Here is a 57,075-nt window from a genome sequence, read left to right as displayed (position 1 = left end):
TGTCAAAAAGCGTTGTCAGTATGAATTACAGGAAAGCGAATATGCACCGCTTTTTCAACTTGGCTTTCGTGTTGAAGAAGTCGAGCAGTTGATCAAAGAGCATAGCCAATAGAAGATCATAAAAGAAGATTTTAATCCAGCCTCACAGATGTGGGGCTTTTTTTATGGAGGGTCAGATGAGAAAGATATCAAAGGAAGGATTAGAGCTTATCAAACAGTGGGAAGGGTTACGTTTAGAGGCTTATAGAGATGTAGCATGTATCTGGACGATAGGGTATGGTCACACCAGCAATGCCGGTCAACCGCTTGTTAAAAAAGGCATGCGTATCACACAAGAGCAAGCAGAAGAAATTCTTTGTGAAGACTTAAAGCAATTTGAGAAGACGGTTGAGGAATCGGTGACGGTTTCATTAACGGATTGCCAATTCGCGGCATTGGTATCGTTTTGTTATAACGTAGGAACGAAAGCCTTTAGCAAGTCAACGTTGTTGAAGAAGCTTAATCAAGGGGATTATGAAGCTGTTCCTAGTGAATTACAGAAATGGAATAAGATAGGGGGTAAGCCTTTTGTGGGATTATCCAACCGTCGAGCAGCCGAAGCCGGTTTGTGGGCGAAAGGGTCTTACATTGCTTCGAACTATCACAGGGTAGAAACGAAGGAGAGAACAGGTCTTTTCAAGATAGAGGCGCTAGCCCCGATTATAGGGTCTTGTTCAGGATTTGGAGGCTTTTTTGTTGGTAATGGACCAATTCAGTGGGCGTTAGCAGGGATTATGGTTTTAGCGGCGTGTACAGGACTGGTGATTGTTGCCAAGCGGTTTAAGGAACAGCGTTTGTGATTTGGGGGCGCAAAATAGGGAGCACGCTTATGTGGTTGGTCAAATGAGTAGAAAGCGTAAACCGGAACAAGATCTCACGGAGACAGAACAACAGCTGCTTCATGAGATGATAGAGACGTATCAAGGCTTAAAGATGATGTCACGCATTATGAAGTGGTTAGCCTTCATTGTCTTTATGTTTGTCATCGATTTATCCCGTTTCATAGATGCGCTAGATAATCACTTCTCACACTTTAAAAAATGGATAACTAAGAGTTAGAGATTTACAAAATCTTTTCTTTAAAATCGCAAAAAAAATCACCTCGAAAAGAAGTTTTGATTCGCAATAATTAAAGCAATCTTCGAAAAGATTTGTTAAAATCAGAGGAAATATTTCTTCTCTAACAGGACTTTTTATATGGTTACATCTTTTGGTAAAATTTTATGTAAACTTCGCGTTGATCACTCAGAACGCCTCTTAGATATGGCTAAGAAATTGGACGTATCTGTATCATTTTTATCTTCAGTCGAGATTGGCAAGAAATCTGTACCGGTTGGCATGGCAGTCAAAATCATAAACTTATATGATTTAGATCAAAAGGAAGCATTACTTTTAAGAAAAGAAGCCTATACATGTCAAAGGAGTTTTACAATAAAACCTTCTGATACGTGCAGATGTGAAATTGTTGATATGTTTGTTAGAAACTTAGAGAATTTTTCACAACAAGACTTAACAAAATTTAAAAAATTGTTAGAGAAATTCGATAAAAAAAGAAGCGCCCTATAGAAGCACGTCACAAAATCCTATTCCCTTAACTTTATTCGGGTATCCCTCACCTCTTAAAACATACGTGAAATCAGTAAATTACATAAGAAGTAAAAGCATATGGTGGGCGTGACAGGGATCGAACCTGTGACCCCTACGATGTCAACGTAGTGCTCTCCCGCTGAGCTACACGCCCATTCATCGATGTTGCATACACCATATAGAATGATAAACGTCAATGCTTAATTTCATTTTCTCTTACAATAGATGCAAATAACTGAGAAAAACGTCCCTTCAAGCAGCAATAAGGATCTTTTCAACTTCATTGACAAGTTCACGTAAGTGAAATGGCTTAGAGAGAACTTTTGCATCAGGAGGAGCATCACTATTTGAATTGAGTGCAACCGCTGCAAAACCTGTAATGAACATAACTCGTAAATCAGGGTCAATTTCAGTAGCACGTCGTGCCAGTTCAATTCCGTCCATCTCTGGCATCACAATGTCAGTCAGGAGAAGAGAAAATGGTTCTTCTTGTAAACGTTCATATGCGCTAATACCATTATCGAAATCGGCGACTTCATAGCCTGCACGTTCTAGGGCCTTTACGAGAAAGCGGCGCATATCGTTATCATCTTCTGCGAGCAGGATTCGTTTCATAATTGTGTTCCAATGGCTCCATTTGTCAGAGTTTTTGCCGTATCAATTATACAATATAGAGTATTTATAAAAAAGATCGAAAAATACTCATAATCAAAATGAATGGCAAAATGGTTAATTCTTATATTCTTATTCAAAATACAGCATATTCGTTGTGAGTTAGTTAAATTCGAAATATACGTGATTAAAAAAAGTAGGGATGATCTAAGACTTTTAAAATGATTCATTACTATTTTTTCTTTTAAATTATCTGTTTCTTATCAGAACTCCATTAAAAAAATTATGAAAACCGTTACTGTACGAATTGCTTCTATCTAGAAATGAGAAGAATATTATGTTAATTTATTGTTTTTGAAAGGTTATCCTAAAAAATGGGATTTTTATAGTTATTTGTTTTTTATTATGCCTTGTGATGAATATTGGTTTCATAGTTTGCTTATAGAGTCTATAGAACGAATCATATGAGTGGTTAGAAGATGGAATCCATTATATAGAAGATATTTATAGAACGATGTCGCTGATAGAAATCTTCGTTTTTGCAGAGCGAAATGGAAGTTGAGATTTTGTATTATTTTATAGAGGCATTATCGAGAATAAATGCATCAAATGCCGCCCAAAATTGTTTTTTATAACCTTCATTATACATAATTGTATCAAGTTCAGCGCCTGTAATGGTAATACTTTCTGTCAGACGTGTGTGTTGGCATAATTTCCGTACTTCAATGCTGTTGACAAGATTGTTTTGATTGGCGAGAATAAAGAGTGTTGGGATTTGTAAATGTCCGTGGACTATATTTTTCTTCACAGAATCAATCGCATTAAATACCGATGCCATCCATCGAGATGTTGGGGGCTTAATGGAAGGGAATAGCCCTTGATGCATGTGCTCTAACTGTATATTTTTTAGGTTTGTTTTTTTTAATTGTTTCCCGTCTTTTGCTGGGATAAAGCCAAGGCCTATATCAGAAAGAAATTGTGTTAATTTATGTTGAAAACTGTTCGTTTTATTGCCGAGTGGAGCAAAAAGGGGAGAAACACAGAGCAATCTGTTAAACTGATGATTAATGAGATCTAAGCCGCTAAGGGCGATCAATCCCCCCATACCATAGGCGAGCATAGAGTAAGGGGGGGGACAATTAGGATAAACAACATTTTTAAGAAATTCATATAAGTCATTAATATCATTATTTATATCAAAGTAATAATGTCGGCTTTTTTTTCTTGTCTTGAAGGACATTTTTTTTTGATCAAACCAGTCAAATATTGCTGTGTGAAAACCGCGTTTAGAAATTTCATTTATGGGTAAAAAATATGTTTCTAAAGCATTTGTATTGTTTTCAAGAATAACAATTGTTCCCTTAGATTTTTCTGCTTTAGGATATGTTATTGCAAAACGAATTTTGCAATCTATTGCTATTTTAAGGGTACCATGATGGATATGAGGAGGAGCGGAACCCCAGTCTATGGGATAAAGAGGTGCTTTCAATTGAAATCCTTTAAGTGTATTTGCTACTGAGTTCAACGTCAGATAATGAGAGGACTTTGATATTTATGTAATGATGAAGAAGGATTAAGAAAGGGGTAAGTTGTTTTTTAGATAGTTTTTGTCAATTCAGATATAAAAGAGTTGAAATAAGAGAAAACGATTACCAGATATTACAGTGTGGTTGCCATGATGGGACCACGGCTTCACAAGTAAGTTTGCCATTTGGGAACTTTGTGAATCAATTATAAATTGTAGTCGCTCTAAAGGAGGGCAGTATTATGCGTCAAGTAGACTTTTCACCATTTTATCGTTCCACAGTAGGTTTTGATCATCTTTTTAACTGGTTTGATTCAAGAACACAACCAGAAGAAGTTTCTTCTTATCCCCCTTATAATATTGAACGTTTAACCGAAGATTCTTATAGAATTTCTATGGCTGTTGCTGGTTTTTCTCAAGATGAAATTGATATTGAAACGCATTGTAATCAGCTGATCGTTAAGGGAGACAGAAAGCCTGAAAAGGATGATGAAGAACGAGAATTTCTTTATCGAGGTATTGCTTCGCGTGCTTTTGAACGACGTTTTCATTTAGCTGATCATGTGAAGGTTATTGGGGCAGAGCTTGGAGATGGGCTTCTTCATATTCAGCTAAAAAGAGAAATGCCAGCTGAATTAAAACCAAAAAAAATAACTGTGCAAATGTCACCATCCATTACAAAAAATGATAACAGCAGCATTGTCGCATAAAGAAAATTTAGAAAATATGAGAAGTAAATAATTATAAATTTTTTAAAGAATGGCCTAACGCGAGGCAGAGGTCTCGCGTTTCCTGTGTGTTCTCGTGAGAATGAAGATGATTCTCATAAAAACGTTCTCTCTAAAATTGATGATAAAAATATTATCGCACATTGTTCTATGTTGAAGAAAAAAATCATGGATGTGCAAGTGAAATAAAAAATTCTAAAATAAGCTTATTTTACAGCATTTAGAAAATGGTCGGAGCGGCGGGATTTGAACCCACGACCCCTTGACCCCCAGTCAAGTGCGCTACCAAGCTGCGCTACGCTCCGAGTCCGTGTGAAACGATTAAATGACTGTTTCTTTAAAGGCAAGAGAAAAAATAAACAGAACAAAATCTAAAATGCTCTTACACTGACAACTTTTGAAAGTGAAAAATTCTTCCCACCAATAGATTTATGCATTTAATTCTTTTGCAGATTGTGAAGAGAGAAGATTTGTGATTTTAGGAGTATCGGGGAAGGAGGGGAACGCCCATAAGTATGGAAGGTCTATTTTCTTTATCTCATAGGTCATAAAAATGAATGTTTTTAAAACTTTGAAATTGAGTGTATGGCATTGAAATGTTTTCTTTCGTTTAGAATTTTTATAGCAGAGGTATTTTGCGTTTTATGAGGATAAAAAATTGTAAATTCTAGATTGTACAATCAAAAATCTCATTTTATGAGGATGTATTTTTATCCCAATAAATTTTTATCTCAATAAAAAGATTGGGATGTTTTAATTTATGTCTTGTTGTTTTTCTTCTAAAATACCAGATAGAATATGGTAGAGAAAAAACGTTTAAAATGTCTGTTGAGCCAAGAAAAGAGTAAACGATGAGTCGTTTTTCGGTAATAAGTTTAACACAAGCTGCTGTAAATCGTGTTAAAGCGATTATGGATGCAAAAGATGCACGAGGTATTCTTGTTGGGATCAAAAAAGGCGGCTGTGCAGGGATGGAATATACAATTACTCTCGTCAAAGAAGAGGGGATAGATGCGGATGTTGTTGAAGTGAATGGTGCTCGTGTTTTTATTGCGCATGATGCGGTATTATTTTTATTAGGAACACAGATGGATTATGAAGTAACAACGCTTCGTTCTGGTTTTGTTTTTAAAAATCCCAATCAAGTTTCCGCATGTGGATGTGGCGAATCGGTAGAGCTTCGTCCTGTCCCCCAAGATCAATATAAAACGAATCAAACCTCGTGACATTATCCAAGCTTAGAGAAATTATTATTGAGAAGTTTTAGGAGGCTTATTCTTTTGAGTAGAAGAAATATGATATTTTTTATTGTTCATTTTTAGCTTTCTTCCAAAGTGCTTCCATTTCACTTAAGGATGCGTTAGTGAGTGTTTTAGATTGAGTGGATAGCTTTTTTTCAATATAGGCAAAACGATTTCGGAATTTTGTATTTGTCTTTTTTAACGCTTTTTGTGAATCAATTGCTAAGTGGCGTGCGAGATTAAGAAGAATAAAGTAGAGATCTCCAAATTCTGTTTCTATTTCTGAATTTTCTTTATTTTTGATGGCTTCTTTGAGTTCTTCCAGTTCTTCTTCTATTTTTGCAAAAACTTTATCACTTTCTTGCCAATCAAAACCCACTTTAGCTGCTTCTTCTTGTAAAGCAAGAGCTTCTTGGTTTGCTGGCTGGATTTGTTTTATTTTTGCAAGAATGCTTGAATTGTTGTTTTCTTTGTGCAATTTCTCTTGTTTAGCCTGTTCTTCTTTTTTTATATATTCCCACTCTTCTTTTATAAAACCTCGTTTTTTTTGCTCGGCATTTCCAAAAACGTGAGGATGGCGACGAATCATTTTTTCCGTAATTGCATAAACGACATCTTCAAAAGTAAAGCTACCTTCTTCTTGTGCAATGGTAGCATAATAAACAACCTGTAAAAGAAGGTCACCAAGTTCCTCACAGAGATCTTTTTGGTTTCTTCGTTCAATGGCGTCGATGACCTCGTAAACTTCTTCAAGCAGATAGGGTATGAGGGATTCAAAAGTTTGTTTTTTATGCCAGAGACAACCATTATCAGGATTGCGTAAAGCAGTGATAATTGCGGTGAGATCTTTGATATTTTTTGAGGCTAACATTTGTACTTCCTCTGTAAGCAATAGAGCTTATGTTAGATGTCCCAACGTCTATGTAACCACATCCATTGTCCGGGGTATTCACGAACCCAAGTCTCAACAATATCATTTAGTTTTTGCGTAGAAGCAGCGATATCGATATCATTTTTTTCATCTCGTGGAAGTTCTACACGCTCATATAATTCTAAACGATGACGTCCTCCAGGCAGACGAATACAACGTGCTGGATAAATATCACAGTTATATTGTCGTGCAAGCTTTATAATTAAGGGATTTGTTTTAAGGGGTCTGTTAAAAAATGTTCCCATGATACCGTGGCGAAATTTTTGATCAACGAGCATACCAACATTTTCACCTTCTGCTAATTTACCTGCTAATGCCCATGCTGCACCGGCTTTTGAGGGAACAAGATGCCCCATAGAAGTTTGTCGTGCTTTAAGGACTCGTTTGGCAACATAAGGATTATTGGGTGGTCTAAACAAGACCGTAACATTCAGATCAAAACTTTGTGCGCAAATAGGGAGAAGTTCAAAATTTCCAGTATGCGCTGTGAAAAAAATATGGGGTTTTTTTTCTCCTTTTAATCGTTCAAAGATTTCAATTCCCTTAACCTCAATAAAACCTGGCTCTTCCGCATGAGGATTAAAATCAAAAATTTTATCAAGAAAAATATATTCGGCTAGGAAGCGTCCTATGTTTTCCCACATTTCAATTGCAATCGCGTAGCGTTCTTGCTCTGTTTTTTCTGGATATGCCTTTCTAAGGTTTGCAAGGGTTATTTGATGCCGATGTACGAGGGGGCCGATTTTTTTTGCCAACCAAGAAAAAAAAGAAATTCCCATTTTGGCTGGAAAGAATTTTAGAATAAATAAAGAACCAAAAAGTAGATATGCCCATAACAAGTAGGATATTTTTTTAGCTATAACTTTAATACGATAGATGAGATTTTTAAGAGAAAGCTTCATCATGATTCAATTAATTTTAAGAATAATTTTACCAAAAACATCACGGCTTTCCATTCGTTTTAAAGCTGTATCCATTTCATCAAGTCTAACAATTGTATCAATGACAGGGTGTACGGCTTTTTGTGCCATTTTTTGCATGGCATTTTTCATATTTTCTATACGGCAGCCAAATGAACCGAATATTTTAAGTTGTTGCTGAAATAATTGCATGAGATTTATTGATGCTGAAACACCAGAGGTAGAACCACAAGTTACTAAGCGTGCTCCTTTTTTCATACACAACAAAGAACCGTTCCATGTATCGACCCCAACATGCTCAAAAACAACGTCAACACCTTTTTTTTGGGTTAATTTACGCACCACACCTTCAAAACGATCTTTACGATAATTAATCACATGATCTGCTCCAAGAGAGTGTGCTTTTGCAACTTTTTCATCTGAACCTACCGTCGTGATAACGGTACATCCCATATGTTTTGCCAGTTGAATAGCTGCAGAGCCAATACCGGAACCACCAGCTTGTATCAGGATTGTTTCTCCTGCTTGTAGTTTTGCATTATCAAAAAGCATATGTTCTACGGTACCAAAAGTAATTGGAGCAACAGCGGCTTGGAGTTCATCACATTGGGGAGGAGATGGAATCAATAAACGTGCTGGTAAATTGACAAATTCACAAGCAAAACCATCAAGATGAAAACCATAGACTCCTTTTACATCAGTACAAAGATTATCCTGTCCTTCATGACAAGCTTGGCATACCCCACAGGTTTGTGCACCATAAATTGAGACAATCTGTCCAAGTTGCAGATTTTCAACGCTATCTCCTACTTGTATAACCTCACCGGAAGCTTCTGCACCAATGATGAGGGGCATTTTTCTTTTGGCAAAGGCCATGCCACGCCATCCCCATACATCAATATGATTAAGAGCAACGGCTTTGATCCGCACTGTTACTTCATCTGGCCTAGGTGAAGGTGGGGGGGAAATATTGGTGATTTCAAGTCGGCGTTCATTTAGTAATTGTAGCGCACGCATTATTATTCCCCTTCAATTGATAATTGCTATTGCTTCAGTATGGTTAACTTTGGTCAGTATGGAAAAGATTATCCTTTATAGGCTGTGAGAACAAGACTCGTATTTTGGCCACCAAATCCAAATGAGTTTGACAAAACCGCATTGACATTCGCTTTACGGTTATGATGAGGGACAACGTCTAAAGGGATAGCAGGGTCAGGATTATCGTAATTTATGGTAGGTGGAAGTATTCCCGATTGAATGGTCAAAAGCGAAAAAACAGCTTCTATGGCGCCAGCAGCCGTTAAGGTATGCCCAATCATTGATTTATTAGAAGAAACTGGAATATGTTCTAGAATGTCACCGAAGACTGTCGATAACGCAAGATATTCCATTTTTTCATTTTCAGGTGTTGAAGTTCCATGGGCATTAATATAGTCAATTTCATGAATGGTTATTTGTGCATCATTTAAAGCTTTGCGAACGGATCCAATGGCTGGTGATGCATCGGGTTTTGAACGTGTACGGTGAAAATCATCGGCTGTTTCTCCACAGCCTGCTAAAATTCCTAAAATTTTAGCGTTACGGTTTAATGCGCTTTGAAGGGATTCAAGAACAAGAGCACCTGAACCTTCTGCCATAACAAATCCATCTCGATCTCGGCTGAAGGGTTTTGCTGCTTTTTCTGCGGGGTCATTTTGAGTGGAAAGAGCAGAGAGTAATGAAAAGCGAATGAGAGATTCTGCTGAAACGGATCCATCTGTCGCAATGGTAAGAGCGCGATTTGTTTCTCCTCGTCGAATAGCTTCAACACCTAATTGAATTGCTGTTGCACCAGATGCACAAGCTGTGGAAAGTGTAACAGGAAGTCCTTTTGTGCCAAACGTTTTTTGCAGCTTTTCTGCAATGGCACCAAATTGTGTGGTTTCAAAAAGTGCATCATGGCGTTTATGTTTACAGATTTTAAGAAGATGTGCATAAGAAGGCTCATGATTGAATTCTTCCTCTTGATCGAGACTAAAACGTGCTTTCCATTCAAGTTCAACAGGAGGTGCAGCTAGAAAGAGTGGTCCATTAAAGCTTGTTTTATCAAGAGCAGCTTGTTCTAAAGCTTCCTCAGCAGAAAGAAGCGCAAGTTTTTCAGAAAGAGCTGAAGCACCAAGCGTACTTTCTTTAAGAAAATCAATTGTTCCAGCAATATATGTATTTAATCCCTCAATGGGAAAACGCGTTATTTTGTGGATGCCACTTACACCGCTTGTTAATTTTTGCCAATTCTCATGTTTTCCCTGTCCTAGTGATGTAATAACGCCTGCTCCAGTAATAGCTACGAGTGGACGTCCAAAATGATCATGATATTTCACGATAGAAATTCCCCTTCAAACAGCCGTAAGTCGCACAACACCTTCAGCTCTTTTTATACCAATAGTGGTAACAAATATTTCATGGACTTCTTTAGAAAAAGGTTTTTCATGAGGACATAACGCTGGAAAACAACGTTTTTTTTCAATTGAAAGTGCTGCAAGAGCAAGTGCTAAAGGAAATTGTGCTTCTCGCATATAACCGAATAATGTTGTAATACCCCGGTAAGATAGATTAGCATCATCAAGAGCATTTTTTTCTTCTTTTGTTGCTTCATGAGCACCTGAAGCTGCTGAAATAGCTAAGGAATCTTTAGAGCCTATTGTTTTCAACATTGTTGCAATTGATTCCTTAAGCGGCGTTTTGGTTCTATCTGTTTGGTCTGTAAGAACTTGGCTAATTTTAGCATAAGCGCGTGCATTCCGTTTTTTGGCATGTTCTCCACTTTCAAGAACAAGAAAGACACCACCAGAACCGGTGATAATACCGCCACCAGGGTGAGTTTCACGATCCCACACAGAGCTCCATCCATTATGGGTTAAAAGACCACCAAGTTCATGAGCCAACAACATATCATAACTTTGTGCATTATAGGAACTTCCCACAAGAGCATGGGTACTTTGTCCTGATTTAATACGGGCGACAGCAATTTGAAGTGAAGAAAGTCCACTGCCTTCTTCTCCCATAAATGTGCGAGATGATCCAGTGACTTTATGAACAATTGAAATATTTCCTGCCAAAAGATTTGAAAGTTGTGCCAAAAATAATGTTGGACGAAGCTCAGACGAAAGTGCAACATTTAACATAGAGGCAGGATCGGTGACTGTACGTGCTTTAGAAAGAATTTGTGAATCAACAGTAATATCACGTTCTCCTCCACTTGCAGCTACGATCATGTCCATTGTTGACGTGAATTGTTCATTATTTTTCATGCCAGCATCATCAAGAGCAAGACCAGCAGCATAGGTACCAAGACGCTGCCATGTTCCCATTTGTCGTTGATCACTTTTTTTGGGAATTTGTAAGTTCCAATCAATTTCAGGCAATTTATGAACTGTGTAGGGCGAAAAAGTTGTACAATCTAGGTTTGGTGTACAGATTGGATCATTTAAGAGATTCCAATGTTGATCAGTTCCTTCCCCCAGAGAGCTTATGAGACCTATACCGGTGATGAATACAGATTGATCATGCATAGTGAAAAAATTACTCCGCCTGTTTTAAGGCAACGAGATCATCAATTTTTGCACAAAGGTTTTTAAGAACAAAGTACTCTTCTGTCGCAATTGTACCTTCATTGACTTCTTGCGTCCACTGTTCTAGGGGGACTTTTATTCCGAAAGCTTTATCAATAGCGAAAACAATATCAAGAAAATCAAGACTGTCGATTCCCAAATCATCAATTGTATGACTTTCAGGTGTGATTGTATTGCGATCAATTTCACTAATTTCTGCAATAATATCAGCAACTTTATCAAATGTGGAAGGCAATGTATGGATTCCTTATTATAGAGTTAGCAAATTCAAAATACATTTAATATCACCCTTCTAGCCTTTTTTCTCTTTTAAAAAAAGCCTTAATCCAGAATATAACTGTCTTTTCTAGAGAGAAAAGAGCTTTACAATATGTGAAATACTATATCTCAATATTTAAAAAACTTTGAAGTTTTATTGTACATTTATTTTACGGATTTATTTTTTCTATTTGCTGCAAGGACGGCAAGGGCTGTGATATTAACAACGCCTCGTGAAGTTACTGAAGGCGTTAGTATGTGGGCAGGACGTGCTGCCCCTATTAAGATAGGACCAACATGAAGTGCATTTGTGAGGCTTTTAACAGTATTGAGCGTGATGTTGGCTGAATCAAGTGTTGGAAAGACAAGCAAATTTGCTTCACTTTTGAGACGAGAATCAGGAAAAACACGATCACGAAAAACTTTGGAAAGAGCTGCATCACCATGCATTTCACCATCTGCTTCTAAATGAGGGTGTAATTTTGCAAGAATTTCTGTTGCTCGGCGCATTTTACGCGCACTTTCTGTGTTCTTAGAACCAAAGTTTGAGTGTGATAATAAGGCTGCTTTGGGTGTTATTCCAAATGCTTCAACTTCTTGAGCTGCCAATACAGTCATTTCAGCGATTTCTTCTGCAGAAGGATTTTCATTAACGTAAGTATCTGTGAGAAAAAGAGTACGCTGTTGAGAGATAAGCAAACTCATAGCAGAAAAACGATGAACATGAGGATCAAGTCCGATAATTTGTTCGATCAATTCAAGTTGACGTTCAAAACGCCCCTCTAAACCGCAAATCATCGCATCTGCTTCTTCACGCATGACGGCAAGGGCAGCAATCGCCGTTGTTGATGTTCTCACGATTGTTTTTGCCATTTCAGGCGTAACGCCACGTCTTCCTGTATAATGAAAAAATAAATTAACATAATCACGAAAACGTGGATCATCTTCAGGATTTGTTAATTCAAAATCTATATTAGGGCGAATTTTCAAACCAAAGCGTTTTAATCTTGCTTCTACAACATGTGGACGGCCAATAAGGAGAGGTATTGCTGTTTGTTCTTCAATGACAACTTGCGCTGCACGAAGGACACGTTCATCTTCACCATTGGCGTAGATGACGCGTTTACGTTTTGCTGTTTTTGCGGCAGCAAATACAGGTTTCATTGTTAAACCAGAAAGAAAAACAAATCGATTGAGGATATCATGGTAGGCTTCCATATCTTCAATGGGACGAAGGGCGACACCCGTTGCCATTGCTGCTTTAGCAACAGCAGGAGCAATACGTAGGATTAAACGCGGATCAAAAGGAGAGGGGATCAGGTAGTTGGGTCCAAAATTAGGCGGTGCTTTTGCATATGCACGGGCTACAACATCTGAAGTTTCTTCACGAGCAAGGGCAGCAATCGCATGAACAGCAGCCATTTTCATTTCTTCGTTAATTGCAGTTGCACCTACGTCTAATGCTCCACGAAAGATATAGGGAAAACAAAGGACATTATTAACTTGATTGGGATAATCAGAGCGTCCTGTGCAGATCATTGCATCGGGTCGTATAGAATGTGCTTCTTCCGGCATAATTTCTGGTACTGGATTAGCCAGTGCTAAAATGAGTGGATCTTGAGCCATTTTTTTAAGATATTCAGGCTTTAAAACACCACCCGCCGATACTCCTAGAAAAATATCTGCATCATTAATAACATCAGATAAAGTTCGTGCGTCAGTTTTTTGTGCATAATTGACTTTCCAACGATCCATAAGGGTTTGGCGGCCTTCATAAACAACACCCTCTAAGTCACTAAGCCAAATATTTTCAGCGTTTGCCCCAAGACGGACCAAAAGATTAAGGCAAGCAAGGGCGGCAGCACCGGCACCTGAAGTAACTATTTTTGCATTTTCAATTTTTTTTCCTGAAAGATTTAAGGCATTTAATACAGCCGCAGAAACAATAATGGCCGTTCCATGTTGGTCATCATGAAAAACTGGAATATTCATCTTAGCGCGCAGCTTTTCTTCGATTTCAAAACATTCAGGAGCTTTAATATCTTCAAGATTAATACCACCAAATGTAGGTTCTAAGGTAGATACCGTTTGTACCATTTGTTCTATATCCGATGCATCAATTTCAATATCAAAAACATCAATATTGGCAAATTTTTTGAATAAAACGGCTTTGCCTTCCATAACTGGCTTTGAAGCGAGGGGGCCAATGTTTCCTAAACCAAGAACAGCCGTTCCATTTGATATAACAGCGACTAAATTAGAACGAGATGTATATTGAGCAGCAAGATTAGGATCTTTATGAATTGCAAGACATGGTGCTGCAACACCTGGGGAATAAGCAAGAGCTAAATCACGTTGATTATCAAGAGGTTTTGTTGCTTGTATTTCCAATTTTCCAGGTTTGGGATGTTGGTGATAAAAAAGTGCAGCACTGTCAAGTTCAGCTATTGGTGAACTGAAATTACTCTTTCGTTCTCTAGACATTTTTATGATATCCAAGTTAGTGTATGTTTATATGGTGTTCCATCTACGATAAGGTTTTGTCCACTAATAGATCCTCATTTCTCTGAATATCAAAATGCATGAGCATGAGAAAATTCTTCTGGATCGTAAAACCAGTTTGATATTTCTTTTCATTTGTGCGTAGGAATAATTTTATTGACAGCGGCACCACGTTTGTTTTTCTTTCCTTAATAAAACGCGTAAAAGTGATTAGTCTACAGGCAAATAAAACATTTAATAATGATTACATTACCAAGCCATTATTCTTTTTGCAATGCTTACAAAATAAGGAAAGAACATAAGAGCTTACTTATTCATTTCATTCGCTTTTTATAAAATATATATTTTATTTAAATTTCTATACGGAAGTAGAAGAAATTTTAAAACAGAAATTTGAAAGTTATAAACTGTTTGTTCAGCTCTTTTTATAAGAAGATAGGAACGTTGAAAATGGAAGGTGTGTTGTTTATTGTTCAATTAATTGTTAATCGTTTAAAGTTGTATTTTTTATATACTGGTAAGTCATGTGTCGTAATAAACAAAAATTTCACTGAAAAAGCTGACATTGCGCATTTTATACAGGAATTCATATATTCCGTATAATGCGTTACTTTATAATTTAGAATGAAATATCTCGTATATTGGATGGGAAATTTGAATACACTAAGATTCATCCATTCATTTTAAATTTGTCTATATAATAAAAAATATTTACTTACATATTTTAAGCGAGAGCAGTATGTGGGTAAAAAAAACTTTAAGAAAGGAATAGGGATGTTTTTTATGAGCTGTTTTAATAAAAAGCATGAAAAATTTTGAGAATTAGCAAATAAAATAATATTACTGGTTTTGTTCTTATAAAAAATAAAATGCTTAAGGGGAGGATAAAGAAGTAAAAATATGCTTTAATCATTTTTAAAATGTTAGGCTGTTTGATGAGTCATTATACTTTCTTTAGGGTTATCACTTAGGTGACCAAAGGAAAATGCGTGCCAATTATCAGCTTTTGAAGTAAAAACTCCAGTTAATTATACAGCACCCTATGATGAGCAATTAAGATAATTAGAAAGAGAAAAGTGGAAAATATCTTTTCCACTTTTCTTATTGCTTATTGAATTCGGCCACTTGCATGAGCAAGCATGGTATAAACTTTTCCTGTATCTGATATCAGGTATTTGCGAACTGAGTTGGAAGAACCAGAACTGCACGATATATCACGTAAGAGCTTCTCGAAATCCGCAACATATTGATTTACTGAACGTTTAAACTCAAAATCACTCATATATTTTCTCTTAATCATTTCAAATATTGTTTTCCCATTCAAGGTATAAAGGCGTTCTGTTACGATGTTTTTTTGGCCACGTTGATAATGATCCCATAGCTCAACAATGGCATTATGATTAATCGCTTGCACTATACCTGATGCTAACGCGTTAAGAGAATTGTTTGTAGGACGTGATTTTGTTTGCACAGATGTTAAAACAGCATCATTTTGGGTTTCATCATAGAATGTTTCTTCACGTGAAGCTCTTTCTAAGAGATTTGACACCCATTTATTTGGTCTTTTTTTGCTTTGATCTTGTTGCAAAACAGGTTTAGGGGGGATGATCTTTTTAATTGACTCAGGGGAATTTTCAGTTCTCTTATTAAACATTGATGATGCAGGAAATGATGATATTAACTGTTCTTTTTCGCCCTTTTGATCATTTTGTATAACACTGACGAGATTTTTTAACGCTATAATTTGTTCATTCAAAGCCGTACGAATTGTTTGTGTTGTTTCTTTTGTTTTTTCTGGAAGCTTTTTAGCATTTTCATGAATATCATTATTAATCTTTGAAAGTTCTAAACGAACTTCATCCGCGGAGCGACGTATATCTTCTGCTGCTCCTGAAAAACGCGTTGATGCTTCACTGATAAGCCTATTAAGGGATTGTTGGAATGAATCTGTGGCGTTACGCGCATTTTTATCAGAGCGTTCAAGAGCTAAGCTAAAGATTTTTTCATAATGCTCAATCATTTGATTAATTTCATGAGACTTTGAAACAAGAGCATCGCTTAATACAGAAAGCGTATTATGTTTTTCTTCAAGTGTTGCGTTCAGTGAATTTTCTGACTGTTCAAGAACATGAATAGTTTGGGAAAGTGTTTTCGCATGCTCACCAAAACTATTCGTTATATGATTAATTTGTTCAAAGGTGTTGTTTGAGAGTCCTTGCAGAATTTCAACATTATTATTAAGTGCTTGATTTGAGACTGATAAACGCTCTGCTACTTGGTTCGTGTTGCGGAAAAAATTGTTCGTCGTTTCGTTAAACTGACCATCGATATTTTGAACAGCTGATAATAAAACATTACTATTTTCTTGGAAGTTGTAAATTGATTGATTCAACTGCTGTAAGATGGATGAGACATTATTCACAAGCTCTTCCTTCATAGCTGTTACTGTTTGAAGTGTTTCAGAGTTCGCTTTGTTTAAGCTATTCACTAAAGATTCATTATGTGCATAAATTCTTTGCTCAGCATCTTGTGTGGAGAGAGAGAGTTGCTCACCGATATGCTGCGTTAAAGAATCAATTGATTCTGTTGTACTTTGCGCAGCTTGATTTAAGTGATTTGTCAGCTCTGTTATTTTCCCAACATGTTCTGAAATTTGTGTTGCTGTCTGATTCTTTGCGTTTTCCAGACGGCTTGTTACATCAGAAAGCTGATGTCCTAAATTATTTTTAAGACTTTGCATAGAGTGATGAAGAACATCACAACGTTCGTTAAGAACTTGCTCTATTGCTGTTGTTGATGTGTGGATTGTTTCATTCAATAATGCTTGTGCATTATGACTAGCTGTTGCGAAGGCTTCGACAGTATGCGCTGTTTGTTCAGATAGAACGGACAGAACTTGTTCACTGGTATCATACACTGTTTTCTTAACGTTTGATACAATGCGATTGCCTGATTCTGAGAGAATATTTTCAGCTTGTGCAGTAGCATTTGTAACAGATGAGAGAATTTGTTCACCCGTAGAAGAAAACATATCAGAAGCTTGTATAATCTTATTATGCAGGTTATCTGTGACTGTATTAACAGAATCTTCTAAGCTAACACGCACATTGTCAATACTGCTTTCCAGCGCTTGTTGAACTATCTGACTTTGCTCATTATTAAGCATGAGAGACGTTTTTAACGTGTCAGAACGTTCCTCAATAACAGATGTTTGCATATCAATGGCTTCACAGACTTGGTTAAATTTCTCAGATAATGTTTCCTCTAGCGTTGTTGTCCGTTCAAAAATTTTATGTGCACGATCTTCTAAATTTGTATCGAATGATTCCATACGCGTTTCAAGGGTTTCAAAGAAAACACCACTCGATTGAGAGAGAGTATTCTTTAAAGTTTCGGCATGGCTTTCAAGGTTTTTGATATGATCTTGAACTGTTTCAGTAATGTTTTTATTATTGGCGATAATTGCACTCTCAACTAAATCTATTTGTTGTTTTAATGCAACATCGACACGTATATCACTTTTTGCGATAAGGTTATGGATTGTTTCCATGCGTTGCTCGAGTGTACGTGCTTGATCAGCAAGAACTTCATTGAGAGAAAAGCTATTAATTGCTAAAGAGTCACGCAGAGCATCAGCGCGGATGTCAATATTTCTCGCTTGTGCTTCTAAAGCATCTCGCGCTGTATTGCAGCTTTGTACAATGACTTCTTGTAGTTTGTCAGTGCATTGAATGATATTTGTAATATGATTTTCAGCTTGTTTATCAACGACTTGAGCATTATCAGTTAAAACTTTTTCAATATGAGAAGTATTTTGGACCAAGACATCAATCTGATTTCTTAATGCATCAGCGATTTTATTCTTCTCGTTATCAAGCATGTCCGCCATGAGAGCTCGTTGATCAGAAAGCTGCAATTTAAAATCCTGTGAACGTTCTTGTATAATATCAACAATGGCATTGTCGACATGTTGAATTTCTTCTCTCAAATTTTCTTTACTTTTATCAATTGCAGACAGAATAGCTTCACGTCCATTTGTAAATGCATGGGTAATGTCTGCTGTTTTTTCTTGGAGGTTTTCATTTATTTTCAAGACATGAGCTTCCAAGAACGCACCAAGTTTTTCAGCATTATCCTCTAAAGCTTGACTGCGTTCTATAAAGGAATCAATAATGGAGTTACTGTGTTCTTTAAGAGAAAGATCAACAGTTGCTAAACGTTGTTCAAAGGCTCCAATTGCTTGTGAGGTTACGTTATCAAATTTAGAAGAGAGTTTATGTGCTTGGTCGTCAAGCTTTAAGATCTTCTCATCAAAATTCTGGAGAGATTGATTATTGCGATCAAGAAGAGCTTTATCTAAGGCTTTAAACTTTTCATCAACAACGTGCAAAGTTTGATCTGTGACTGCTTGTATATGTGTTGCAATTTTAGCAGCATGCATTTCTGCTTTTGCTGCTGTTTCATTGAAGGTTTTTTCTATTTGTTTTTCATTATGATCAAATCGTTTTGCAAAACCATCAAAGTTTTTTCCTAATTCATCGAAAAATTCTGTGTTTTTCTGCTGAATTTGTGTTGTTGTTTCGTTAAATTTTTCAACAAGCTGATTTGTTACACCATCACCGGCATAGGAAAGTTTTTCAACAAGGTCTTCACCTTGTTTTTGTAAAGTTTGAGAAAGAGTTTGTGCAAGCTTTTCAACATTGGTGACAATTTTAGAGGTAACCAAGCCAAATTCATCGCTCAGTTGTTCCTGGGTCCCTTTAATCGTTGATTGTACACGATCGGCGTGATTCAAAATGGCTATGCGTTCATTACTCAATTCTTTGATGAGTGTATGAATGCGTAATTCGTTTTCAGCATAGGCTTGTTCTAGGTTATGAACTTCACCTTGTATGATTGCTTCAAGTTCAACAGCACGCCCGAGGGTACGTTCAATACCTTCATTCATTGCCGCGACTTCTTCACGAATGGTTTGCCCTATAGCAATAGCTTGTTTTTCAGATAATTGTTGTGGCTCACTAAGGCGTTGTGCAGCATTTGTCATAAGAAGAGCAATATTATGCAATTCGTTCGAACGTTTTGTTAATTGAGCAACACCCCAAGATATAAGGATAGGAATTGCTGTTCCGGCCGCTACAGCGAGTCCTGTTGAGGATGTCACAAAAGTGCTGATATTAGACAAGGAGCTTAGTCCAGCTGGGGCGAGTTTATGGGCAATAAAAGCTCCCCCAGTTGCCCATAAAGCACTAAGCGCTGTTGTATACCAGTAGATTCGAGAGGAAGAACGGTGCTTTAAGAGTCCAAAATTTACAGGGGTTGTTATATCATCATTTGCAGGAAGAAGTTTTGTCGACAATAATGTATTGTGAACCGTTCCCCCTGAAATATCAGATGAAGTTTTTGGAGCAAAAAGCTGTCCAACAACGGATTTGTCAATAACAGCATCATCATGAATATTAGAGACAAAAGTTGAAGGACCATTTTCAACAAAAAATTCTTCTTCTGCCATTGCAATTTTTTGAATCAAATCATCAACATTAACAATATTTTCAGAATTATTGGATGATACTGTTTCAAATGCTCTGTCATCGAAATTAAAGTTCATCGCTTTTGTGAGGGCTTCTTCAACTTCAACTTCAAATGCTTGCAATTTGGTTCTGCGTGCCATACTCGCCTCGTACTCTTACAGACGGAAAAAGGGATACGTTTTCTTCCACATAATTTCCGCATACTAGCTGTTAATTATTTAGAAAGAAATATGCCGAGGAAAAAAATTTGAAAACTTATCAAAATAAAGTTAACGCGGCATCTTATACTCTGTTTAAGAAGGTTATAAAATGTAATAAAAACAATTTATTATTTAATTCTAAAAAAAACAAAAATACTGTTTACAACTTGTGTTTATAAAAAGCTTTATTAGCTTATCTTCTTTGAGATAAAGACAATTTAATGGCAGTTATGTATTAATGTAAAAAAACAGTGCGGTGCGAATGCATTTTTGAGTATCAAAGCTCGATAATAAATGTTGTTGTCTGCTTACTTTTATTGATTCTAAAAGAAGGGGATTCATTACCTCGTAAATCGTCTGTAATAGATTAGGATGTATAAAAATTTGTTTCCTAACTGTAAGTCCATAAAAAAGTAAACGTGAAAAAAATTTTGAATTTAATAATAGATTTTCATAAGCTGTACTTTATTATTGCTTTAAAGAGCAGTTTTTTCTCTAATTTCAGTTGTTTGTTGCTAAAATTTTAAGCTTCTACGTTGACAATTGAATATTTTTCAGTCGATATGCATGAACGAATATTTTATGCAATCGAGATGAAGGTGTAAGAATAATGGCAGAGCGATCACAACACCTACAAGATGTGTTTTTAAATACGGTGCGTAAGCAAAAAATTTCCCTTACCATTTTTCTTGTTAATGGCGTTAAACTCACGGGTATTGTAACTTCATTTGATAATTTTTGTGTCCTTTTGCGCCGAGATGGACACGCGCAATTGGTTTATAAGCATGCTATTTCTACAATTATGCCCGGATAGCCTGTACAGATATTTGAAGGAGAAAGTCCTGAATAAACGCATCATTTTAAGATAAATCTCTTATCCCATTTTAAAATGCTTAGATTTCTATGATAAATGAAAATGAGATATTAGGAGGGGTGTTTTCGCAAATTATAAAACAGGTGCGCGCACTTGTTTTGATACCGATTTTTCAAGAGAATAGAAGTGAAAATTCTTGGAGAGAGTATTCTAGATCTTCTCGTGTTCAAGAGGCATTGGGGTTAGCGCGTGCTATAAGGTTAAAAATTGTTCATTATGAAACGATTAATATTGCAACACCTCATCCTGCAACTCTTTTTAGAAAAGGTAAAGTAGATTCGCTTACTGATTATATTAATGAATATTCTATTGAACTTGCAATTATAGATCACTTTTTAACGCCAATACAACAGCGGAATTTAGAAAAATTATGGAATTGTAAAGTTATTGATAGAACGGCTTTGATTCTTGAAATTTTTGGTGATCGTGCACGAACAAAAGAAGGGGTTTTGCAAGTAGAATTGGCGCATTTGTCCTATCAAAAAGGGCGGCTTGTGCGGAGTTGGACGCACTTGGAACGGCAACGGGGAGGGCGTGGCTTCTTAGGTGGACCTGGTGAAACGCAAATTGAAGCGGATAGACGTCTTTTACAAGAGAAAATTATTCGTATTCGTCGCGAATTGGAAACGGTTATTAAAACGCGTGCACTTCATAGAGCAAAAAGAAAAAAAACATCTTACCCTGTTGTTGCTTTGGTAGGGTATACGAATACAGGAAAATCAACTCTTTTTAATCGTTTAAGCGGTGCTGATGTTTTAGCAAAGAATATGTTATTTGCAACGCTTGATCTGACTTTACGCAAAGTTGTTCTTCCTCATGGAAAAACGATTCTTTTGTCTGATACTGTAGGCTTTATCTCTAATTTGCCAACAAATTTGATTGCAGCTTTTAGAGCAACCCTTGAAGAAGTAATTGAAGCGGATCTCATTCTTCATGTAAGAGATATGTCAGATCTTGATCATCGAGCCCATGCCAAAAATGTCTTAGAAGTGCTTTCAAGTCTTGATATCGATATTGATGATCCAGAGCATATCGTAGAAGTTTGGAATAAGATTGATATGTTAGATGAGCAAGCTTTGAATGTTTTACAAACGAGCACAAAAACACGATTAAATCCTGCTCTTATGGTATCAGCCCTTAAAGGGGATGGACTTGAACAATTATTAAGAACTATTGAAAAGCGAATTTTTGGAGAGGTGCAAAGCATTGAATATCTTTTAAAACCTCATGAAATGTCGCTTATTGATTGGTTTTATGAAAACTCTGCAGAAATAAAGCAGGAAGGACATGATGATGGCTCTGTTACCATTAAAGCCGTTCTTACTTCTGAAGCAAAAAAACAACTAGAGAACATCAAAAAAAATATGAATTAAGTTTTTTTAAGCTATTATTGAACTTTTTTACTCAAATTTTATGTTTTTCTTATCTCAAAATAATATGACAGCAAGTTAAGAGGATAGTTACTACTTTATCTTAATAAAACAATATGAAGAAGTATTTTGCTGGTTTAAAATAAAGATGAGTCTTAAATGCAATAAAAGACTGTTCGTACGCACAGTATGGCGAAACATTTTGATTGTTTTGCTGTTACAAATGCTATGTATCTCTTTGATTTGGTTGTATTATTTTATTCAGCCTCGTGGTTACCAAGCAACTTTAGTATTTTCATTATCTGATTCTGTAGGAAAGCCATTACCCATTGAAAAACAAGAAAATATTATCGCCTTTTTGTTTTCACAGCGCATATTTTTAGATGATTCGTCTTTTTCTTTAAGTGCTTCTTATAAGAAAAAAAAACAAGAAAATATTCGTTTATCGCGTCATGGTGATCTTATCAATCTTACTTTTCACGCTGAAACACTTGAAGCAGCTCAACAGGGTGTGGAAACTTGGTTTTCTGCATTTTCGCAAGCAATTATAAAACAAAAACAGTCTTTATTAAATGAGAAATTAAAAGACAAACGATATGATAATGCTGCAATCGTTAATATCATGCAAGGATTTCGTGCCTCTGTTGATTCTTTTATTCAGCATGGTGTAAAACAAACAGAGCTTCATGATCTTTCGATGCAATTAACGCAAGCAACTTTAAAGCGTATTCATTTAACAAGTTTGAATTCAACAATTAACATGATGCGTGAAAAGGGGCAGTCTTTACTGGCTTTATCACTTATTGCAGGCAATTCAGCAATTGTATCTCTGGAATCTAAACGTGATCTCTTGGAAGCACAAAGAGCACATATGGCTGTGCAATTGGGGTGGACACATCCTCAAATTAAGGCCATGACTGCGGAATTAGAGGCGATTTCTTATCAATTAAAAAATAAAATTTCACAGATCGCTGACCAAGTTCATTCAGATGAAATTATTGCAACGGAATTGGAAAAACAGCTCAAAAAAAAGATGAGCTTTTTTGTAAAAGATCAATCACAATCTTTGAATCAAATCTTTAACGCGTTTGAAAATAAAATAAAAGCAGAGATCGATGTACAAAATAAAGCGATGAGTAAGTTTGCTCAAGGGAGCAAAAAAGTTATGGGTTCACAGGGATTGAGTGATGATTCTCTTCTCTTGCAAAATGTAAAGATCCACGTGGTTACACCAACAAAGTTAGCGCCAATTTCTTTTATGGCTCTTTATGGAAAAAATATTCTTGTAAGTGCATTGGCGAGCTTCCTTACCCTTTTGTTCGGAATAATGTTATTTTCTCTATGCTTTAGAAGCAAAAAAGATCAACTCTCAGAAGAGAATTTGAGATTAAAAGAAAATGCTTTCAAGAAGAATGAGAGTATTTTAGTTTCTCAAGAAATGAAAAATCTTGAAGCTTTTATTACGATAGAGGGATTATCTGATGTTTTAAAATGGCGTGCTTCAACGGTTATTGCAATCATTGGAAAAGAAGCTGCACGAACAGCGGCAAAACTTTCACTTCATCTTACAAAAGAGCACAAAACAATTTTGTTGGTTGATATCTCTGGTCAACAAATCGAGAAAGTCATTGGTCCACATCGGGGACTGAGTGATATTTTAACGGGTAATGCTCAGTTACATGACGTTATTTACCGTGATTATGATACGGGAGTTGACATTCTCCCTCAGGGCTTAACAAGCGCTGTTTCTGCACACGGTTTTTCAGATAATATTTCTCATATATTACAAGAATTTAAAAAAGAGTATGATTTTATCATTTTAGAGATGGCAAGCGAACCTAAATATGGCTTTGAGCAGTTTGCAGAGCTAACGGACCATTATATTTGTAATACTGCTCTTAGTGAACAGGATTGGATGATACGGATGGTCAGTCACTTTCCAAAGACTGTGTATCGTGTTGTTGCATTATGAATTTCGTAAAAAAAGAAATATGTATCGCATGTTATAGTGGTACGCTTGTTTTTTGCTAAAGTTATAGTACATACTAGCATGTGAAGATTTTGTGTTTAAAGTTAAAAATGCATTGTAGTTGGAGAGAAGCGTGGGGCAATCAGAGATGGCAATAAAAAGATTAAACAATAACTTTTTAACACCTGTGCAAAAGAGAAATCGAAAGCAAATTCAGGTGTGGCTTTACTCTATTTTATTGCTTTGCTTAGCAATTGTTTTGGTAGGGGGAGCAACCCGTTTGACGGGATCAGGATTATCAATAACGGAATGGAAGCCAATTCATGGTGTTATTCCACCGATCGGTGAGGATCAATGGCAAGAGGAATTTTTAAAATATCAACAAATAGCACAGTATAAGCTGCTTAATCCTGATATGACTTTAAGTGCTTTCAAGGTTATTTTTTGGTGGGAATGGGCACACCGTGTTCTCGGGCGTCTTGTTGGTCTTGTTGCTTTATTTGGATTAATTTGGTTTTGGGTGACGAAGCGTATTGAAAAAAATATTTTATTCCCGCTTATTGTTGTGCCGATCCTTATCGCCTTTCAAGGCTTTATTGGTTGGTGGATGGTCGCTTCAGGGATTGGGCAAAGTAATCTAACCAGTGTGAGCCAATATCGTTTGGCATTTCATCTTATAACGGCATGTTTGGTTATTATTTTTGTTACTTATTTATCTCAAGGACTTGCAGAATATTCAGAAAAACCAGCCAATCAAAAGGTGCAATATTTTGCGGCTTGGATTGTTATTTTCGTTTTGATAGAGATTTATTTGGGTGCTTTGGTTGCAGGGCTTCATGCTGGAAAAGTCTATAATACATGGCCCCTTATGGATGGTCAGATTATTCCTGATGGATTGTTGCAGCATCGTCCTGTTTGGCTTAATTTATTCGAAAATCCCTTAACGGTTCAATTTATTCACCGATTTTTTGCTTATTTTTTATTTATTGTCTCGGCTCTTCATGCTTTCTATGTACAAAAAAGTGTTCCACATTCAACCCACTCTCGTCGGGCATTCCTTATCTGTGTTATGATCATTATCCAAGTACTTTTAGGTATTTTGACACTATTACATGAGGTTCCGATAAGTTTAGGGCTGATTCATCAAAGTATGGCATTAGCCGTGTTATGTTTTGCGGTTGCACACTGGCGAGCAACAAAAGGGGCATATCGCGTTGTTGAATAAAAGTTTATATCAAGATGGCGTTTAATTAACTGAAAGCATTAAATCGAGATTTTGGATAGCAGCAGCTGATGCGCCTTTTCCTAAATTATCGAAGAGGGCACAGAGATTAAAAATTCCTTCGCGATCGTTTCCAAATACGAACAGTTTCATACCATCTTTATTGGCAAAACATTCTGGATTCAGTCTTTGAAGAAAAGCCGTTTCATCTTGTGATGCAACTGAAATGATGTTTTGTCCTTCGTAATGGTTTGTAAGAATTTCACGCAGATCAGAACAGTTTGCTGATTTTGTGAATAAATGGCGGTGTAGTGGAAGATTCACAATCATTCCTTGAGGAAAACGACCTACAGTGGGTATAAAAAGTGGCGTTTGATTAATTTGTCCATGGAGTTTAATTTCTGGCACATGTTTGTGTTCAAGATTAAGGCCATAGATAAAATAATTTTCCTGAATATTTTCTTGAGATTGATTTTCCATTTGGGTAATCAATTGTTTTCCACCACCGGTATAGCCGGAGATTGCATAAATCGAGATGGGATAGTCTGCGTCTAGCAATCCTGCTTCGCGAAGGGGGCGAATCAAGCTAATGGCACCGGTAGGATAACATCCAGGATTAGAGACGTAATGGGCTGCTTGAATGCGTTTTCTTTGACCTGCTGTCATTTCAGGAAAACCGTAGACCCAGTTTGGTGCAACACGGTGAGCCGTTGAGCTATCAATAACCCTAATGTTTTTATTCTTTTTTAGCCAATGAACAGTTTTACGTGCTGCATCATCTGGAAGACATAAAATGGCAATATCCGTTTGAGTAAGATAGTCTTGCCGCAGATGAACATTATGGCGATCCTTATGAGCAAGAGAGAGCAGTTTTAAATCTGTACGTTTTTCTAAGCGTTTTTGTATTTGTAGTCCGGTTGTGCCGTGTTCACCATCAATAAAAACTTTGGTTACCATTCTTAACTTGCCTTGTATTAATTTTCCCTACGATATCCAGCTCTTCACATTATAAATTATTTTAAATCATTACCAACTTAAATAATAATTATTAACTTATTGAATTTTTTTAGATTATAGATATTTTTTGTAAAAGCTATCAATAAGGACGAAAAGAAGAAACTTAACTTCATTTTTCTTTTACTCTTCTTATGATCGAATTTTTTGCTGTTTCTACGACGAGGAATAAGATAGATATTTGTATCAGTATTTTTGAGTGTAAGTGGTTTAAAATGTTTGGTTTGCATGGTTTGCTGTGTTATCGTTTAGTGACTTTATTTTTCAATGTTAGGAATGTGTTTTATGACTCAGCAAGAAAATGACGCACAAAAGCGCTTTTTTAATGATAATTTACAGACAGTTGATGGTGCGATTTTTAATGCCATTAGAGGGGAATTTGAGCGGCAACAACATGAGATTGAGCTGATTGCCTCAGAGAATATTGTTTCAAGAGCAGTTCTTGAAGCACAGGGGTCTGTTTTAACCAATAAATATGCAGAAGGTTATCCAGGAAAGCGCTACTATGGTGGGTGTCAATTTGTCGATGTCGTTGAAGATTTAGCCATTGAAAGAGCAAAACAGCTTTTTGGTGCTGCTTTTGCCAATGTACAACCCAATTCTGGTAGCCAAATGAATCAAGCTGTCTTTCTGGCACTACTTCAGCCTGGTGACACATTTATGGGATTGGATTTAAATGCTGGTGGTCATCTTACGCATGGTTCATCTGTCAATATGTCAGGAAAATGGTTCGATGTTGTTTCCTATGGTGTGCGTCAAGAAGATCAGATTATTGATATGGATGAGGTTGAGCTGCTTGCGAAAGAACGTAAACCAAAGCTTATTATCGCAGGGGGCTCATCTTATCCTCGATTCTGGGATTGGAAACGATTCCGTGAAATTGCAGATGAGATCAGTGCTCATCTCCTTGTTGATATGTCTCATATTGCTGGTCTTGTTGCTGGTGGCGTGCATCCTTCCCCTGTTCCCCATGCACATATTGTAACGACAACAACACATAAATCGCTTCGAGGTCCTCGGGGTGGTTTGATATTGACGAATGATGAGGCTTTATCCAGAAAAATTAATTCTGCTATTTTTCCTGGTCTTCAAGGGGGGCCTTTAATGCATGTGATTGCGGCAAAAGCTGTGGCATTTGAAGAGGCTTTGCAGCCTTCTTTCAAAAGTTACACTGCTAATGTTGTCGCTAATGCAAAAATTCTAGCAAAAACATTACAGAATAATGGTTTTAATATTGTTTCTGGCGGTACAGACAATCATTTATTGTTGGTTGATTTACGTTCGAAAAATCTAACAGGAAAACGTGCCGAATTGGCTTTGGGACGCGCTCATATGACCTGCAATAAAAATGGTATTCCTTTTGATCCTGAAACACCATCTATAACATCGGGAATTCGTTTGGGATCACCTGCTGCCACAACACGTGGTTTTTTAGAAAAAGAGTTTACACAAGTTGGTCATCTGATTTCAGAAGTTCTTGATGGTCTTCGGGATGCAAAAAGTGATGAAGATAACCATGTCATTGAAATGGCGGTTAAGAAAAAGGTGGAAGATATAACGAATCAATTTCCTCTTTATTCTTATCTTAACACGCGTTAAGGATAAAAAAAGAGATGCGCTGTCCTTACTGTCAATATGAGGATACACAGGTAAAAGACTCACGTCCAGCAGAAGAGGGGGCGGTGATTCGCCGCCGCCGTGTGTGTCCTGTTTGCGGTGGTCGTTTTACAACTTTTGAACGTGTTCAATTGCGTGAGCTTTTGGTTACTAAAAAAAGTGGACGATGTGAGCCATTTGATCGTGATAAATTAATGCGATCAGTTGATGTGGCTGTACGAAAGCGCAATATTGATCCTGATCGTATTGAACGAGCAATCTCTGGCATTGTACGCCAGCTTGAGAGTTTGGGGGAACCAGAGGTTGCTTCAGAAAAAATTGGGCATCTTGTGATGGAAGCATTAAAAAGAATTGATGATATTGCTTATATCCGTTTTGCTTCTGTGTATCAAAATTTTCGTAATGCAAGCGATTTTCACGATATTATCGATGAGTTGTCAAAGGGTGTAGCGGATACAGAATCTCGTTTTGATGAATAAAAAAGTGCAAGATGAACAGTTTATGGCTGCCGCTATCCGTTTAGCAGAGCGTCATGTGGGGCTTACAGGTGAGAATCCTTCCGTGGGTATGCTAATTGTGCAAAATAATGGCGGTACAAAACCGTTTATTGTTGGCTATGGCATAACAGCTCTTCACGGGAGGCCTCATGCGGAAGTGCAAGCTTTACGTATGGCTGGTTCTCTAGCTCAAGGAGCGACTGCCTATGTTACTTTAGAACCTTGCGCACATTATGGAAAAACTTCTCCGTGTGTTAATGCACTTATTGATTCAGGTATTTCCCGAGTTGTTGTTGCTCTGACCGATTGTGACAAGCGTGTGGATGGTCGTGGTCTTGCTCTTTTGCGTGCGGCGGGTGTTGAAGTCGTTGAGGGTATTTTAGCTGAAGAGGCTTTTGAAGCTTTATGGACGCATTGGTGTATAAGAAAGTTGCAACGTTGTGCTGTTACTTTTAAAATGGCAATTTCTGCCGATAATAGTGTGGGAAAAAGAAAGGAGGGGGGAATAAAAATTAGTGGAACTCTTTCCCATACCCATACGCATATTCTACGGGCTCAAAACAACGCTATTCTCGTTGGTGTTGGGACTATATTAGCCGATGATCCACAACTCAATTGTCGCTTGCCAGGAATGGAAATGCGCTCGCCAATTCGTATTATTTTGGATGCAGATTTATCTATCCCTCTTGATGCGAAAGTTGTCCAAACAGCCATAAAAACTCCTACGTGGGTTATTTGTAATGGGGATCTTTCAAAGAAAAACAAAAAAAACGCATTGGAGCACTATGGTGTGTCTGTTTATTCGGTAGAGATGAATAATGGTTTTGTAGACCCTTTTGTTCTTTTACAGATGCTTTATAAACAGGGGATTAATAGTATTTTACTGGAGGGGGGCGTAAAGACAGGAGAAAAGTTTTTGAATGCTGGTTGTGTTGATCATTTGATATGTTTTTATAGCCCCGTTGTTTTAGGAAAAAAAGGGATTACAGCCCCTCATTTTGAAAATTATCTCTCGCAATTTCATGAGATTGAGACAAAAATGTTTGGAAATGACCGTTTTTATAAATGGAGACGTAAGACATTATGTTCACAGGAATTATAACGGATATCGGTTGTGTTGAAGATGTTCAATCTTTAAAGCAGGGGATGCGTGTAAAGATTTCTACACGCTATGCTATAGAAAGCTTAGTAATTGGTGCGTCAATTGCGTGTTCAGGAATTTGTCTGACAGTTGTGGAACGAGGTTTTAAACAAGGAGATTCCAATTGGTTTGTTGTTGAGGCGTGGGAAGAAACATTACGTTTAACAAATCTTGCCCAATGGAAAAAAGGAACTTTTGTTAATTTAGAACGTTCGCTTAGATTGGGTGATGAAATGGGAGGGCATTTGGTTTCTGGTCATATTGATGGCTTGGCTGAAATTATTGAACAAAAAAATGAAGGGGATGCAATTCGTTTTTATTTAAAAGTTTCAAGACAATTTATGCTTTTCATTGTACCTAAGGGATCAGTTGCTCTTAATGGAACGTCTTTGACTGTTAATAGTGTGGAGGATTGCGTTTTTGATGTTCTTATTATTCGCCATACACTTGAAGTGACAACATGGGGAGAAGCTAAAATTGGAGATTGGGTCAATTTGGAAATTGACCAACTTGCTCGTTATGCTGCTAAGCTTTTTGCTTTTAAAAGAGACGATGAATAAGCTACAATTCTATTGATCGTTTTTAGAATTTTATGCTCTATACCTTTGAGTTTTTTGATTCGTTTTTATGGATTTTCATATGATGAAAGAGATACGTAAAAGTCCTCACGTATTGATTGTTGAAGCACGTTTTTATGAAGAGATTTCTGATGCGCTTTTGAAAGGGGCTGTGAATGCCTTGCAAAAATCTGAAGCAAGTTATGATATTATAACAGTTCCAGGAGCTTTAGAAATACCAGCTGCGATAGCTTTTGCTGAACAAAATAATAAGATATCTTATGATGGTTATGTTGCACTGGGTTGTGTTATTCGAGGGGAGACATATCACTTTGAAATTGTTGCCAACGATTCTTGTCGGGCCTTGATGGATTTAACTATTCATAAGCACTTAGCTATTGGAAATGGTATTTTAACTGTTGAAAATGAAGAGCAAGCATGGGTGCGCGCAAAACAAGATGGCAAAAATAAAGGTGGTTTTGCAGCTGAAGCTGCTTTATGTATGATCGCTCTAAAAAAGAGATTTGGAGATAATCGTTAAATATGGCTGATATAAAAAGCAGACATTTTCCGCGTTCAGCCAATAAACGTGGAGCAGCAAGACTCGCTGCGGTTCAGGCTCTCTATCAAATGGATATCGTGGGTTCGGGAGTGATGGAAACGGCTGCGGAGTATGAGGCTTATCGTTTGGGAAAAGATATTGATGGAAACCAGTATCTTGAAGCTGATTTTCAATGGTTTGTGGCGATTATAACGGGTGTTGTAAAGGACCAAAAGCAGCTTGATCCCCTGCTTCATCAACAGCTTTCTGCAGAATGGTCTCTTTCACGTCTTGATTCTATATTGCGAGCAATTTTACGAGCCGCTTTATGGGAGCTGATCAACCGTAAAGATGTTCCTGTTGCGGTCGTCATGAATGAATATGTTGATATAGCTAAAGCGTTTTTTGAAGGGGATGAGCCAAAACTTGTTAATGCAGTTCTTGACAGTATGGCAAAAAAAGTCCGCTCTTAATGATGATATTTTCTCATATGATGAGGTCTGATAATATCAGACGTCATCATATTGGAACGATAAGTGGACGATATCTTCTACCTAGGGGGTGGTAGATTCGCAGGGCCTTTTATAATTTGAATTAAGAAGGGATGTTCTTTTGTTAAAGTTGGTGTTGTTTTCGTAATAAAATCAAATACTTGACCGTCTTGTAGGCCATAGTTAGCAACTTTTGTAACCTGATTGTTTCCATTGAAATAAATAGCTAAAACTTTGCGATCAATAATCTTTGTTTTCATAAACTGCATCCCACGATAACGTGTTTGTGAGATGTAATAAAAAACCTCATTATCATATTTTGTTTTTAATGAAGGTGTTCCTAAAGTTAAAAGAACTTGCTCTTGACTTGAGCCAACAGAAATAGAACTTAGAGCATTTTTATCAAGAATATAGCCCTCTCTATAAATTTGGCTTGTCCCTGAAGAATCAAGAAGATTGCAACCTGCAAGTATTACAATACTTGCTATTGATAAACCAACCAAAAATTTGCGTTTGATTAAGGCTACTATGTGAGGCATTTGAAACAATGATATCTCCTTTATACTGAGATGTACGACAAGAAGGCAACCTCAAGTTTTTTCTAATTTTAGTTTAATCTACCGTAGCTTACATTGAGTTTCCCTGTTATAAGACAGATTATGCCATATAGAATTTCTTTAGAAAAGAAAAAAATGAATGAAATATACTTGAGTTAAATAAAAGTACTGTGCTTTATAGATTTTCATGTTTGGGAGTTGTCAATGAATGTTCAAAATGTTTCTCAAATAGCATTTGCTTTGGCCTATCCAATATCCGTCCGTTGTCTTCCTGCTAAAGGGATAAGAGTTCATCTTTGTGCAAACAAAAAAGAATGTACACATTTAGCTCAAAACCATGATTTAGTTGAAGTAAAATCTTGTGAGGGAAAATTCCATATTCTTCCGTGGAAAAAACGCGGTGTGCGTATAAAAGGTTTGTTGCAAGCGCATATAATACAGTTATGTGTTGTTACATTAGAACCATTAGAAAATATTCTTCGTGAAAATATTGAGGTTGTTTTTGTTCCCGAAGATTCAAATTTAACGAAGCCCAAAATATCAGAAGATACACGAGAATTGTTTTTAGATGTAGAAGGGCTTGATACACCGGAAGTATTTTATAATGATCGAATTGATATTGGTGCAATCATGGAAGAGTTTTTTGAGTTGTCTATTAATCATTATCCACGTAAAGAGGGGATAAAAATGCATGTGGTTAAAAATTTAGAAGAAGCAGAGCAAAAGTTTTCGCCATTTTCTGTTTTGAAAAGTTGGAAGTGATTGTAAAAACATAAAAAAATTATCTATTGTATGCTATGATAAAAACGATATTTTCTGCGGAGCTGTTTTCGCAAGGTATGTTTTATGAGTGTTTAGTCACCCAAAATCATAATATGCATTTAAAAATGTAAATGAAAAGATGTGGGATATGAAAGCGTGATTAGAATTTCTGTGGATGTCATGGGTGGTGATTACGGTCCAGAAGCAGCTATTGCAGGAGCAGCAATTGTCCAAAAATATTTATCAGATGTTTATTTTCTGTTTTATGGGATAGAGGAGGTCGTTCGGCCGGTTTTAAAAAAATATCCCCGTTTGGATTCTGGATCGCGCTTTTACCCTACAGAGAGCTATACACGCATGGATGAAAAACCAAGCCAAGCCCTTCGCAATGGACGTGGTAAATCATCAATGTGGTATGCCATTGAAGCGGTAAAAAATGGTGAGGCTGATGCTTGCGTTTCTGCTGGTAATACGGGGGCACTTATGGCTATGTCTTATTTTTGTTTGAAAATGTTGGCAGAGGCTGAACGTCCTGGTATCGCGGGTATTTGGCCAACACTTCGCAGTGAGAGTATCGTTTTAGATATTGGAGCAACGATTGGTGCATCTGCTCGTCAGTTGGTTGATTTGGCGGTTATGGGTGCGGGTATGTTTCGTGCTTTATATCACACCGAAAAACCAAGTGTTGGACTTTTAAATGTGGGGGTGGAAGAGGTTAAAGGACTTTATGAAATAAAAAAAGCAGGAATGATCTTACGTGAAGTGCAATTAGAAGGACTGGAATATAAAGGATTTGTTGAGGGCAATGACATTGGAAAAGGAACAGTCGATGTTGTTGTAACAGAAGGATTTTCTGGTAATATTGCTTTAAAAACTGCAGAAGGGACTGCGCGACAGATAGCAGAGATTTTAAATTCTGTCCTGCGCAGTTCTTTTTTAACATCTCTTGGTTATTTTCTATCGCGGGGTGCTTTTCGTACACTGAAAAATAAAATGGATCCCGATAGGGTAAATGGAGGTGTGCTTTTAGGTTTGAATGGTGTGGTCATAAAAAGTCATGGCAGTGCTAATGCTAATGGTTTTGCTTCTGCTATCCGTGTTGGTTATGAAATGGTTAATAATGAACTTTTACAAAAAATAACGGCTGATTTACGGCGGTTTCATGAGAATAAAGAAACACTTTTTGATCAGGAGGATGAAGCGATAATGAGTGGAGAATCCTTATGATGAGCTCTTATAATGGAAGCAAAAAATCTGAAGAAAAGGTGAGAGCTGAATGATTCGATCAATTATACGTGGTGTAGGAAGTGCTTTGCCGAAAAGAAGTTTATCAAATGATGAGATTGCAAAGTTTGTTGAAACGTCAGATGCATGGATTGTTCAACGTACAGGAATACATCAACGTTATATTGCCAATGAAAATGAAACAACGGTTTCTTTAGGCGTTGAAGCTGCACAAGCAGCTCTTATAAATGCTGGTCTTACAATAAAGGATATTGATTGTATTATTTTAGCCACCTCAACGCCAAATCGTACGTTTCCTGCTTCTGCTGTTGAAATTCAGAATGCTTTGGGAATGAGCCACGGATTTGCTTTTGATATTCAAGCTGTTTGCTCTGGTTTTATTTTTGCTTTAACAACAGGAGATTCTTATTTACGTTGTGGAGCCGCTAAAAGAATTTTAGTGATTGGGTCCGATACATTTTCTCGAATTTTAGATTGGGAAGACCGTACGACGTGTGTTTTGTTTGGTGATGGTGCGGGGGCTGCTGTTTTGGAAGCGCAAGAGGTTGAAGGGCAAGGTGCTTTTGAGCGTGGTATATTGTCTGCAAAATTGCGTTCTGATGGTGCTTATATCGATAAGTTGTATGTTGATGGGGGACCTTCAACAACACAAACGACAGGCTATTTGCGTATGGAAGGACGAGAAGTTTTTAAATATGCTGTTGGTATGATAACGGATGTGGTTGATGATTGTTTTGCAGCTGCAGGTGTAGATTCTTCACAACTCGATTGGTTTGTCCCTCACCAGGCTAATAAGCGCATTATTGAAGCATCTGCTAAAAAGCTGAAAATTTCACCAGATAAAGTTGTGATTACCATTAATCAACACGGTAACACATCTGCAGCATCCGTTCCGTTGGCTTTAACAACAGCTCTTTGCGATGGAAGGATAAAAAAAGGAGATCTTATCATGTTAGAAGCCATGGGAGGTGGATTTACATGGGGAGCAATTCTTATTCGTTGGTAAATGATGGTTACTTGACCATATTTGAATAAAACGTATAAGTCATTTTGTAATTTTTAATATTTTAATAGGTGGTTATAATGACAAGTAAGACAGTAACGCGTGCAGATTTAGCGAGCGTAGTTTGTAAAAAAGTGGGCTTGTCACATACTGAATCAGCAGCTTTGGTCGAATTGGTTTTGGATGAGATTTGCAACTCACTTGTAAGAGGTGAAGCGGTTAAATTATCTTCTTTTGCAACTTTTCAGGTTCGCAGTAAGAATGAACGTATTGGACGCAATCCCAAAACAGGTGTTGAAGCACCTATTCCGCCGCGACGTGTTGTGACGTTTAAGGCTGCAAATATCCTTAAACAGAGAATTTTAGATTCGCATCGTGCAAGACAGAAAAATAATCTCTCATAAATAAATGCCATGATAATGTTTGGTATTTGTTAAAAAATGTATAAAATAAAGACTTATGTTTTTTAAAAAAAGGCTATTTAGTAAGTAGTCGAGGTCCTATTTTTGACTAATCTTATTGAGAAAATGAGACGTAATGAATCATTATCAAATTATTTGTCGTGTTTTAGATAAGGTGTTGCAAAATGGATAAAAGCTCTGATGCTTTTCGCACAATTAGCGAAGTAGCCGAATTATTGGAGCTTCCGCAGCATGTTTTAAGATTCTGGGAAACACGTTTTAGGCAGATTAAACCAATGAAACGTGGGGGAGGAAGGCGTTACTATCGTCCACTCGACGTTGATTTGCTCAATGGTATTAAGCAGTTATTGTACGATCAGGGTTATACGATAAAAGGTGTGCAGCGCCTTTTGAAAGAAAATGGTGTTGCTTTTGTGACTGCATTTGGTAATGGCGATCTTAATGCTATGAATGTCGTCATAGAGAAAAAACATGCCGGGCAAACTTTTGAAAATACGAGCAATAAACCTAAAAAGTCTTCTTTTGGGCTTTTGAGTTTCATGAGAAATGAGGGAGAGACCTCTGTTGGTTCTGTGAATCTTTACAAAGATAAAACCGATAAAGCATTGTTGCAAGAAATCCTGTTTGAACTCATTGAATGTAAGCGTGTTCTTGATAGAGCACGATAACAATAATGTTTTGCATTTTATATTGTGCTTTTTTTAGAAAAACATGCGTTTTAAAAGTTTTTTATAAATCAGTATTTAGCGTTTAGCACCGCAAGGTATTTAAAGATATTTAGACGCTTTATAAGTGTGACTTGAGCTTTATATGTTAAATGAGCAACTCATATATCCTGTGTGCATAGTTGATTGTTTTTTAGGAAGAGTTTTTAATCTGGTCAAATATGAAGAGAGAAAAGAATGAACAGCGAATTTTGTCATTCTCCTTTGATTTAGCTTTATAATTTTCAAGAAAAGTAAAGCATATCTTCATTAGTGTAGATTGGGTGCTTTTATAGAGCGCTATTGGGTTCTCAATTCATGTGCCTTGTTTAAAGAGATTTTTCTTAAGGCCCTCAAGCCTATTTCACGACAGTCTCCATGAATGCTATAACATTAAATTCCACTATTTTTACATTTGTGAAGGAGCAATACACATTTTATCAGCACCCAATGTTGCAACAATCCCTTGGGTACTTGAAACGGTTTAAGCATTTTTTAGTCTTTTCTAAATTTTTCATTCACACGGCTTATCTCGTTTGTTATGTGCAAACGAATAATTTTAATTTCTGTAACATAAAACAGATTTGAAATAAGAAAATCCTATGATATTTGAGATTCTTTTTTAATATAAATGACGATAGATTATCATTATAAATCAAATTATTATATTTATTTTATAAAGTCATCTCTTAAGTATATAATACATCATTATTCGACCAATTTACGTATTTATGATAATCTTATTTTTTTCTTGATATTGATGTAATTATCGTAACAATCTATCCATGATCATGGCGTTGTCTTCCTATATCTATAATTTTTGTATTTAAATAACTTATAGCTTTTACATTCAATTTTTTATCAACCTGCCTCGTAAAGTGTGATCACGTGATTTTTACTGATGATTGGTCATCATGTATGAAACTGAAAAACACGACACTATCAAGCCGTTTGATTTTGTACAAAAATTCACGATTTACAGTGAAAAATGAATGTCTTACCATCTCTTATGATATTATGCATTTATTACACGCTGTAAATCTGGAGGCGTGGCTTCATTTGAGAGTTGCTTAATTGCATCTTCTACAGATAAAAAGGTTTGATTCGTGCTTCCTAAACGACGCATATTGACGCTGTTTGTTTCAGCTTCACGTTTGCCACAGACCAAAATGACGGGAACTTTTTGTAAAGAATGTTCTCGTATTTTATAGTTAATTTTTTCATTGCGAAGATCTGTTGTTGTGGAAAGCCCAATAGCTTTAAGTCTTGCCATTATTTTTTGGGCATATTCATTTGCTTCGGATGTAATTGTTGCGACAACAATTTGTTCAGGAGCAAGCCAAAGAGGCATATGTCCAGCAAAATTTTCGATTAATATACCAAGAAAACGCTCCATTGATCCAAAAATGGCACGATGAATCATAACAGGCTGACGCTTTTCTGAATTTTTATCAATATAGAATGCACCAAAACGTTCAGGAAGATTAAAATCTATTTGTGTTGTTCCACATTGCCATTCACGACCGATAGCATCTTTTAATGTATATTCAAATTTTGGACCATAAAAGGCTCCCTCACCTGGAAGGATACTTGTTTTGATTTGTCCCGCAGATTTTGTTTCAATTGTTTTAAGGACAGATTTCATGATACTTTCTGCATAATCCCATAATGCATCAGATCCAACGCGTTTTTCTGGACGTGTTGAAAGTTTAAGGCTGATTTCTTTAAAACCAAAATCCGCATAAGTTGATAAAATAAGATCATTAATATTGAGACATTCATTGGCTAATTGTTCATCAGTACAAAAAATATGTGCATCGTCTTGTGTAAAACCACGCACACGCATAAGACCATGCAAAGAGCCTGAAGGCTCATAACGATGAACAAGACCAAACTCAGCAAGTCGAATAGGCAAATCACGATAAGATTTTAAACCATGTTTAAAGATTTGCACATGACCAGGACAATTCATTGGTTTAAGGGCATAAACATTCCCATGGTCTGAATCTTCTGCGGCTGGAATTGCTTTGAACATGTTTTCCTTATACCAGCCCCAATGCCCCGATATTTCCCAAAGTGATCTATCGAGAACTTGTGGTGCATTTACTTCGGCATATTGATGATCATCAAGGCGTCTACGCATATAATTGATCAAATTTTGGAACATTTTCCAGCCTTTTTGGTGCCAAAAAATCATTCCTGGTCCTTCTTCTTGAAAATGAAATAAATCCATTTCACGTCCCAAGCGGCGATGATCACGTTTTTCAGCTTCTTCTAGCATATGGAGATAGGCTTTTAAGTCATTTTCGTTTGCAAATGCTGTTCCATAAATTCTCGTGAGCATTGGATTATTGGCATCGCCACGCCAGTAAGCTCCTGCGACTTTCATTAATTTGAAAGCATTTCCAATTTGCCCTGTAGATTGCATGTGCGGTCCGCGACAAAGATCAAACCACTCGCCTTGATAATAGATTTTTAGATCTTGATTTTCTGGAATGCTCTCAATAAGTTCAACTTTATAAAATTCCTTTTTCTCAGAAAAAACTCTTTTTGCTTTTTCACGAGACCAAATTTCTTTTCTAAAAGGCTTATTGCGTTGGATAATTTCACGCATTTTCTTTTCAATGACGGTGAGATCATCTAGTGTGAAAGGTTGTTGGCGTGCAAAATCATAATAGAACCCATTCTCAATTATAGGGCCTATTGTTACTTGCGTTTCAGGAAAAAGTTCTTGCACTGCTTCAGCAAGGACATGGGCGCAATCATGCCTTATGAGTTCAAGAGCACGTGCATCTTCTCGGGTAATAATCTCTATTTGACCAGACTCTGCTAATGGATCTGATAGATCTCGCATAATGCCATCAAGACTATAGGCGACGGCTTTTTTTGCGAGTGATTTAGAAATGGATTCTGCTAATTCCAAGCCTGTCATTTCGGCGGGGTAATTACGTTTTGAACCATCGGGAAAAGAAAGAGAAATAGAGCAAGACATAAAAACACCCTTTTAATCCAATTCCGCCAACGATTGCGGATGGTTTCGTGAAAACTGAGTAAAAAGCTTATAGATTAACTTTTCTATCAATACATATGAAAAAAGAAAAGAATTATTTGGTGTGTTTTTCAGAAATTTTCCAGTAACGCCAAGGTTTATAAAAACAGCAAGAATTTCCGAGTGAAGGAGGTACTGGATCAAAGCCATCTGTTCCAAAGGGACCACAACGTATGATACGAAAGAGCCCCATCCATGCACCAGCCCAAAGCCCATGGCGTGCGATTGCTTCATATATATATTCTGAACAAGTTGGGGCATGGCGACACTGGTTGCCTATAAGACTCGAAAGTGTTATTTGATAGAAGCGTATTAAGAAAATACCCAGTAATCGTCCAGGTGTTTTTTGCCAAGTCCCTGTGTAATTTCGAGTTACTTTTTTTTGTCGAAACTGTGATTTGAGCATTTATTTTCTTCTGTTTTTTCAATTTGTTGAATACAGTCTATCGTTGCATCAAAGGGTAATAGTGTTGCAGCATGGCGGACGTTATAGTCTTTAATGGGCTGTAAGAAAGAAAAATCCTCAAAGGGAGCTTGAGGAGAAGGGCCATCCTGCGTTAGCATTTGATAGATAACTTTACGTAATATTTTAAGATCTTGTGTTGTTTGTCCGATGATATGAGATGCTAAAAGTGATGCTGAGGCTTGCCCTAACACACATGCGTGTATTTCATGAGCGAAATCTATCACGATATGATCTTCCACTTTTAAATCCACAGTGATTGTTGAGCCGCAAGGATGTGCATATTTTTTTGATGTTGCATCAGGATTATTAAGACGCCCAATTCTGCCTATATGCGCAGCATATTCAAGTATTTTATCACTATAGATATTGTTACTCATGCGCTATTGCCTGAAATTTTGAGAGACGTGATTGTTTAAACTTTTAATTCACTTATATAGAGATTATACAAAATGAAATAGGTCTATAGCAAATGTTTTGTATAGAGTAAGGTTGGAGTTTTTGAATGCGTAATGTTGTTAAAGAAGGCGCAGAGGATCCTTTTTTATCTGAAGAAAAGCGTCCGAGTCTTGAAGAGGTGGAAGAAGCGATTCGTACATTACTCTTATGGGTAGGGGAAAATCCAAAAAGAGAAGGGCTTTTAGAGACTCCAAAACGTATAGCCAAGGCATATCGCGAGCTTTTTAATGGTTATCGTCAATCAGTTGAAGAAACCTTAGGAACAGTTTTTGAAGAGGTTTCAGGATACAATGAGTCGGTAATCGTAAAAAATATTCCTTTTTATTCGCACTGTGAACATCATATGATCCCGATTATTGGAAAAGCGCACATAGCCTATCTTCCTGATGCAAAAATTGTTGGCCTTTCAAAAATTGCGCGTATTGTAGATATTTTTTCTCGTCGTTTACAAACACAAGAAGCGATGACAGCACAAGTGGCTCATGCTTTAGAAATGCACTTAAAACCTCGTGGTGTAGCCGTATTGATCGAGGCTGAACACATGTGTATGGCTATGAGAGGAATCCAAAAACAGGGATCTACAACAATTACAAAGAAATTTCATGGTTATTATGAAAAAGATCACGCTGCACAAGCTCATTTTATGATGATGGTTCAAAGATCATCGTAAAGCCCATATTTTTAGTAATCTTTATTAAGTTATAAATCATCTGGATAAAATAAATTATGGGAAAGAGAAAATTGGCTTGTACCTTTCTTTATGATTTGTTAAAGGCTGAAAACCAAAGTGTTTTGCTTAACCACGTGCGGTCGTGGCGGAATTGGTAGACGCGCAGCGTTGAGGTCGCTGTGGGGCAACCCGTGGAAGTTCGAGTCTTCTCGACCGCACCAGTTATAGATTCTCTTCAATATCACTTGATGTCGTTGTTTATTTAATTTCATTTATAAGTGATTGTTTTTATTTCCTTAATTGTTTTTTACATGCGATTTTGATATCTGATGAATCCGCCAAAAGCGCAATTCAAAAGGTGGTTCAAAAGGTGGTTTAAAAAGTGACTAGGAAAACAAGAACACGTGATAGATTGACCGCTTTATCTGTAAAAAATTTGCCTAAAGGAAAATATGCAGATGGAGCTGGACTATGGCTTATTAAAACAGCACAGAATCAAGGACGTTGGGTTTTTCGATTCGATTTCAATAAAAAGCGTCGTGAAATGGGATTAGGCTCTTGTAGCGTTGTATCTTTGAAAGAAGCAAGGCTTAAAGCTACTGCTTGCCGTGATCTTTTGCACCAAGGTATTGACCCGATTCGTAAAAGGAATAATGAAAAGTTACGACGGGCTGTTGATAGTATTTCTTTACGAGAAATTGTTTTAAGCGCCTTTGAAGCCAAAAAAAGCGAATTGAAAAATGAAGGAACAGCCGCAAGGTGGTTAACGCCTCTTACATTACATGTTTTTCCAAAGCTTGGAGATATAGCAATTACTGAATTAACGCAGATCGATATAAAAGAGTGCTTATCGCCTATTTGGAAAACAAAAAACGAAACGGCAAGCAAAGCTTTATCGCGTTTAAATATTGCTATAAAACATGCGGCAGCGCGTGGTATAGATGTAGATATGCAATTGGTACCAAAAGCAAAAGCTTTATTGGGAAAGTTTATCCAAAATGTTCAAAATATTCCGGCTATGCCATGGCAAGAAGTTCCGGCTTTTTATCAATCTTTAAATAATGAACTTGTGTCAAACTTAGCCTTAAAACTTCTAATTTTAACCGGTGTTCGTTCAATGCCAATTCGGCATATACGGTTGGAGGAAATCAATCAATTAATATGGACAATTCCAAAAGAAAATATGAAGGGGATAGTTGGAAAGGTTTTTGATTTTCGCGTACCACTTACAGATGAAGCAATTTCTATTATTGAAAAAGCAAAAACAATCGAAAAAAATGGATTTTTGTTTGTTGGAAATTCTGGAAAGCCTATATCTGATATGACGCTTTCTAAATTTATGAAAGATAGAGGGATTGCTTATCGTCCACACGGTTTTAGATCTAGTCTTCGTGATTGGATAGCAGAGACAACGTCAACACCATTTGAAATTGCGGAATTTACGTTGTCTCACTCAGTAGGGAATTCAGTCACAAAAGCTTACATGAGGACTGATTTTTTAGAGCAGCGTCGTGTTCTTTTAGAACAATGGGCGTCTTTTGTGACTGGGCGTTGATTGTTACGATAGTGATGGTAATTCTATAGAGTCTCTTTCGGCTTTTTTGCTTTCAATATAGCGGTCTATTTCAACGATATCCCATTTTAAGTATCGTCCTTCTTGTATTGGTTTAGGAAAAACTCCAGCTTTTACAAGCTCTCTAATAGAGGTCATAGACATTCCAAGATAAATTGAGAGGTCTTGTATATTAACAAGCCTTTGTAGGCGCATTGATAATAAAGCTTGTTCAAATAAACTTACTTTTTTTATTGAGTCTATTAATTTTTCTTCTTTCATTTAAGTGGTCCTTCTTATTTAGATAATTATGAAAGGGTGGGGGTGCTAGGAGGTATGTGAGAAGAAAAGAAGCACCCCCATAAAATATCAGGCGGCTTTTGTTGAGATTCTTCGTATCTCTCGTTCTATTTCTGCTAAAAAGCTTTCAACCGCTTGATTAATCTCTTCAATTTTCTTTTCATCACGGTGGATACGTTTGATTTTCATACGAAAGAGAGATGAATCGCCCGTAAAACGTGGGTCATAACTGATAAAATCACACCATTTGCGCCCCGTACAAGCCATTTGAAACTGCATTTGTGCGAGATATTCTGGTTTGATTTCGTTATCGATAATGAACCGCATATGATTAGTTGATCTAGGGCATTTGATTTCGATTAACCCATCTTCATCAATCAGACCATCAGGGCTAGCCCCCGCCATTTTTATTGTGGGGTGTTGAATAAAGCCGCACCTTGTGACTTCAGTATCATAAATGAATGCATATTCTCTCAAGGCATCTTCTTCATGTTCAATTCCCCATCTCATATCTTCTGTTTCATAATAGGGGCTTGTTTGACCAGTCAGACGCTCTGTAATGAGTTTGATTTTGTAGTCTTCATATTTGCTTGTAGGAGTTCCCTTTGCTGTTTTACTAATAACGTTGTAAATATTTGAAGCGGTGACTTTACCTAAACGGGCTTGAAACCATTCTGCTGTTCTTTGTTCCATTTCACACCGCCCTTTGTTGTTCGTGAGAGGTTGTGGGTGTATATTCAATATCTTGGATATGAATATATTCGGCATCTTGTATAGAGGCGTCTGTTTGCTCTTGTTGTGGGAGAGATTGTAGAGCTCTTTCTCTTTGAATGTTTTGCTTTTTTTCCAACAGTCCCAAAACTTCTTGTGCTTTTTCACAAGACAGATCTGTTAGTTTTTCTACATTTGCGTAAGTGAGAAGATTATCTTCATTGGTTTCAGTCTCTTTAATTAACTCTTTGATTTGTTCAAGTATGTCATAAGAAACAAGTTGTCCTTGTGTGATGTTATTAATACGTGCTGCTTCGTCTTCTTCATAAATACCAGAAAATCCGAAAGCGTAGCGTGCACATTGTATAGTTGCTTTATGACGGAGCATGCGTGCTGGATATTTTTTCCAAGGGTCACTTTTTTCTTGTAGGCATTCGTTTAAATATTCGGTGACCTCGATAGGGTCTTTAATGCCTTTGAGACGAATAGCACATTTTATAGCAATGATCTTCCCATCTTTATCGAGTTGATCTTGAAAGGTCATACCATCAAAGTTAGGATTAGATTTTATGATCTTAATCCATCCATCAATAGAGACCACGGGTATAATGCCGCCACCTCTTTTAGGGAGAGCATAGATTTCTTTGGTTAGGGGATTAAGACCATAAGTGTTGGCAACGGAGATAAAAGCAGCAAATTCTTCATCAGAAGAGTTATAATTAATACATGTTTTGATAAGAGTTTTTCTAAATTCCTCATGAGAAAACCCATATTTGTTTGCCATAATAGCTAATGGTGAATCTGTCATTATTGTTTCCTTATTTTACGCGCAATTCCCCCGTGGCGTGAATCACGCATGTGTTAAAAGTTGTTTGGTTTGGTTGTTAGAAAGGATTGTAATCCTCTGTTGAAGGTTCGCGGTTATCGCCCTACGTAAAAAGAGGGTCCATTCTGGATATTTTTGTATTTCCAGTTATTTCGGCGTCACCAAAAATTCGTGCATTACCAAAAATCTTCGCATTCCCAAAGACTTCGGCACACTCAAAAACATGAGCAGCATCATAAATCCATGCGTTCCCGTAAACACGGGCATTGTCATAAATACGGGCATGACGACAAACATTGGCATCACCATAAACCTTGGCATCACCAAAAATCTGTGCTTGAGCACAAACATAGGCATTATCACCAACCCAACAGTTGCCTTCATGGCTTAAGTTGCTCTCTTTTTCTATAAAGCCCCCTAGATCACCTTTTTTTACATCTCCAAAGTCTCGCAATGCTTTAATTCTATAAAGTGTTTTAAAGCCAACTTCGATTGTCTCATCTGTCAGTTCGTATTTTTTTTCCATGATTACTCTTTCTCACGTGCTACGATCACGGTGGAGCCACTAATTTTACAATCTCCAGCAATGTCTACATTACAAGAAATATATGCTTGATTGTAAATTTTAGCATTTCCGTAAATTCGTGTACTTTCCCCTATAACAGAATTTCCATAGACCCGCGCATAGCCATAAATCTTAGCATTATCTTTAATAGAGGCACTAGAAACTTCTGCATAATTATAAACTTGTGCATTAGCATAAACCTTGGCATAACCATAAACACGAGCATCATCATAAACTTTGGCATTGCCAAAAACATGTGCACTATCAAAAACCCAACAATCGCCTTCATGGGATAGGTTATCTTCACTCTCTACCCAACCGCCGATATCACCTTTTTTGACATATCCAAAGTCTCTTAAGGCACGAATGCGTTGGAGAATGTGACCATTAAACTCGATTATCTCATCAGTAAATTCGTATTTCTTTTCCATGATTACCCCCGACCTTAAACAGTGTCGTTACCGGATTCTTCTGTATTTTCGGTTACTTGTGCATTGCCATAAATACAGTGATTGCCAAAAACCCATGCACTACCAAACACATGGGCTTTGCCGTAAATCTTCATATTACCAGAAATCTTCGCTTTACCGAAAACCTGCGCATTGTCATAAACCTTGGCATTGCCAAAAATTTCGGCATTGCCATTAACCACGGCATTGCCAAAAACTTCAGTATTGCCAGAAACCGCGGCATCATCAGAAACTTGGGCGTATTCATAAACCTTGGCATCACCAAGAACCTTTGCCTTATCACAAACATTGGCATCACCATAAACCTTGGCATCACCAAAAATCTGTGCATGACCACAAACCTTGGCATTGCTAGAAACATGTGCATCATCATAAATCCATGCGTTCCCGTAAACACGGGCATTGTCATAAATACGGGCATGACGACAAACATTGGCATCATCAGAAACCAAGGCATCACCAAAAATTTGTGCATGACCACAAACCTTGGCATTATCACCAATCCAGCAATTGCCTTCATGACTTAAGTTATCTTCTTTTTCTATAAAGCCCCCTAGATCACCTTTTTTCACATCTCCAAAGTCTCGTAATGCTTTAATTCTATAAAGTGTTTTAAAGCCAACTTCGGTTGTTTCATCAGTAAGTTCGTATTTTTTTTCCATGATTTATTTCCTTTAAGTTAGAGTATTCCTTTGTCGTTCTTGAAAAGAACGGCATTGGTTTGTGTTGTAAATTTTTGAGAAAAGGGGTGCTTTTAGAAGCGTACTGTATAGCTTGGGTAGTTTGGAAGGACATCCCAAGGAGTTAAACGGTGCTGTTCTTCATAGGTACCGTACATTTCATCTTCATATTTTTCTTCTGCAATCTCTTCTAAAATTTCATTGTAGATATCACTTTCGCGTATAAAGTAATGAACTTCTCTCTCCTCATAGAGATGGTCGATATTTTTTTTTACATATGCTTCTGCAATCTGTTCAGAAATGTCTTCACAACTCTTTTCAGAAGGATTTATACGAAAGATTTGTATAACATCATCTACCCCATCAACAATGCTTAGAATTTGGCTTGCATCAAGCGGTCCAGACTCTGCAATGTTTTGATCATCATCGCAGGCAAGTAATAAAATTTCATTAGAATTTATAAGCACTGGTTTGTTCACAACTACCTCCATAGAGCCTATTGGCAACTGTTAATTTATAGGATATGGGATATTTGATACCAAAATGGTAATATATAGTCAATACCAAAATGGTTATTTTTTTTATTTTATATTTTTATGAGTAGAAAAAATGGTCAATTAATACGCAAATATTAGAACTATGGAATAAATTGACAGAAGATGAAAAAAGAGAGTTTATTCTTTTTTATCTTGATAAAATGAAGAAAGGAGATCGAGAAGTTTAATCTTATTATCGTAGCTTAGATGCTCTAACATATCTTCAATTTGTTCATCTAAGCTATTAAGTTTATTTCCCGAAAATAACAGTTGTTTAGGGGTAATTTTTAAGTGTGGCGCTAAACGTATAGCCCACTCTTTTGTTAATTTTCGTTGCCCATTTTCTAAACGAAAAATTTGCGGCTGACTAGTTCCTGCCAGTTCGGCTAATTCTTTTGAAGTTAAGCCTACTTTTTGTCTGAAAAATTTCAAATTATTCATGATTCTTATCCTAATTAAAAAAAAAATCCTTTCAAATTCCAATATGGTAAAAATTGCTTGCGTTAAAAATACCGATACGGTATAAAAAGAGAATGTCTAAGCTAAAACTATATTTATCAAAGAATAATATTACTTATGCCGAGTTTGCAATTTTGGTAGGTGTTACGCAAGCATCTGTAGCACGCTATGTAAATAAGAAGCGATTTCCGCATCCTAAGATAATACAAAAGATAGCAGAAGTTACCGATAATTACATAAGTCCTAGCGATTGGTATCAAGAGAATTTTCCTTCAATTTCTAAAAATAGCTGTGTTGAGAACACCGGCGATACTTTGCAGCCTTAAGGAGATCAGAATGATTTTAAATGAAATTTTATCAGAGATTTTATCAATAACAATTATTGCAATGTTACTTATCGACGTCGTGATGTTGGGTTTTGTTTTGTATTATCGCAACCAAGTTAAGGCGCTTAAAGAGCATATTGAAGATGAAGAATTTGCAGCTAGGGCTTTAAAAGAAGAACGCGAAGGAATTAGGGAGATCATTAGTGGATATGATGAGAATATAGAAAAGTATGAAGAGGAAATTAAAGAACTGAATCAAAAGATAGATGAGTATGAAAAAGCGTTCAAACGGAAAAATGATATTATATGCAGGCTAAATGCAGAAATTGAGAAATTGAACCAACAGAATAAACTGAATCCAGAGGATGAAAAAGAAGTTCAATCGCGTAATGAGGAAATTGAGAAACTTAAAAACGAGCTTAAACAGCGTGATGAAAAAATTAAGAAGCTAAAACAAGCGCATAAAGAAGCACTTCAACAGAAAGACATAGCTCTACACAGGCGATTTAAAGAAGTTCAATCCCGTGATGCAGAAATTGAGAGGCTTAAAGACGAGCTTAAACAGCGTGATGAATCTGTAAAAGAAAAGTCTCAGAAGAATAAGAAGAAAAGTAAGTGAGGAGAAAAAAATGGCTTTAATAACAGCAGTTTGTTTATCTACGGCGGTCAATATTCAACTAGCTATTCAACTTTATTGTTTTGATAAAAAAATTCAAAAACTTAGAAAGGAGGTACATAAAAGAGATAAAATAATAGAAAAACAAGAAGAAAAAATTTACAAATTACCTTATTCTTGAGAATTCTCATCTTCAAAAGCGAGTAAAAACTCTGTCCAAAACTTGGTTTGAAGCACTCTTTCTGGATGATTTGATGAAGTGTGTTCAATGATAAAGACTGGTACAGTTTCGATATTTGGTTTGAGGTGGCGAACTGTGAGAATAAATAGTCTTTCTTCATCTTCCTTTAAATTATAATAATTGTATATGTCTTGCTGATTTAAGTCTGCTGGAAAAGGATTTTTAAAACTCATGTATTTTTCATTTTCAAGGGTTAAAAATAGCGGATACTCTCCTAGAAAAATACCTTCAACAAATGCAAATGGGCTTTCATCAGACATACGAAAATTATTCATTTTTATTGAATGTTTTGTAGGATTTTTTATGGTTACATGTACCTCAAGAAAGAGATTTTTACCTTTCTTATATGCGCATGTTTCTTTATCTATAACAGCCTCTAGATTTGGACCTAAATCTCTTATTCTCTTTTCTTCCCATAAAATAGAGAGGTGTCCTTTTGCGGCTTCAGATTGTCTTTGCAGGTGTCTTAATTGTTTAGTGAAATTTATAAGATCTATTTTTCGGTTTCTACAACCTAACCATATTCCAAAACATGATATGAACGTTGGTACTACTAATGAAATGATATCAATGACATCTTTATCCAATTTACACACCTTTTTCTACCCGCTTTTAGAAAAAAACAATCTTATAAAACACGTTATGTATGGAGAGGGGCAGTGATTAGCACGATTCTTTGTTTTGATCTAGGGACGAAGACGGGGTGGGCGATGTGTGGAGGGAGTGGTGACGTATTTAGTGGCACCGTTGATTTTAAATCACGCCGTTTTGAAGGCGGTGGGATGCGTTATTTACGCTTTAAGAGATGGCTTACAGAAATAAAGCAGACAGCAGGTCAAATTGACGCGGTTTATTTTGAAGAGGTGAGGCGTCATGTTGGAACCGATGCAGCGCATGTTTACGGTGGTTTATTAGCAACGTTAACGGCGTGGTGTGAACATCATCAGATACCGTATGAGGGGATACCGGTTTGTACGATTAAGAAAGCGACAACAGGCAAGGGGAATGCGTCGAAAGAAGAGATGATAAAGGCAATGCGTGCAAAAGGACACGCGCCTTGTGATGATAACGAAGCGGATGCTTTAGCAATTTTACATTTAGTTAAAGAAAGGGAGAGCACGAATGATATCTATTAATAAAGTAGCGTGTGTAAAGTTTAGTACAGATAAGTTTTTAAAAGAGCTTATGGGTTTAAAAGCAACAGAGAAGGCAGTTTATACAACCCTTGTGTTGCTTATGAATGATAAGAAAGCGCCTCTTATGAATAATGCGTCTTATTTATCAAGTTGGTGTGGGTGTTCAGTAAGAACGTTTCAAAAGACATTAGAGACCTTAATAAGCACGGGTCATATTACGCGTTTAGAGAATGGTGGCTTATGGCATAAGTCACTCGCTTTTGATTATGGCATCAGTAAATTTTCAGAAAGAGCTTCAAAAGCAGCGAGTATGAGGTGGAGTAAGAAAAGAGACGAGGCAATGCATGTCAACTAAATTAGCTTGGGTTCGCAGCTTCCCTTCAGATTGTCTTGCAGAAACAAATGGCATGAAAGCCTTTCAAATAGCGACATACGTTACATTGAAATGGCACATGCGTAAAAGTGGAGAACCCATTTTTTGTGATCAAGATAAATTAGCACATAGTGCGGGATGTTCAAAAAAGATCTTTAATAAAGCGTTAGAGTTTTTATTACGTGATAAGAAGATCATATGTTTAGAAGATGGTCGTTTATGGAGTTTACAAGTTGAAGAGGAACTCAATAACTCAAACGAAAATTTAAATAAGTTTTCAGAAAGAGCACAAAAGGCAGCAAAGGCAAGATGGGATAAAAATAAAGATAACAGTGATGATGATGCTAAGGATGCTATTAGCAATGCTTGTAGCAATGCTAATGCAATGCTTAATGATGCCAATCACAACCACAACCACATATATAATAAAAAAAATAAAACTATCGTTTTATCAAAAAAAGAAACTGAGTTTGAAGATTTAGAAACAAGCGATTTGGTTGACGAGCCAATCGAGTGTGATGATGTTCAATCAGATCAAAACGCAACATCATCAGAAAACCAACCAATCATTCACGAGCAAAAAAGCGTTCCGAAAAAAGCAAAACGTGCGAAAGCTAATCGAGGTTGTCGATTGCCTGCGGATTTTGAACCCGATTACGATTTTGCAATCGAAGAGGGCTTGCCTCCAGAGCGTGTGAAAGTCGAAATCGCAAAATTTCGAGATTATTGGAATGCCAAGACGGGTAAGGACGCTAGCAAACGTGATTGGCAAGCAACATGGCGTAACTGGGTGAGAAATTCAAAAAATTACAAACAAGGAGAAAATTATGGAAAACAAACCAATTCTCAAACAGAACAACAGCGTGGCTGGAGTTATCGAGTTGCACAGCACATGTCCCATATCAAAAATTCAGATAGTGTGTACAAATTTTTATTCGAGGATGATGACAGAACCACCATTCCTTTGGAAAACGGGGCAAAAGCCATTGAGTGCAGAAGCGGAGAGAGTTACAGCATTGGTTACTGATGCTTTGCAAAAGCTTGAAAAAAAAGCAACTGAAGAAGAAATCCAAACAGCGTTTCTTGTCCTTTCAAATGGTCTCAAAAGCCCCATGGGATCAGATGAGAAAGCAACGGCGCTTGCGTATTTTTATGCTCTTGAAGGCATAAGCAGCTGGATATTGCAAACAGCAACAAAGAACGTTTTGAAAGGCAAAGCAGAGGGCTTAAACACAACTTTTATGCCATCAACAGCAGATTTTTATCGTTACTGCGAAAAGCTTGAAAGCGATATTCGTTACCAAGCAAATCGCATTCTTAAGAATCTTCAAAAGCCAGAAATCAAGAGCAAAAATCAAGAGGCGACGATATCATCAGACCGTACAGAAAGAACCGAAAAGAGCCTTGAAGAGCTCTTAAATGGCATGGAAGAGGTTTTAAAGGGTATTGAATGATAAACAGCAAAATAGTGAAAAGTGCTGATGGTTTTGAGATTAGATATGGGTTTAAATAGCTAAAAAAGTACCGTACAGAACGATTTTAGATTTTTATGATGAAAACCACATTGAAAATAAAAACGCTACTGTACGGTCCAATTTGAGGCAAATAAACCCATAGGTAAAGTTATGGATTTAGATAAGGGGATATTAAATTAGATGTTCTTAAGAAATCGTAAATCAAGACAGCAAAAGAAATTTATTGCAACAGCGGTTGGATATGCACCATGGGGATTAGGGGTTACTGAGTATTTTTATAATCTTTACGAATATGGTGATGGAATGAGGGAATATGAGGAATTTGAAGGCGGTCAGTATCATGAGACGCCTGCGAATGTAGATTATAGCACGAAGGCTCAAGTGAAAGCGTGGATTTATGGTGGTTTGTTACCAAAAAACATTTTGAATTTTGAAGCATTGATAGACGAGGTAAATATGAAAATTAAAGAACGTACAAAGAATGATTGTTTGATTTGTGAGATCACGAATGATTTGGAGAGAGGCTACCCATTATCGAGTGAAGAGACGGACAGAGAGCTAGAAAAAGCGCTTGATATTCAATTAGGTAAGTATCAAAATGAAAAAAAGTGAAAAAAATAAAAAATACGTATTGACTTTAAGGGAAGGCTGGTTTAGAAAGGTTGGCAAGTGCTGAAAACACTTGTGAGTAGCGGATAAACCACGAAAAGGTTTTTCCCATTCTAAAAAATACTGGCTGTCTTTTATGCTTTAATTGGCATATAACGATTTATGTCGGGTGTAGCTATACCATATAAGACCCTTCGCGAGGGAAAAGTATAGCGGCGGACTATTCACCGTGTTTTCAACGCCCGGCGCCTTTATAGGCTGTCAATTGAAAACTTTTATTGAATAGGACAACAAGCATGAATGCTACAGCTAAAAAACAAACTTTCCCCATTATTGCTACCGTTGCAAATGATAATATTGCACAAGATTTCGTATCAAAAGATACACAACAGACTAAAAAATATGAACTTTCATTAGGTGCTATTGAATTTGGTAATCGTTTATTTCGTCGTGTTATAGCTTTAAGAGATTTTGGAAGCGTTAAAAAAGGCGACGTTGGTGGTTTTATTGAACATGAGGGTAATTTATCACATGATGGCAATTGCTGGGTAGCTGGTTATGCTTTAGTATTTGGTAAAGCGCGTGTTCTAGATGATGCGCGTGTTACAGGTTATGCAAAAATTTTTGGAGATACAGAGATATCAAATAAAGCACGTGTTGGTGGTCATATGAAAATTTTTGGTCATAGCGATGCTTTTGGTAAGGTATTGGTTTCTGGGCGTGCACGTCTTTTTGGAAATGAAACTATCTCTTTTGGTAGTTTTCGATAACCTTTGAAATGCGGCGCGGCGGGGGCGCCTCTTTAAACATCTCATTTACAAATTAATCGAATATTAGATTAGGAGCTACCTATGACCAGTACAACTGTATCTAGAAAATATGAACTTACTGATGAAAGCACTCAAATTAAAGATAACGTGCTTAAAAAGATTGTACGACTTTATCGCATTAAGGCATTAAGGGACTTTGCTGATGTAAAGGCTGGCGACCTTGGTGGTTTTATCGAAAAGGAAAGCAATCTTTCTCATGATGGGAACTGCTGGGTCTATAATGATGCCTTTGTTGCTACAGATTCTGTTGTTTCTGATAATGCACAAGTGCGTAATAATGCATGTGTTTTTAGAAGTGCAAAAGTAGCTGATAACGCTGTTGTTATGGATAATGCGCAAGTTTTTCATAATGGCAAGATTTTTAACAATGCAAAAATTTGCGATAACGCAATGGTAAATGGTACTGTTAGTGGCAATGCTGTTGTTTGTGAAAATGCACAACTCTCTTTTCTTGCATATGTTTCTGATAATGCAAAAGTTTTTGGTAGTAGCCATGTGAGTGGCAAGGTTTACGACAATGCAAAAGTATCTGGATTTTCATGTATTTATGCTGGTGCTAAAATTTATGATGATGCTTGTATTTCTGATAGAGCTACTATTTCTGAGAATGTTGAGGTTTTTGGCAATGCACGAGTTTGTGACAATGCAACAGTTTATAGCAAGCCTCGTACTGATGGCTGGGCTAAAGCTGAGAGTGTAAAAATTTATGGGAATGCCGTTATTAATGGCAAGCAAAAGATTTGTGATGATACTGATGGTAGTGAACAAACTTTAGATAAAACAGCGTAAATAAGGGGCGGGGGGCTGTTTTATAGCAAAAAAGCCGTGTCATAAAGAACGCGGCTTTTGAGAATAGGATTCCAATAATACATCTTCTAAATACTAGAGAACATATTACACAAAACGTATAAAAACGCAAGCCTTAATATATAAAAACCGCATCAAAATAAATTGATACGGCTTTTATAGCTAATGAATCAAACAAAATAAAATTCATAATCAAATAGATCAATTTATAAAATACATACTTTGTGTATAAACGCAAGTTTGTTTTTATTTAAATTGAACCAATCAACATATTGTTCTATATTAAAAACATAGAAAGCGTAAAAAACTTTCTGTTGCAACGTCATAATGGCGTTGTATTTAAACCGTTCCTTAGGTTTAAAACAATATACTTTTTAAAAATCGCTACAAAAGAAGCCGTGTCTTTAAAGATGCGGTTTTTTTTGTATCTCAACGCTTGTATTTTTACACATAATGTGCTATATTTTGTCTGAGATTTGAGAAATTGGAGAAGACCTTGTTATGTTTTTTACATAACAGGGTTTTCTTTTGTACTAGCTATAGATTTTTATTACATTCAAATAATAAAGCCGTGCCCCTTTATGAACACGGCTTCTGTTTTGCAATGCATTTCTGTTATCGTTATTCACAAGTTTACGAACATCTCTTTTATTACACAAAGCGTGCAAAATCACAAGCCTTAATACATAAAAACCGCATCAAAATGAATTGATACGGTCTTTATGCTCAAAATAATTAACGATTCCAATAAGCGATTAGATTAATCACAATAAAAGAACATCTCTTTTATTGCACAAAACGTGTAAAAACGCAAGCAAATAAGTAAAATAAAAATGGGATTCATTCTTTAGATTCAGTTTATTAAAACTATTTTTGCTTGTAATAATATAGCATAATGTGTTATATTATTGTTATGTATCAGTTATTTTTGTTTCTAAGTACTATTTCCCATAAAAAGGATAGCAAAGCAAATGCTTAATAAAGTGATGTTAATTGGTCATTTAGGTGCAAATCCTGAAAGCAAAACAATGTCATCTGGTATCGAGGTGGTCAATTTTCGCATGGCAACGTCTGAGAGCTATACAGACAAGGCAACCAATAAGAGAATAGACAAAACAGAGTGGCATTCCATTGTGGTGTTTAATCCACATCTTGCAAAAGTGGCTCTTCAGTATCTTAAGAAGGGAAGCAAAGTCTATATCGAGGGGCGCTTACAAACCCGTAAATGGCAAGATAAAAACGGTAGTGAACGGTATGTAACAGAGGTCATATTGCCTCCTTACAAAGGTGAATTACAGCTTTTAGATGGTAAAAATAACGATGATCAAGAGCCGTCATCAGTTTATGCAAGCATTCACAGACCTCTTGATATGTCTACAAACGCTTTAAATGATGATGTTCCTTTTTAAGGTGCGTGAAAATGAGATCAAGCACATGGCTCATACATCATAATATGATGATGCAAAATAATATGATGTTATTAAATCATAACGATGCTTCTATGACTATTTTTGAACTGGCAATAGCAATTGTAATATCGCTGGCAATAGCGGGATGCGCTTTCTTTTTTCTTGAGGGAAAAATAAAGGAAAGCATACTGAGTATAATTATAGGTCTCTCTTCATCTGTATGGTTATTTAGTTTGAGTAATGTATCAAGTTCAACAGATTGCTAACTTCTTTCTTGAAAAAGGACGCGAGGAAGATATTCGAATTTCCCCTATGAAGCTTATTAAGCTGGTGTATTTTGCATATGGTTGGATGTTAGCAGCTACAGGTAAGCGTCTCTTTTTAGATCGTATAGAGGCATGGCAGCATGGTCCCGTTATACCGGCTCTCTATCATGAGTTTAAAGATTGGGGAAGGCGTTGTATCGATTTTTATTCGCGTATGGTGGACTTAGAGACCGGAGAGATTTTTATCCCTAAAATGCATAAAAACTCAACAGATGAATATACTTTCAAATTATTAGAGATCGTTTGGAATGCTTATAAAAATTTTTCATCTGCTCATTTATGTAATGAAGCTCATAAGGAGGGAACGCCATGGAAGAAAGTATATAATGGGCGGTTTGGTGTGAAGTTAAAAGACCATGATATCGAAGAATATTTCACGCAAAAAATTAATGAATATTCACAATCGAGGGTATAAGTGAAAGCAAATAAAAAGAGGGGACGCCCTAAGATTACAGGGCAGACAAGAGAAGCCAATGGTCGTATATCACGTGCAAAAGAACCGCGTGAAGCCATTGATAAATTGGCTATAGAAATGCGTGCAAAACGCTTCGGTTTAAGCTTACATGAGGCAAAAAATCCACTTGCTGGGTCCTACATAGGGCGGCTTTGTTTGCAAGGTGTACTTACTCAAGAGCAATATGACACCGCGCAACAGTATCTACAGATAAGAAATAATTACCTTTGTGCAAAAGGCTTTCCAAGCGCGATTTATGATGAAATGCCGTCATCTTCTGATGAGGCAGCAAGGGACAAATGGGTAAAATTTGCAACAGAGCAGTTTTTAAATACGCAAGAGGCAATAAAAGAAGCGCAACACCTCTATAGACAATACAACATTTATGCTGCGCTACAGTACCTTGTTATAGAAGATCAAGAATTACCACATCTGGTGAGTTCACTAAAGATTGCTCTTAATGTGCTTCAAAAGCATTTTTCGTAATAATTATAGATCAAAGTTATGAAAACTCTATAATAACTCTATATAATAGATCAATTTCATGATCTAGTTTCTCAAGTTCTTTCTTATTTTCATTTATTTTTTCTCTGTAGTCGTATAGGTGTTGCATTAGGTTTGATACATGTACATGCTCATTAGATTGTCTCGCGTCATTTATACGCTTCATTGTATTTATTTCAAATTCTATAAGGGAACACAAAGCGGCAAATACTTGATGTCGTTTTATGACTATATCCTGCCATTTTTTTATTATACGAACACGTTGTTCATAGGATTGCCTCGATAATCGCCAATTTTGTTTCGAAAAAAATATTTTTTCTATCCATAAGATGTTGTAAAATCTGTCTGACCACCAGTAACTTCCATTTACAAGAAAAATGCGGAATAGTCTTTCTTTTTCGCTAATTTCTTTCGAAGAAAATATTTCTTTCGGATTTGTATATCCCATTTGAGTGGGGATAGGACATAATATTAGAAATGTGATAATTAAGATGCTTTTAAAGAAAGACTTTTTTGTAAACATTGTTTCCTACCTTAATTTACGTCTTAATTACCTAACAGATTCCCTTTGAAATTATCAATATGTGTTATTTTTATGTTGACAAAGTGTAGCAAATCGTATTTAATGACATTACTGTACTTAGGTGTATTGTGTCTAATGAGGGTGATGTACAGTCAAAAATCCCCGCAAATGCGGGGTTTTTTATTATCTGGAGGGTGTATTTTATGACATCTGAAAATACAGAACAGGTTTTTCAAACAGCAAAAAAGTTGAGACCAGCGAGGGCAGGTATGGGGCGTGTCAAAGGTGTTCCAAACAAGAATACACGTCTTCTTAAAGAGGCAATTATTAAAGCAGCTGAATTGGCAGGCAATAAGTATGGCAAGGAAGGGCTAATTTCTTATTTAGAACAGCAAGCACTCAAATGCCCCGCGGCTTATTTAGCCTTGCTGGGTAAGATCTTGCCTTTGCAAGTGACGGGTGAGAATGGGGGCGCGATTAAGATCATAGGGCGTGTAGAAATTGCTCCTTTAATGAATGACGACAAGACAGATTAAGATTGTACCAAAGCTTATTCCACTTTTTGCAGGAGATGCTTTGGTGCGGGCAGCTTGGGGTGGACGAGGGTCTGGAAAGACAAGATCATTTGCCTTAATGGCGGCTTTAAAGGGCTATCAATTTGGTATGCAGGGGATATCAGGCACTATTCTTTGTGCGCGTCAGTTTCAAAATTCGTTGGCAGAAAGTTCCTTGGAGGAAATTAAGCGCGCTATTGAAGCCCATGATTTTTTAAAAGATTATTACAAAGTTGGGGAAGCTTCGATTAAGTCAAATGATGGTCGTATAGCTTTTCAGTTTTCTGGACTAGACCGCAATATTGCGAGTATCAAATCCATGGGGCGTATTTTGCTCTGTTGGGTTGATGAGGCAGAACCAGTCACAGAGACAGCTTGGCAGACGCTTATACCGACGTTGCGTGAAGAGGGAGAGGGGTGGCGTGCAGAGTTATGGGTGACATGGAACCCGTTGCGAGACAATGCACCGGTTGAAAGGCGTTTT

General features: G+C 36.7%; 63 protein-coding genes and 3 tRNA genes (2 of these 66 running past the window's edge). 39 read left to right on the top strand and 27 right to left on the bottom strand.

Features of this window, described 5'->3' with window-relative positions:
* From NNJ85_RS09350 to NNJ85_RS09335, 4 genes are all read left to right on the top strand, one after another.
* A protein-coding gene (locus NNJ85_RS09350; protein WP_254475211.1) for a hypothetical protein crosses the window boundary here: on the top strand, window positions 1-112 show its end. It extends 218 nt beyond the left edge of the window; the window shows 112 of its 330 coding nt (coding positions 219-330); the start codon falls outside the window, past its left edge; its stop codon occupies window positions 110-112.
* 64 nt (window positions 113-176) lie between these two features.
* Window positions 177-839, top strand: coding sequence for a lysozyme (locus NNJ85_RS09345; RefSeq protein WP_254475209.1), 663 nt, complete (start codon window positions 177-179; stop codon window positions 837-839).
* A gap of 31 nt (window positions 840-870) precedes the next feature.
* Window positions 871-1,098, top strand: coding sequence for a hypothetical protein (locus NNJ85_RS09340; RefSeq protein WP_254473145.1), 228 nt, complete (start codon window positions 871-873; stop codon window positions 1,096-1,098).
* Between the two features lie 138 nt (window positions 1,099-1,236).
* Window positions 1,237-1,605, top strand: coding sequence for a helix-turn-helix domain-containing protein (locus NNJ85_RS09335; RefSeq protein ID WP_254475455.1), 369 nt, complete (start codon window positions 1,237-1,239; stop codon window positions 1,603-1,605).
* A 100-nt stretch (window positions 1,606-1,705) separates the two neighbouring features.
* Here NNJ85_RS09335 and NNJ85_RS09330 read toward each other — a convergent pair.
* The 3 genes from NNJ85_RS09330 to NNJ85_RS09320 all read right to left on the bottom strand — a co-directional run bounded on the left by NNJ85_RS09330 (window position 1,706) and on the right by NNJ85_RS09320 (window position 3,727).
* Window positions 1,706-1,780 (bottom strand) — tRNA-Val (locus NNJ85_RS09330).
* A 98-nt stretch (window positions 1,781-1,878) separates the two neighbouring features.
* A complete protein-coding gene (cpdR, locus tag NNJ85_RS09325) occupies window positions 1,879-2,241 on the bottom strand; it encodes a cell cycle two-component system response regulator CpdR (RefSeq protein WP_005773448.1) in 363 nt (120 codons plus the stop codon).
* A gap of 568 nt (window positions 2,242-2,809) precedes the next feature.
* The gene (locus NNJ85_RS09320; protein WP_254475453.1) at window positions 2,810-3,727 is read right to left on the bottom strand and encodes a serine aminopeptidase domain-containing protein; all 918 of its coding nucleotides are present in this window, start codon (window positions 3,725-3,727) and stop codon (window positions 2,810-2,812) included.
* Between the two features lie 278 nt (window positions 3,728-4,005).
* On the opposite strand from NNJ85_RS09320, the gene NNJ85_RS09315 reads away from it, so the two are divergent.
* Entirely contained in the window at window positions 4,006-4,473 is a 468-nt protein-coding gene (locus NNJ85_RS09315; protein ID WP_139413319.1) for an Hsp20 family protein, read from the top strand.
* 246 nt (window positions 4,474-4,719) lie between these two features.
* Here the strand turns inward: NNJ85_RS09315 and NNJ85_RS09310 are convergent.
* Window positions 4,720-4,796: transfer RNA gene (locus tag NNJ85_RS09310), tRNA-Pro, on the bottom strand.
* Between the two features lie 546 nt (window positions 4,797-5,342).
* Between NNJ85_RS09310 and NNJ85_RS09305 the strand changes: the two genes are divergently transcribed.
* Complete coding sequence (locus tag NNJ85_RS09305; protein ID WP_254475451.1) at window positions 5,343-5,717, top strand: iron-sulfur cluster assembly accessory protein; 375 nt, start codon at window positions 5,343-5,345, stop codon at window positions 5,715-5,717.
* 79 nt (window positions 5,718-5,796) lie between these two features.
* On the opposite strand, the gene mazG is transcribed toward NNJ85_RS09305, so the two are convergent.
* The 8 genes from mazG to NNJ85_RS09265 all read right to left on the bottom strand — a co-directional run bounded on the left by mazG (window position 5,797) and on the right by NNJ85_RS09265 (window position 19,622).
* A complete protein-coding gene (mazG, locus tag NNJ85_RS09300; RefSeq protein ID WP_254475450.1) occupies window positions 5,797-6,603 on the bottom strand; it encodes a nucleoside triphosphate pyrophosphohydrolase in 807 nt (268 codons plus the stop codon).
* 32 nt (window positions 6,604-6,635) lie between these two features.
* Window positions 6,636-7,565: a lipid A biosynthesis lauroyl acyltransferase gene (locus tag NNJ85_RS09295; protein ID WP_254475472.1), complete on the bottom strand. Its 930-nt coding sequence runs from the start codon at window positions 7,563-7,565 to the stop codon at window positions 6,636-6,638.
* A 6-nt stretch (window positions 7,566-7,571) separates the two neighbouring features.
* A complete protein-coding gene (locus NNJ85_RS09290; RefSeq protein WP_254475448.1) occupies window positions 7,572-8,600 on the bottom strand; it encodes a zinc-binding dehydrogenase in 1,029 nt (342 codons plus the stop codon).
* Between the two features lie 68 nt (window positions 8,601-8,668).
* Window positions 8,669-9,943, bottom strand: a complete 1,275-nt coding sequence (locus tag NNJ85_RS09285; protein WP_254475445.1) for a beta-ketoacyl-ACP synthase — start codon at window positions 9,941-9,943, stop codon at window positions 8,669-8,671.
* Between the two features lie 15 nt (window positions 9,944-9,958).
* On the bottom strand, window positions 9,959-11,134 hold the full coding sequence (locus NNJ85_RS09280; RefSeq protein WP_254475443.1) for a beta-ketoacyl-ACP synthase: 1,176 nt from the start codon (window positions 11,132-11,134) through the stop codon (window positions 9,959-9,961).
* 10 nt (window positions 11,135-11,144) lie between these two features.
* On the bottom strand, window positions 11,145-11,429 hold the full coding sequence (locus NNJ85_RS09275; protein WP_254475441.1) for an acyl carrier protein: 285 nt from the start codon (window positions 11,427-11,429) through the stop codon (window positions 11,145-11,147).
* Between the two features lie 188 nt (window positions 11,430-11,617).
* On the bottom strand, window positions 11,618-13,936 hold the full coding sequence (locus NNJ85_RS09270) for an NADP-dependent malic enzyme (RefSeq protein WP_254475439.1): 2,319 nt from the start codon (window positions 13,934-13,936) through the stop codon (window positions 11,618-11,620).
* A 1,126-nt stretch (window positions 13,937-15,062) separates the two neighbouring features.
* Complete coding sequence (locus tag NNJ85_RS09265; protein ID WP_254475430.1) at window positions 15,063-19,622, bottom strand: hypothetical protein; 4,560 nt, start codon at window positions 19,620-19,622, stop codon at window positions 15,063-15,065.
* Window positions 19,623-20,292: 670 nt separating this feature from the next.
* Here NNJ85_RS09265 and hfq point away from each other — a divergent pair.
* The 4 genes from hfq to NNJ85_RS09245 all read left to right on the top strand — a co-directional run bounded on the left by hfq (window position 20,293) and on the right by NNJ85_RS09245 (window position 25,120).
* Window positions 20,293-20,496, top strand: coding sequence for an RNA chaperone Hfq (gene hfq / locus NNJ85_RS09260; protein WP_254475428.1), 204 nt, complete (start codon window positions 20,293-20,295; stop codon window positions 20,494-20,496).
* 89 nt (window positions 20,497-20,585) lie between these two features.
* Entirely contained in the window at window positions 20,586-21,929 is a 1,344-nt protein-coding gene (hflX, locus tag NNJ85_RS09255; protein ID WP_254475426.1) for a GTPase HflX, read from the top strand.
* 145 nt (window positions 21,930-22,074) lie between these two features.
* Entirely contained in the window at window positions 22,075-23,898 is a 1,824-nt protein-coding gene (locus NNJ85_RS09250; RefSeq protein WP_254475425.1) for a hypothetical protein, read from the top strand.
* Between the two features lie 130 nt (window positions 23,899-24,028).
* Window positions 24,029-25,120 (top strand): COX15/CtaA family protein, encoded by a 1,092-nt coding sequence (locus tag NNJ85_RS09245; RefSeq protein WP_254475423.1) that lies wholly within the window; start codon window positions 24,029-24,031, stop codon window positions 25,118-25,120.
* A gap of 21 nt (window positions 25,121-25,141) precedes the next feature.
* Here the strand turns inward: NNJ85_RS09245 and argC are convergent, their stop codons facing one another.
* A complete protein-coding gene (gene argC / locus NNJ85_RS09240) occupies window positions 25,142-26,074 on the bottom strand; it encodes an N-acetyl-gamma-glutamyl-phosphate reductase (protein WP_254475421.1) in 933 nt (310 codons plus the stop codon).
* 342 nt (window positions 26,075-26,416) lie between these two features.
* Here argC and glyA point away from each other — a divergent pair, with 342 nt between their 5' ends.
* The 6 genes from glyA to nusB all read left to right on the top strand — a co-directional run bounded on the left by glyA (window position 26,417) and on the right by nusB (window position 30,957).
* Window positions 26,417-27,730 carry a serine hydroxymethyltransferase gene (glyA, locus tag NNJ85_RS09235; RefSeq protein ID WP_254475418.1) on the top strand — a complete coding sequence of 438 codons (1,314 nt, stop codon included), beginning with the start codon at window positions 26,417-26,419 and terminating at the stop codon, window positions 27,728-27,730.
* A 14-nt stretch (window positions 27,731-27,744) separates the two neighbouring features.
* A complete protein-coding gene (gene nrdR / locus NNJ85_RS09230) occupies window positions 27,745-28,227 on the top strand; it encodes a transcriptional regulator NrdR (RefSeq protein ID WP_254475416.1) in 483 nt (160 codons plus the stop codon).
* The gene (ribD, locus tag NNJ85_RS09225) at window positions 28,220-29,347 is read left to right on the top strand and encodes a bifunctional diaminohydroxyphosphoribosylaminopyrimidine deaminase/5-amino-6-(5-phosphoribosylamino)uracil reductase RibD (protein WP_254475414.1); all 1,128 of its coding nucleotides are present in this window, start codon (window positions 28,220-28,222) and stop codon (window positions 29,345-29,347) included. The genes nrdR and ribD overlap by 8 nt, the downstream gene beginning before the upstream one ends.
* Window positions 29,329-29,946, top strand: coding sequence for a riboflavin synthase (locus tag NNJ85_RS09220; RefSeq protein WP_254475411.1), 618 nt, complete (start codon window positions 29,329-29,331; stop codon window positions 29,944-29,946). Before ribD ends, NNJ85_RS09220 begins: the two co-directional genes overlap by 19 nt.
* 79 nt (window positions 29,947-30,025) lie before the next feature.
* Window positions 30,026-30,484 carry a 6,7-dimethyl-8-ribityllumazine synthase gene (locus NNJ85_RS09215; protein ID WP_254475409.1) on the top strand — a complete coding sequence of 153 codons (459 nt, stop codon included), beginning with the start codon at window positions 30,026-30,028 and terminating at the stop codon, window positions 30,482-30,484.
* A 2-nt stretch (window positions 30,485-30,486) separates the two neighbouring features.
* Window positions 30,487-30,957 carry a transcription antitermination factor NusB gene (gene nusB / locus NNJ85_RS09210; RefSeq protein WP_254475407.1) on the top strand — a complete coding sequence of 157 codons (471 nt, stop codon included), beginning with the start codon at window positions 30,487-30,489 and terminating at the stop codon, window positions 30,955-30,957.
* A gap of 77 nt (window positions 30,958-31,034) precedes the next feature.
* On the opposite strand, the gene NNJ85_RS09205 is transcribed toward nusB, so the two are convergent.
* Entirely contained in the window at window positions 31,035-31,514 is a 480-nt protein-coding gene (locus NNJ85_RS09205) for an outer membrane protein assembly factor BamE (protein WP_254475470.1), read from the bottom strand.
* 222 nt (window positions 31,515-31,736) lie between these two features.
* On the opposite strand from NNJ85_RS09205, the gene NNJ85_RS09200 reads away from it, so the two are divergent.
* The 5 genes from NNJ85_RS09200 (at window position 31,737) to NNJ85_RS09180 (ending at window position 35,632) form a co-directional block, all read left to right on the top strand.
* The gene (locus tag NNJ85_RS09200; protein WP_254475398.1) at window positions 31,737-32,294 is read left to right on the top strand and encodes a DUF177 domain-containing protein; all 558 of its coding nucleotides are present in this window, start codon (window positions 31,737-31,739) and stop codon (window positions 32,292-32,294) included.
* A 156-nt stretch (window positions 32,295-32,450) separates the two neighbouring features.
* Complete coding sequence (plsX, locus tag NNJ85_RS09195; protein WP_254475396.1) at window positions 32,451-33,521, top strand: phosphate acyltransferase PlsX; 1,071 nt, start codon at window positions 32,451-32,453, stop codon at window positions 33,519-33,521.
* Between the two features lie 49 nt (window positions 33,522-33,570).
* Window positions 33,571-34,545, top strand: coding sequence for a beta-ketoacyl-ACP synthase III (locus tag NNJ85_RS09190; protein WP_254475394.1), 975 nt, complete (start codon window positions 33,571-33,573; stop codon window positions 34,543-34,545).
* A gap of 77 nt (window positions 34,546-34,622) precedes the next feature.
* Entirely contained in the window at window positions 34,623-34,946 is a 324-nt protein-coding gene (locus NNJ85_RS09185) for an integration host factor subunit alpha (protein WP_005773477.1), read from the top strand.
* Between the two features lie 182 nt (window positions 34,947-35,128).
* The gene (locus NNJ85_RS09180; RefSeq protein ID WP_254475392.1) at window positions 35,129-35,632 is read left to right on the top strand and encodes a MerR family transcriptional regulator; all 504 of its coding nucleotides are present in this window, start codon (window positions 35,129-35,131) and stop codon (window positions 35,630-35,632) included.
* A gap of 1,051 nt (window positions 35,633-36,683) precedes the next feature.
* Here the strand turns inward: NNJ85_RS09180 and thrS are convergent.
* From thrS to NNJ85_RS09165, 3 genes are all read right to left on the bottom strand, one after another.
* Window positions 36,684-38,660, bottom strand: a complete 1,977-nt coding sequence (gene thrS, locus NNJ85_RS09175; RefSeq protein ID WP_254475390.1) for a threonine--tRNA ligase — start codon at window positions 38,658-38,660, stop codon at window positions 36,684-36,686.
* Window positions 38,661-38,772: 112 nt separating this feature from the next.
* Window positions 38,773-39,123 (bottom strand): membrane protein insertion efficiency factor YidD, encoded by a 351-nt coding sequence (yidD, locus tag NNJ85_RS09170; RefSeq protein ID WP_254475388.1) that lies wholly within the window; start codon window positions 39,121-39,123, stop codon window positions 38,773-38,775.
* On the bottom strand, window positions 39,090-39,560 hold the full coding sequence (locus NNJ85_RS09165; RefSeq protein ID WP_254475386.1) for an iron-sulfur cluster assembly scaffold protein: 471 nt from the start codon (window positions 39,558-39,560) through the stop codon (window positions 39,090-39,092). The genes yidD and NNJ85_RS09165 overlap by 34 nt, the downstream gene beginning before the upstream one ends.
* Window positions 39,561-39,685: 125 nt before the next feature.
* Here NNJ85_RS09165 and folE point away from each other — a divergent pair, with 125 nt between their 5' ends.
* The 3 genes from folE to NNJ85_RS09150 all read left to right on the top strand — a co-directional run bounded on the left by folE (window position 39,686) and on the right by NNJ85_RS09150 (window position 41,864).
* The gene (gene folE / locus NNJ85_RS09160) at window positions 39,686-40,309 is read left to right on the top strand and encodes a GTP cyclohydrolase I FolE (RefSeq protein WP_254475385.1); all 624 of its coding nucleotides are present in this window, start codon (window positions 39,686-39,688) and stop codon (window positions 40,307-40,309) included.
* Between the two features lie 136 nt (window positions 40,310-40,445).
* Window positions 40,446-40,530 (top strand) — tRNA-Leu (locus NNJ85_RS09155).
* A 161-nt stretch (window positions 40,531-40,691) separates the two neighbouring features.
* Window positions 40,692-41,864 carry a site-specific integrase gene (locus tag NNJ85_RS09150; protein WP_254475383.1) on the top strand — a complete coding sequence of 391 codons (1,173 nt, stop codon included), beginning with the start codon at window positions 40,692-40,694 and terminating at the stop codon, window positions 41,862-41,864.
* Window positions 41,865-41,867: 3 nt separating this feature from the next.
* Here the strand turns inward: NNJ85_RS09150 and NNJ85_RS09145 are convergent, their stop codons facing one another.
* From NNJ85_RS09145 to NNJ85_RS09110, 8 genes are all read right to left on the bottom strand, one after another.
* On the bottom strand, window positions 41,868-42,143 hold the full coding sequence (locus NNJ85_RS09145; protein WP_254475380.1) for an AlpA family transcriptional regulator: 276 nt from the start codon (window positions 42,141-42,143) through the stop codon (window positions 41,868-41,870).
* An 87-nt stretch (window positions 42,144-42,230) separates the two neighbouring features.
* Window positions 42,231-42,854, bottom strand: coding sequence for a lambda exonuclease family protein (locus NNJ85_RS09140; protein WP_254475378.1), 624 nt, complete (start codon window positions 42,852-42,854; stop codon window positions 42,231-42,233).
* Between the two features lies 1 nt (window position 42,855).
* Window positions 42,856-43,680: a RecT family recombinase gene (locus NNJ85_RS09135; protein WP_254472625.1), complete on the bottom strand. Its 825-nt coding sequence runs from the start codon at window positions 43,678-43,680 to the stop codon at window positions 42,856-42,858.
* A gap of 121 nt (window positions 43,681-43,801) precedes the next feature.
* Window positions 43,802-44,224 (bottom strand): hypothetical protein, encoded by a 423-nt coding sequence (locus tag NNJ85_RS09130; RefSeq protein WP_254475377.1) that lies wholly within the window; start codon window positions 44,222-44,224, stop codon window positions 43,802-43,804.
* Between the two features lie 2 nt (window positions 44,225-44,226).
* On the bottom strand, window positions 44,227-44,694 hold the full coding sequence (locus tag NNJ85_RS09125; protein ID WP_254473267.1) for a hypothetical protein: 468 nt from the start codon (window positions 44,692-44,694) through the stop codon (window positions 44,227-44,229).
* 14 nt (window positions 44,695-44,708) lie between these two features.
* Complete coding sequence (locus NNJ85_RS09120; RefSeq protein ID WP_254473265.1) at window positions 44,709-45,395, bottom strand: hypothetical protein; 687 nt, start codon at window positions 45,393-45,395, stop codon at window positions 44,709-44,711.
* A 92-nt stretch (window positions 45,396-45,487) separates the two neighbouring features.
* Window positions 45,488-45,892 carry a hypothetical protein gene (locus tag NNJ85_RS09115; RefSeq protein ID WP_254472619.1) on the bottom strand — a complete coding sequence of 135 codons (405 nt, stop codon included), beginning with the start codon at window positions 45,890-45,892 and terminating at the stop codon, window positions 45,488-45,490.
* Between the two features lie 195 nt (window positions 45,893-46,087).
* Window positions 46,088-46,390: a helix-turn-helix domain-containing protein gene (locus NNJ85_RS09110; protein WP_254475375.1), complete on the bottom strand. Its 303-nt coding sequence runs from the start codon at window positions 46,388-46,390 to the stop codon at window positions 46,088-46,090.
* Between the two features lie 92 nt (window positions 46,391-46,482).
* On the opposite strand from NNJ85_RS09110, the gene NNJ85_RS09105 reads away from it, so the two are divergent.
* From NNJ85_RS09105 to NNJ85_RS09095, 3 genes are read left to right on the top strand one after another with little or no spacing between them, the layout of a single operon-like run.
* Entirely contained in the window at window positions 46,483-46,734 is a 252-nt protein-coding gene (locus tag NNJ85_RS09105; RefSeq protein WP_254475373.1) for a helix-turn-helix transcriptional regulator, read from the top strand.
* Between the two features lie 10 nt (window positions 46,735-46,744).
* Window positions 46,745-47,353: a hypothetical protein gene (locus tag NNJ85_RS09100; protein WP_254472616.1), complete on the top strand. Its 609-nt coding sequence runs from the start codon at window positions 46,745-46,747 to the stop codon at window positions 47,351-47,353.
* 10 nt (window positions 47,354-47,363) lie between these two features.
* Window positions 47,364-47,531 (top strand): hypothetical protein, encoded by a 168-nt coding sequence (locus NNJ85_RS09095; RefSeq protein WP_254473262.1) that lies wholly within the window; start codon window positions 47,364-47,366, stop codon window positions 47,529-47,531.
* On the opposite strand, the gene NNJ85_RS09090 is transcribed toward NNJ85_RS09095, so the two are convergent.
* Window positions 47,522-48,178, bottom strand: a complete 657-nt coding sequence (locus NNJ85_RS09090; RefSeq protein ID WP_254475371.1) for a hypothetical protein — start codon at window positions 48,176-48,178, stop codon at window positions 47,522-47,524. The genes NNJ85_RS09095 and NNJ85_RS09090 overlap by 10 nt on opposite strands.
* Before the next feature lie 72 nt (window positions 48,179-48,250).
* On the opposite strand from NNJ85_RS09090, the gene NNJ85_RS09085 reads away from it, so the two are divergent.
* From NNJ85_RS09085 to NNJ85_RS09040, 10 genes are all read left to right on the top strand, one after another.
* Complete coding sequence (locus tag NNJ85_RS09085; protein ID WP_254475369.1) at window positions 48,251-48,727, top strand: crossover junction endodeoxyribonuclease RuvC; 477 nt, start codon at window positions 48,251-48,253, stop codon at window positions 48,725-48,727.
* Window positions 48,717-49,082, top strand: a complete 366-nt coding sequence (locus NNJ85_RS09080; RefSeq protein WP_371923319.1) for a DUF1376 domain-containing protein — start codon at window positions 48,717-48,719, stop codon at window positions 49,080-49,082. The genes NNJ85_RS09085 and NNJ85_RS09080 overlap by 11 nt, the downstream gene beginning before the upstream one ends.
* Window positions 49,072-50,127 carry a hypothetical protein gene (locus NNJ85_RS09075; RefSeq protein ID WP_254472612.1) on the top strand — a complete coding sequence of 352 codons (1,056 nt, stop codon included), beginning with the start codon at window positions 49,072-49,074 and terminating at the stop codon, window positions 50,125-50,127. Before NNJ85_RS09080 ends, NNJ85_RS09075 begins: the two co-directional genes overlap by 11 nt.
* Window positions 50,087-50,554 (top strand): hypothetical protein, encoded by a 468-nt coding sequence (locus NNJ85_RS09070; RefSeq protein WP_254472611.1) that lies wholly within the window; start codon window positions 50,087-50,089, stop codon window positions 50,552-50,554. Before NNJ85_RS09075 ends, NNJ85_RS09070 begins: the two co-directional genes overlap by 41 nt.
* Before the next feature lie 201 nt (window positions 50,555-50,755).
* Window positions 50,756-51,187 carry a hypothetical protein gene (locus NNJ85_RS09065; protein ID WP_254473250.1) on the top strand — a complete coding sequence of 144 codons (432 nt, stop codon included), beginning with the start codon at window positions 50,756-50,758 and terminating at the stop codon, window positions 51,185-51,187.
* 293 nt (window positions 51,188-51,480) lie between these two features.
* Window positions 51,481-51,954, top strand: a complete 474-nt coding sequence (locus NNJ85_RS09060) for a hypothetical protein (RefSeq protein WP_254475367.1) — start codon at window positions 51,481-51,483, stop codon at window positions 51,952-51,954.
* Between the two features lie 81 nt (window positions 51,955-52,035).
* Window positions 52,036-52,803, top strand: a complete 768-nt coding sequence (locus NNJ85_RS09055) for a hypothetical protein (protein ID WP_254475365.1) — start codon at window positions 52,036-52,038, stop codon at window positions 52,801-52,803.
* Between the two features lie 989 nt (window positions 52,804-53,792).
* The gene (ssb, locus tag NNJ85_RS09050) at window positions 53,793-54,230 is read left to right on the top strand and encodes a single-stranded DNA-binding protein (RefSeq protein ID WP_254473245.1); all 438 of its coding nucleotides are present in this window, start codon (window positions 53,793-53,795) and stop codon (window positions 54,228-54,230) included.
* A gap of 240 nt (window positions 54,231-54,470) precedes the next feature.
* Window positions 54,471-54,971 carry a Panacea domain-containing protein gene (locus NNJ85_RS09045; protein WP_254473244.1) on the top strand — a complete coding sequence of 167 codons (501 nt, stop codon included), beginning with the start codon at window positions 54,471-54,473 and terminating at the stop codon, window positions 54,969-54,971.
* The gene (locus tag NNJ85_RS09040; protein WP_254473243.1) at window positions 54,972-55,496 is read left to right on the top strand and encodes a hypothetical protein; all 525 of its coding nucleotides are present in this window, start codon (window positions 54,972-54,974) and stop codon (window positions 55,494-55,496) included. It abuts the gene before it with no gap.
* 16 nt (window positions 55,497-55,512) lie between these two features.
* Here the strand turns inward: NNJ85_RS09040 and NNJ85_RS09035 are convergent, their stop codons facing one another.
* Window positions 55,513-56,037, bottom strand: coding sequence for a hypothetical protein (locus tag NNJ85_RS09035; RefSeq protein ID WP_254473242.1), 525 nt, complete (start codon window positions 56,035-56,037; stop codon window positions 55,513-55,515).
* 203 nt (window positions 56,038-56,240) lie between these two features.
* On the opposite strand from NNJ85_RS09035, the gene NNJ85_RS09030 reads away from it, so the two are divergent.
* Window positions 56,241-56,573, top strand: coding sequence for a hypothetical protein (locus NNJ85_RS09030; protein ID WP_254473241.1), 333 nt, complete (start codon window positions 56,241-56,243; stop codon window positions 56,571-56,573).
* On the top strand, window positions 56,554-57,075 hold the 5' end (the start) of the coding sequence (locus NNJ85_RS09025) for a PBSX family phage terminase large subunit (RefSeq protein WP_254475363.1). It continues 807 nt past the right edge of the window; only the first 522 of its 1,329 coding nucleotides appear in the window; the start codon lies at window positions 56,554-56,556; its stop codon lies off the right edge, out of view. Before NNJ85_RS09030 ends, NNJ85_RS09025 begins: the two co-directional genes overlap by 20 nt.

Source organism: Bartonella sp. B1098 (assembly GCF_944896145.1).
Taxonomy (GTDB): domain Bacteria; phylum Pseudomonadota; class Alphaproteobacteria; order Rhizobiales; family Rhizobiaceae; genus Bartonella.
This window is presented reverse-complemented; position numbering and strand designations above follow the sequence as displayed.

Bases quoted from the DNA above. Each gene is read 5' to 3' on its own strand.
- folE (WP_254475385.1), top strand. From the start codon at position 39,686: ATGCGTAATGTTGTTAAAGAAGGCGCAGAGGATCCTTTTTTATCTGAA.
- NNJ85_RS09125 (WP_254473267.1), bottom strand. From the start codon at position 44,694: ATGGAAAAGAAATACGAATTTACTGATGAGATAATCGAGTTTAATGGT.
- NNJ85_RS09280 (WP_254475443.1), bottom strand. From the start codon at position 11,134: ATGCATGATCAATCTGTATTCATCACCGGTATAGGTCTCATAAGCTCT.
- NNJ85_RS09215 (WP_254475409.1), top strand. From the start codon at position 30,026: ATGATGAAAGAGATACGTAAAAGTCCTCACGTATTGATTGTTGAAGCA.
- nrdR (WP_254475416.1), top strand. From the start codon at position 27,745: ATGCGCTGTCCTTACTGTCAATATGAGGATACACAGGTAAAAGACTCA.
- NNJ85_RS09130 (WP_254475377.1), bottom strand. From the start codon at position 44,224: ATGGAAAAAAAATACGAACTGACAGATGAGACAATCGAAGTTGGCTTT.
- hflX (WP_254475426.1), top strand. From the start codon at position 20,586: ATGATAAATGAAAATGAGATATTAGGAGGGGTGTTTTCGCAAATTATA.
- NNJ85_RS09035 (WP_254473242.1), bottom strand. From the start codon at position 56,037: ATGTTTACAAAAAAGTCTTTCTTTAAAAGCATCTTAATTATCACATTT.
- NNJ85_RS09045 (WP_254473244.1), top strand. From the start codon at position 54,471: ATGTATCAAGTTCAACAGATTGCTAACTTCTTTCTTGAAAAAGGACGC.
- NNJ85_RS09200 (WP_254475398.1), top strand. From the start codon at position 31,737: ATGAATGTTCAAAATGTTTCTCAAATAGCATTTGCTTTGGCCTATCCA.
- NNJ85_RS09065 (WP_254473250.1), top strand. From the start codon at position 50,756: ATGTTCTTAAGAAATCGTAAATCAAGACAGCAAAAGAAATTTATTGCA.
- NNJ85_RS09335 (WP_254475455.1), top strand. From the start codon at position 1,237: ATGGTTACATCTTTTGGTAAAATTTTATGTAAACTTCGCGTTGATCAC.
- thrS (WP_254475390.1), bottom strand. From the start codon at position 38,660: ATGTCTTGCTCTATTTCTCTTTCTTTTCCCGATGGTTCAAAACGTAAT.
- NNJ85_RS09105 (WP_254475373.1), top strand. From the start codon at position 46,483: ATGTCTAAGCTAAAACTATATTTATCAAAGAATAATATTACTTATGCC.
- NNJ85_RS09140 (WP_254475378.1), bottom strand. From the start codon at position 42,854: ATGGAACAAAGAACAGCAGAATGGTTTCAAGCCCGTTTAGGTAAAGTC.
- NNJ85_RS09100 (WP_254472616.1), top strand. From the start codon at position 46,745: ATGATTTTAAATGAAATTTTATCAGAGATTTTATCAATAACAATTATT.
- NNJ85_RS09190 (WP_254475394.1), top strand. From the start codon at position 33,571: ATGATTCGATCAATTATACGTGGTGTAGGAAGTGCTTTGCCGAAAAGA.
- mazG (WP_254475450.1), bottom strand. From the start codon at position 6,603: ATGTTAGCCTCAAAAAATATCAAAGATCTCACCGCAATTATCACTGCT.
- NNJ85_RS09345 (WP_254475209.1), top strand. From the start codon at position 177: ATGAGAAAGATATCAAAGGAAGGATTAGAGCTTATCAAACAGTGGGAA.
- NNJ85_RS09295 (WP_254475472.1), bottom strand. From the start codon at position 7,565: ATGAAGCTTTCTCTTAAAAATCTCATCTATCGTATTAAAGTTATAGCT.
- NNJ85_RS09290 (WP_254475448.1), bottom strand. From the start codon at position 8,600: ATGCGTGCGCTACAATTACTAAATGAACGCCGACTTGAAATCACCAAT.
- NNJ85_RS09055 (WP_254475365.1), top strand. From the start codon at position 52,036: ATGACCAGTACAACTGTATCTAGAAAATATGAACTTACTGATGAAAGC.
- nusB (WP_254475407.1), top strand. From the start codon at position 30,487: ATGGCTGATATAAAAAGCAGACATTTTCCGCGTTCAGCCAATAAACGT.
- NNJ85_RS09315 (WP_139413319.1), top strand. From the start codon at position 4,006: ATGCGTCAAGTAGACTTTTCACCATTTTATCGTTCCACAGTAGGTTTT.
- NNJ85_RS09120 (WP_254473265.1), bottom strand. From the start codon at position 45,395: ATGGAAAAAAAATACGAACTTACTGATGAAACAACCGAAGTTGGCTTT.
- NNJ85_RS09060 (WP_254475367.1), top strand. From the start codon at position 51,481: ATGAATGCTACAGCTAAAAAACAAACTTTCCCCATTATTGCTACCGTT.
- cpdR (WP_005773448.1), bottom strand. From the start codon at position 2,241: ATGAAACGAATCCTGCTCGCAGAAGATGATAACGATATGCGCCGCTTT.
- NNJ85_RS09145 (WP_254475380.1), bottom strand. From the start codon at position 42,143: ATGAAAGAAGAAAAATTAATAGACTCAATAAAAAAAGTAAGTTTATTT.
- NNJ85_RS09205 (WP_254475470.1), bottom strand. From the start codon at position 31,514: ATGCCTCACATAGTAGCCTTAATCAAACGCAAATTTTTGGTTGGTTTA.
- yidD (WP_254475388.1), bottom strand. From the start codon at position 39,123: ATGCTCAAATCACAGTTTCGACAAAAAAAAGTAACTCGAAATTACACA.
- NNJ85_RS09270 (WP_254475439.1), bottom strand. From the start codon at position 13,936: ATGTCTAGAGAACGAAAGAGTAATTTCAGTTCACCAATAGCTGAACTT.
- NNJ85_RS09250 (WP_254475425.1), top strand. From the start codon at position 22,075: ATGAGTCTTAAATGCAATAAAAGACTGTTCGTACGCACAGTATGGCGA.
- NNJ85_RS09180 (WP_254475392.1), top strand. From the start codon at position 35,129: ATGGATAAAAGCTCTGATGCTTTTCGCACAATTAGCGAAGTAGCCGAA.
- ssb (WP_254473245.1), top strand. From the start codon at position 53,793: ATGCTTAATAAAGTGATGTTAATTGGTCATTTAGGTGCAAATCCTGAA.
- NNJ85_RS09165 (WP_254475386.1), bottom strand. From the start codon at position 39,560: ATGAGTAACAATATCTATAGTGATAAAATACTTGAATATGCTGCGCAT.
- NNJ85_RS09265 (WP_254475430.1), bottom strand. From the start codon at position 19,622: ATGGCACGCAGAACCAAATTGCAAGCATTTGAAGTTGAAGTTGAAGAA.
- ribD (WP_254475414.1), top strand. From the start codon at position 28,220: ATGAATAAAAAAGTGCAAGATGAACAGTTTATGGCTGCCGCTATCCGT.
- hfq (WP_254475428.1), top strand. From the start codon at position 20,293: ATGGCAGAGCGATCACAACACCTACAAGATGTGTTTTTAAATACGGTG.
- NNJ85_RS09110 (WP_254475375.1), bottom strand. From the start codon at position 46,390: ATGAATAATTTGAAATTTTTCAGACAAAAAGTAGGCTTAACTTCAAAA.
- NNJ85_RS09135 (WP_254472625.1), bottom strand. From the start codon at position 43,680: ATGACAGATTCACCATTAGCTATTATGGCAAACAAATATGGGTTTTCT.
- NNJ85_RS09220 (WP_254475411.1), top strand. From the start codon at position 29,329: ATGTTCACAGGAATTATAACGGATATCGGTTGTGTTGAAGATGTTCAA.
- NNJ85_RS09030 (WP_254473241.1), top strand. From the start codon at position 56,241: ATGACATCTGAAAATACAGAACAGGTTTTTCAAACAGCAAAAAAGTTG.
- NNJ85_RS09075 (WP_254472612.1), top strand. From the start codon at position 49,072: ATGTCAACTAAATTAGCTTGGGTTCGCAGCTTCCCTTCAGATTGTCTT.
- NNJ85_RS09305 (WP_254475451.1), top strand. From the start codon at position 5,343: ATGAGTCGTTTTTCGGTAATAAGTTTAACACAAGCTGCTGTAAATCGT.
- NNJ85_RS09095 (WP_254473262.1), top strand. From the start codon at position 47,364: ATGGCTTTAATAACAGCAGTTTGTTTATCTACGGCGGTCAATATTCAA.
- argC (WP_254475421.1), bottom strand. From the start codon at position 26,074: ATGGTAACCAAAGTTTTTATTGATGGTGAACACGGCACAACCGGACTA.
- glyA (WP_254475418.1), top strand. From the start codon at position 26,417: ATGACTCAGCAAGAAAATGACGCACAAAAGCGCTTTTTTAATGATAAT.
- NNJ85_RS09185 (WP_005773477.1), top strand. From the start codon at position 34,623: ATGACAAGTAAGACAGTAACGCGTGCAGATTTAGCGAGCGTAGTTTGT.